The 57,151-nt window shown below is 71.4% G+C and carries 44 protein-coding genes (1 of these 44 cut by a window edge); 23 read left to right on the top strand and 21 right to left on the bottom strand.

Translation table 11 applies throughout. The features are described 5' to 3' along the window. The 4 genes in view from EOINJALH_RS29900 to EOINJALH_RS29885 are tightly spaced (each overlapping or abutting the next) and all read left to right on the top strand, a layout consistent with a single transcriptional unit that may run on beyond the window. Window positions 1-411, top strand: partial view of an ABC transporter ATP-binding protein gene (locus EOINJALH_RS29900; RefSeq protein ID WP_088287169.1) — the final stretch only. The gene continues 1,443 nt to the left of window position 1, outside the view; the window shows 411 of its 1,854 coding nt (coding positions 1,444-1,854); its start codon lies off the left edge, out of view; it ends in the stop codon at window positions 409-411. Then, on the top strand, window positions 408-1,682 hold the full coding sequence (locus EOINJALH_RS29895; RefSeq protein ID WP_234414103.1) for an MFS transporter: 1,275 nt from the start codon (window positions 408-410) through the stop codon (window positions 1,680-1,682). The genes EOINJALH_RS29900 and EOINJALH_RS29895 overlap by 4 nt, the downstream gene beginning before the upstream one ends. Continuing rightward, window positions 1,679-2,782 carry a diguanylate cyclase gene (locus EOINJALH_RS29890; RefSeq protein WP_088287167.1) on the top strand — a complete coding sequence of 368 codons (1,104 nt, stop codon included), beginning with the start codon at window positions 1,679-1,681 and terminating at the stop codon, window positions 2,780-2,782. Before EOINJALH_RS29895 ends, EOINJALH_RS29890 begins: the two co-directional genes overlap by 4 nt. Further along, entirely contained in the window at window positions 2,779-3,579 is an 801-nt protein-coding gene (locus tag EOINJALH_RS29885; RefSeq protein WP_088287165.1) for an enoyl-CoA hydratase, read from the top strand. The genes EOINJALH_RS29890 and EOINJALH_RS29885 overlap by 4 nt, the downstream gene beginning before the upstream one ends. A gap of 34 nt (window positions 3,580-3,613) precedes the next feature. Here the strand turns inward: EOINJALH_RS29885 and EOINJALH_RS29880 are convergent, their stop codons facing one another. The 6 genes from EOINJALH_RS29880 to EOINJALH_RS29855 all read right to left on the bottom strand — a co-directional run bounded on the left by EOINJALH_RS29880 (window position 3,614) and on the right by EOINJALH_RS29855 (window position 9,010). Further along, window positions 3,614-3,772, bottom strand: coding sequence for a DUF3149 domain-containing protein (locus EOINJALH_RS29880; RefSeq protein WP_088287210.1), 159 nt, complete (start codon window positions 3,770-3,772; stop codon window positions 3,614-3,616). A gap of 283 nt (window positions 3,773-4,055) precedes the next feature. Continuing rightward, complete coding sequence (locus tag EOINJALH_RS29875) at window positions 4,056-5,144, bottom strand: 6-phosphofructokinase (RefSeq protein WP_088287163.1); 1,089 nt, start codon at window positions 5,142-5,144, stop codon at window positions 4,056-4,058. Window positions 5,145-5,155: 11 nt separating this feature from the next. Next, complete coding sequence (locus tag EOINJALH_RS29870; RefSeq protein ID WP_088287161.1) at window positions 5,156-6,679, bottom strand: S10 family peptidase; 1,524 nt, start codon at window positions 6,677-6,679, stop codon at window positions 5,156-5,158. Window positions 6,680-6,751: 72 nt separating this feature from the next. Further along, window positions 6,752-7,732: a threo-3-hydroxy-L-aspartate ammonia-lyase gene (locus EOINJALH_RS29865; protein ID WP_088287208.1), complete on the bottom strand. Its 981-nt coding sequence runs from the start codon at window positions 7,730-7,732 to the stop codon at window positions 6,752-6,754. A 61-nt stretch (window positions 7,733-7,793) separates the two neighbouring features. Beyond that, window positions 7,794-8,153: a YXWGXW repeat-containing protein gene (locus tag EOINJALH_RS29860; RefSeq protein WP_088287159.1), complete on the bottom strand. Its 360-nt coding sequence runs from the start codon at window positions 8,151-8,153 to the stop codon at window positions 7,794-7,796. An 89-nt stretch (window positions 8,154-8,242) separates the two neighbouring features. Beyond that, window positions 8,243-9,010 (bottom strand): 2OG-Fe dioxygenase family protein, encoded by a 768-nt coding sequence (locus EOINJALH_RS29855; protein ID WP_088287157.1) that lies wholly within the window; start codon window positions 9,008-9,010, stop codon window positions 8,243-8,245. A gap of 105 nt (window positions 9,011-9,115) precedes the next feature. Between EOINJALH_RS29855 and EOINJALH_RS29850 the strand changes: the two genes are divergently transcribed. Continuing rightward, window positions 9,116-9,334 carry a hypothetical protein gene (locus tag EOINJALH_RS29850; RefSeq protein ID WP_088287155.1) on the top strand — a complete coding sequence of 73 codons (219 nt, stop codon included), beginning with the start codon at window positions 9,116-9,118 and terminating at the stop codon, window positions 9,332-9,334. 87 nt (window positions 9,335-9,421) lie between these two features. Here the strand turns inward: EOINJALH_RS29850 and EOINJALH_RS29845 are convergent, their stop codons facing one another. Continuing rightward, on the bottom strand, window positions 9,422-11,101 hold the full coding sequence (locus tag EOINJALH_RS29845; protein ID WP_088287153.1) for a phosphoethanolamine transferase: 1,680 nt from the start codon (window positions 11,099-11,101) through the stop codon (window positions 9,422-9,424). A gap of 120 nt (window positions 11,102-11,221) precedes the next feature. On the opposite strand from EOINJALH_RS29845, the gene EOINJALH_RS29840 reads away from it, so the two are divergent. From EOINJALH_RS29840 to EOINJALH_RS29830, 3 genes are all read left to right on the top strand, one after another. Further along, window positions 11,222-13,957, top strand: coding sequence for a hybrid sensor histidine kinase/response regulator (locus EOINJALH_RS29840; RefSeq protein ID WP_088287151.1), 2,736 nt, complete (start codon window positions 11,222-11,224; stop codon window positions 13,955-13,957). Between the two features lie 69 nt (window positions 13,958-14,026). Further along, window positions 14,027-15,607 carry an MFS transporter gene (locus EOINJALH_RS29835; RefSeq protein ID WP_088287149.1) on the top strand — a complete coding sequence of 527 codons (1,581 nt, stop codon included), beginning with the start codon at window positions 14,027-14,029 and terminating at the stop codon, window positions 15,605-15,607. 364 nt (window positions 15,608-15,971) lie between these two features. Further along, window positions 15,972-17,174, top strand: coding sequence for an ammonium transporter (locus EOINJALH_RS29830; RefSeq protein ID WP_088287147.1), 1,203 nt, complete (start codon window positions 15,972-15,974; stop codon window positions 17,172-17,174). 14 nt (window positions 17,175-17,188) lie between these two features. On the opposite strand, the gene EOINJALH_RS29825 is transcribed toward EOINJALH_RS29830, so the two are convergent. Together EOINJALH_RS29825 and EOINJALH_RS29820 are read right to left on the bottom strand one after the other, a co-directional pair. Next, complete coding sequence (locus EOINJALH_RS29825; RefSeq protein WP_088287145.1) at window positions 17,189-19,384, bottom strand: CHASE domain-containing protein; 2,196 nt, start codon at window positions 19,382-19,384, stop codon at window positions 17,189-17,191. A gap of 13 nt (window positions 19,385-19,397) precedes the next feature. Continuing rightward, window positions 19,398-19,760 carry a response regulator transcription factor gene (locus EOINJALH_RS29820; protein WP_088287143.1) on the bottom strand — a complete coding sequence of 121 codons (363 nt, stop codon included), beginning with the start codon at window positions 19,758-19,760 and terminating at the stop codon, window positions 19,398-19,400. Between the two features lie 226 nt (window positions 19,761-19,986). On the opposite strand from EOINJALH_RS29820, the gene EOINJALH_RS29815 reads away from it, so the two are divergent. The 6 genes from EOINJALH_RS29815 (at window position 19,987) to EOINJALH_RS29790 (ending at window position 27,561) form a co-directional block, all read left to right on the top strand. Continuing rightward, entirely contained in the window at window positions 19,987-21,528 is a 1,542-nt protein-coding gene (locus EOINJALH_RS29815) for a methyl-accepting chemotaxis protein (RefSeq protein WP_144290225.1), read from the top strand. A gap of 71 nt (window positions 21,529-21,599) precedes the next feature. Next, a complete protein-coding gene (locus tag EOINJALH_RS29810; RefSeq protein ID WP_088287139.1) occupies window positions 21,600-22,112 on the top strand; it encodes an ECF-type sigma factor in 513 nt (170 codons plus the stop codon). Window positions 22,113-22,115: 3 nt separating this feature from the next. Beyond that, complete coding sequence (locus tag EOINJALH_RS29805) at window positions 22,116-24,821, top strand: serine/threonine-protein kinase (RefSeq protein ID WP_088287137.1); 2,706 nt, start codon at window positions 22,116-22,118, stop codon at window positions 24,819-24,821. A 122-nt stretch (window positions 24,822-24,943) separates the two neighbouring features. Next, the gene (locus EOINJALH_RS29800; protein WP_088287135.1) at window positions 24,944-26,443 is read left to right on the top strand and encodes a PHB depolymerase family esterase; all 1,500 of its coding nucleotides are present in this window, start codon (window positions 24,944-24,946) and stop codon (window positions 26,441-26,443) included. Window positions 26,444-26,504: 61 nt separating this feature from the next. After that, the gene (locus EOINJALH_RS29795; RefSeq protein WP_088287133.1) at window positions 26,505-27,173 is read left to right on the top strand and encodes a flavin reductase family protein; all 669 of its coding nucleotides are present in this window, start codon (window positions 26,505-26,507) and stop codon (window positions 27,171-27,173) included. Window positions 27,174-27,207: 34 nt separating this feature from the next. Next, window positions 27,208-27,561 carry a heavy metal-binding domain-containing protein gene (locus tag EOINJALH_RS29790; RefSeq protein ID WP_088287131.1) on the top strand — a complete coding sequence of 118 codons (354 nt, stop codon included), beginning with the start codon at window positions 27,208-27,210 and terminating at the stop codon, window positions 27,559-27,561. A 45-nt stretch (window positions 27,562-27,606) separates the two neighbouring features. On the opposite strand, the gene EOINJALH_RS29785 is transcribed toward EOINJALH_RS29790, so the two are convergent. Then, window positions 27,607-28,959 carry an NAD(P)H-dependent oxidoreductase gene (locus EOINJALH_RS29785; RefSeq protein ID WP_088287129.1) on the bottom strand — a complete coding sequence of 451 codons (1,353 nt, stop codon included), beginning with the start codon at window positions 28,957-28,959 and terminating at the stop codon, window positions 27,607-27,609. 39 nt (window positions 28,960-28,998) lie between these two features. Further along, complete coding sequence (locus EOINJALH_RS29780; protein ID WP_088287127.1) at window positions 28,999-29,901, bottom strand: phytanoyl-CoA dioxygenase family protein; 903 nt, start codon at window positions 29,899-29,901, stop codon at window positions 28,999-29,001. A gap of 270 nt (window positions 29,902-30,171) precedes the next feature. Here EOINJALH_RS29780 and EOINJALH_RS29775 point away from each other — a divergent pair, with 270 nt between their 5' ends. Then, window positions 30,172-31,866 (top strand): hypothetical protein, encoded by a 1,695-nt coding sequence (locus EOINJALH_RS29775; protein WP_144290224.1) that lies wholly within the window; start codon window positions 30,172-30,174, stop codon window positions 31,864-31,866. Window positions 31,867-31,921: 55 nt separating this feature from the next. Here EOINJALH_RS29775 and EOINJALH_RS29770 read toward each other — a convergent pair whose 3' ends face one another. After that, on the bottom strand, window positions 31,922-33,193 hold the full coding sequence (locus tag EOINJALH_RS29770) for a cytochrome P450 (protein WP_088287123.1): 1,272 nt from the start codon (window positions 33,191-33,193) through the stop codon (window positions 31,922-31,924). 7 nt (window positions 33,194-33,200) lie between these two features. Next, window positions 33,201-34,013, bottom strand: coding sequence for a crotonase/enoyl-CoA hydratase family protein (locus EOINJALH_RS29765; protein WP_088287122.1), 813 nt, complete (start codon window positions 34,011-34,013; stop codon window positions 33,201-33,203). 107 nt (window positions 34,014-34,120) lie between these two features. Between EOINJALH_RS29765 and EOINJALH_RS29760 the strand changes: the two genes are divergently transcribed. Beyond that, entirely contained in the window at window positions 34,121-34,828 is a 708-nt protein-coding gene (locus tag EOINJALH_RS29760) for a riboflavin synthase subunit alpha (protein ID WP_088287120.1), read from the top strand. A gap of 407 nt (window positions 34,829-35,235) precedes the next feature. Here the strand turns inward: EOINJALH_RS29760 and EOINJALH_RS29755 are convergent, their stop codons facing one another. From EOINJALH_RS29755 to EOINJALH_RS29735, 5 genes are all read right to left on the bottom strand, one after another. Then, window positions 35,236-36,408 (bottom strand): FAD-binding oxidoreductase, encoded by a 1,173-nt coding sequence (locus EOINJALH_RS29755; protein ID WP_088287118.1) that lies wholly within the window; start codon window positions 36,406-36,408, stop codon window positions 35,236-35,238. Between the two features lie 94 nt (window positions 36,409-36,502). Then, window positions 36,503-37,684 carry a phosphoglycerate dehydrogenase gene (locus EOINJALH_RS29750; protein WP_088287116.1) on the bottom strand — a complete coding sequence of 394 codons (1,182 nt, stop codon included), beginning with the start codon at window positions 37,682-37,684 and terminating at the stop codon, window positions 36,503-36,505. Then, entirely contained in the window at window positions 37,677-38,759 is a 1,083-nt protein-coding gene (serC, locus tag EOINJALH_RS29745) for a 3-phosphoserine/phosphohydroxythreonine transaminase (protein WP_088287114.1), read from the bottom strand. The genes EOINJALH_RS29750 and serC overlap by 8 nt, the downstream gene beginning before the upstream one ends. A 134-nt stretch (window positions 38,760-38,893) precedes the next feature. After that, window positions 38,894-40,126, bottom strand: coding sequence for a bacteriohemerythrin (locus EOINJALH_RS29740; protein WP_158219951.1), 1,233 nt, complete (start codon window positions 40,124-40,126; stop codon window positions 38,894-38,896). A 220-nt stretch (window positions 40,127-40,346) separates the two neighbouring features. Beyond that, window positions 40,347-40,874 (bottom strand): SRPBCC family protein, encoded by a 528-nt coding sequence (locus EOINJALH_RS29735; protein ID WP_088287110.1) that lies wholly within the window; start codon window positions 40,872-40,874, stop codon window positions 40,347-40,349. A gap of 174 nt (window positions 40,875-41,048) precedes the next feature. Here EOINJALH_RS29735 and cysQ point away from each other — a divergent pair, with 174 nt between their 5' ends. From cysQ to EOINJALH_RS29715, 4 genes are all read left to right on the top strand, one after another. Further along, window positions 41,049-41,792 (top strand): 3'(2'),5'-bisphosphate nucleotidase CysQ, encoded by a 744-nt coding sequence (gene cysQ / locus EOINJALH_RS29730; protein ID WP_199873515.1) that lies wholly within the window; start codon window positions 41,049-41,051, stop codon window positions 41,790-41,792. 209 nt (window positions 41,793-42,001) lie between these two features. Then, window positions 42,002-43,483: a metallophosphoesterase gene (locus EOINJALH_RS29725; RefSeq protein WP_088287106.1), complete on the top strand. Its 1,482-nt coding sequence runs from the start codon at window positions 42,002-42,004 to the stop codon at window positions 43,481-43,483. After that, entirely contained in the window at window positions 43,480-47,349 is a 3,870-nt protein-coding gene (locus EOINJALH_RS29720) for an alpha/beta fold hydrolase (protein WP_088287103.1), read from the top strand. The genes EOINJALH_RS29725 and EOINJALH_RS29720 overlap by 4 nt, the downstream gene beginning before the upstream one ends. 42 nt (window positions 47,350-47,391) lie before the next feature. Continuing rightward, window positions 47,392-49,203 carry an adenylate/guanylate cyclase domain-containing protein gene (locus EOINJALH_RS29715; protein WP_088287101.1) on the top strand — a complete coding sequence of 604 codons (1,812 nt, stop codon included), beginning with the start codon at window positions 47,392-47,394 and terminating at the stop codon, window positions 49,201-49,203. Here EOINJALH_RS29715 and EOINJALH_RS29710 read toward each other — a convergent pair. From EOINJALH_RS29710 to EOINJALH_RS29700, 3 genes are all read right to left on the bottom strand, one after another. Then, complete coding sequence (locus tag EOINJALH_RS29710) at window positions 49,182-49,835, bottom strand: Crp/Fnr family transcriptional regulator (protein ID WP_158219950.1); 654 nt, start codon at window positions 49,833-49,835, stop codon at window positions 49,182-49,184. The genes EOINJALH_RS29715 and EOINJALH_RS29710 overlap by 22 nt on opposite strands. A gap of 362 nt (window positions 49,836-50,197) precedes the next feature. Next, entirely contained in the window at window positions 50,198-50,878 is a 681-nt protein-coding gene (locus EOINJALH_RS29705; RefSeq protein WP_088287098.1) for a hypothetical protein, read from the bottom strand. Window positions 50,879-51,043: 165 nt separating this feature from the next. Then, window positions 51,044-52,330, bottom strand: coding sequence for an MFS transporter (locus EOINJALH_RS29700; protein WP_088287097.1), 1,287 nt, complete (start codon window positions 52,328-52,330; stop codon window positions 51,044-51,046). A 294-nt stretch (window positions 52,331-52,624) separates the two neighbouring features. On the opposite strand from EOINJALH_RS29700, the gene EOINJALH_RS29695 reads away from it, so the two are divergent. From EOINJALH_RS29695 to EOINJALH_RS29685, 3 genes are read left to right on the top strand one after another with little or no spacing between them, the layout of a single operon-like run. Next, window positions 52,625-55,372, top strand: coding sequence for a TonB-dependent receptor (locus tag EOINJALH_RS29695; RefSeq protein ID WP_088287095.1), 2,748 nt, complete (start codon window positions 52,625-52,627; stop codon window positions 55,370-55,372). A 14-nt stretch (window positions 55,373-55,386) separates the two neighbouring features. After that, a complete protein-coding gene (locus EOINJALH_RS29690) occupies window positions 55,387-56,013 on the top strand; it encodes a M15 family metallopeptidase (RefSeq protein WP_088287094.1) in 627 nt (208 codons plus the stop codon). Between the two features lie 10 nt (window positions 56,014-56,023). Then, window positions 56,024-57,067, top strand: coding sequence for an LD-carboxypeptidase (locus EOINJALH_RS29685; protein WP_088287092.1), 1,044 nt, complete (start codon window positions 56,024-56,026; stop codon window positions 57,065-57,067). Window positions 57,068-57,151 lie beyond the last annotated feature (84 nt).

Raw genomic sequence — 57,151 nt, 5'->3', positions numbered from 1 at the left:
GCGGCGCGCGCCGCCGGCGTGCACGGGGTGATCGAGCGGCTGGAACACGGCTACGACACGCCGCTGGGCGAAGGCGGCGCACGGCTGTCGGTGGGTGAGAAGCAACTCGTCGCGCTGGCCCGCGCGCTGGCCGGCCAGCCGCGCCTGCTGCTGCTCGACGAGGCCACCTCGCACATCGACAGCGGCACCGAGGCGGTGGTGCAGCGCGCACTGTCGGCGCTGCGCGGGCAGGTCACCGTGCTGGCGGTGGCGCACCGGCTGTCGACCATCCGCGACGCCGACGAGATCGTCGTGCTGCACCACGGCCGCATCGTCGAGCGCGGCACGCATGCCCAGCTGATGGCGCTGGACGGCGGCCGCTACCAGCGCCTGGTGACGCTGCAGCAGCTCGAAGCCGGGACCGCCGAGTGAGCGGCGGCGTCGACCCCGCCGCCGAACCCGACCGCGGCCCCCCGCTGCTGCGCGACCGCGGCTTCCGCCGCTTCTGGCTGTCACGGTGGGCGTCCACCACCGCTGGCCAGATGATGATGGTGGCCCTGGGCTGGCAGATGTACGACCTGACCGGCAGCGCCTGGGACCTGGGCCTGGTGGGCCTGGCGCAGTTCGTGCCGGCGCTGCTGCTGGCGCTGCCGGCCGGCCATCTGGTGGACCGCCACGACCGCCGCCGCGTGCTGCTGCTGGCGCTGGCCATGCAGTGCGCGGTGGCACTGGTGCTGGCCTGGGCCTCGCACCGGCAGGTGCTGGGCCGCGAGGGCGTGCTCGCGCTGTCGATGGTGCTGGGCGCGGTGCGCGCCTTCCAGATGCCGGCCTCGCAGGCTCTGCTGCCGCAATTGGTGCCGATGGCGGCGCTGCCGCGTGCGCTGGCGCTGTCGTCCGGCGCCATCCAGGGCTCCATCATCACCGGGCCGGCGATCGGCGGGCTGGTCTATGCCGCCGGGCCCCAGGCGGTGCATGCGCTGTCGGCCGCGGGTTTCGTCGCGGCACTGGCCTGGACGGCCGGGCTGCGGCCCCGGGAGGTGGTGGCTTCGCGCGAGCCGGCGTCGATGCGCACGCTGCTGGCCGGGCTGGCCTTCATCCGCCAGCGGCCGGTGGTGCTGGGGGCGATCTCGCTCGACCTGTTCGCGGTGCTGCTGGGTGGGGCCACCGCGCTGCTGCCGATCTTCGCGCGCGACATCCTTCATGCCGGGCCGGCCGCGCTGGGGCTGCTGCGCTCGTCGCCGGCGGTGGGCGCGCTGGCCATGTCGGTGGTGCTGGCGCGCTGGCCGGTGCAGCGGCGCTCGGGCCGCTGGCTGCTGGGCTCGGTGGCGGCCTTCGGCGTGGCCACCATTGTCTTCGGCCTGTCGCGCGAGCTGTGGCTGTCGATGCTGGCGCTGTCGCTGTCGGGGGCAGCCGACATGGTCAGCGTCGTGATCCGCCAGACCCTGGTGCAGCTGGAAACGCCCGATGCCATGCGCGGCCGCGTGAGCGCGGTCAATTCGATCTTCATCGGGGCCAGCAATCAGCTCGGCGAGTTCGAGTCCGGCGCGATGGCGGCGTGGCTGGGGGCGGTAGGATCGGTGGTCTCGGGGGGGATCGGTACCTTGGTCGTCGTGGGGGTGTGGACTCGGCTGTTTCCAGCGCTGGCTGCGCGCGACCGGCTCGTGGCCGAGAGCGTCGCCACGCCGCCAGGGGCATCGCGATGACCGACGACGACGCCCGGGCGCTGTCGCAACTGCTCGAGAGCCTGGGCCAGGGCTTCGCCCTCAGCGACCCGCAGGGCCAGCTGCAACTGGCCAACCGGCACCACCGGTCGGACGACCGCGGCCTGTCGACCACGCTGGTGGACGGCAGCGTGCTCACCATCGGGGCGCCGGTCGACCCCGGTCGTCGTGGCCCCGGCGATGCCGACACGCGCTTCCGGCTGCTGGCCGAGCACTCGATCGACCTGCTGATCGCGGCCGACCTCGACCTGAACATCCAGTACGCCTCGCCGGCCGCGATCACGATGCTGGGCTGGGAGCCGGGCGACCTGCTCGGCCTGACCGTGGCCGACCTGCTGGTCACCGACGAGCGTGCCGCGTTCATCGCCCGCCACTTCACCCGCGCCGCCCGCCAGGGCCGCGGCCCCGACCTGTTCCGCGCGCAGCGGCGCGACGGCAGCACGCTGTGGGTGGAGGCCCGGGTGGCCTCGCTGCCACCGGGCAACGGGCTGGGCGACTACCTGGTCACGCTGCGCGACGCCGAACAGCGGCGCCGCGCCGAAGACGCGCTGGGCCAGGTCAACGCCGAACTGTCGGCGCTGGCCGCCACCGACGCACTCACCGGCCTGCCCAACCGCCGCCAGTTCGACACCACGCTGCAGAAGGAGTGGTACCGCGCCCTGCGCGACGGCGCCCCGCTGGGGCTGCTGATGGTCGACGTGGACCACTTCAAGTCGCTGAACGACCTGTTCGGCCACCAGGTGGGCGATCTGTTCCTGGCCCGCGTCGGCGCGGTGATCCGCGACAACGTGCGGCGGGCCGGCGACATGGCCGCGCGCTTTGGCGGGGAGGAGTTCGCCATCGTGCTGCCCGGCACGGCCGTCGCCGGCGCGATGGAGATCGCCGAGCACATCCGGCAGGCCGTGGCCAGCGCAGACTTCAGCAGCATCGTGGTCGGCGGCTACAGCGTCAGCGTCAGCATCGGCGTGGCCGCCAGCGTGCCGATGGCCGGCGCCGGCGTGTCGTCGCTGGTGCACAGCGCCGACGCGGCGCTCTACCAGGCCAAGCGCAACGGCCGCAACCGCGTGGAGATCCTGCAATGACCACCGATTCACCCGCCGAGGCCGGGGTGCCTGCGGTGCTGACCACCCGCATCGACCCCGCCGGCTTCGCCGTGCTCACGTTGAATCGTCCGCAGGCGATGAACGCCCTGTCGGTGGCGCTGATGACGGCGCTGGCCGATGCCGTCGACGCGGCGGTGGCCGACCCGGCGGTGCGGGTGCTGATCCTCACCGGCGCAGGCCGCGCCTTCTGCGCCGGCCTCGACCTGAAGGAGATCGGCGCCGGCCAGGGCAGCCTGGGCGGCCGCGCTGCGGCACGCGATCCGGTGCAGGCCCTGGGCCGCTTCGGCGGGCCGGTGATCGCCGCCGTCAACGGCGTGGCGGTGACGGGCGGCTTCGAACTGGCGCTGGCCTGCGACGTGCTGCTGGCCAGCCCGCAGGCGCGCTTTGCCGACACGCATGCGCGCATCGGCGTGGCGCCGGGCTGGGGCCTGTCGCAGCGCCTGTCGCGCGCCATCGGGGTGTACCGGGCGCGCGAGGTGTCGCTCACCGGGCGCTGGGTCTCGGCGGACGAGGCCGCGGCCTGGGGCTTCGTCAACCGCGTGGTGCCGGCCGAGGCGCTGCTGGCCGAGGCTGAGGCGATGGCCCGCGAGATGCTGGCCTGCCTGCCCGAGATGCTGGTGCGCTACAAGGCCGTCATCAACGACGGCCATGCCCTGGCGCTGGGCGCCGGCCTGGCGCTGGAGCGCGAGCGCGCCACCGCCTTCAACGGGGCCGTGTCGGCCGACGCGGTGGAACAGCGCCGCGCCGGGGTGCTGGCGCGCAACCGCGCCAGCTGAACCTGCCGCCGGGCCTTCCGGCCCGCAGCGGCCTTCAGCGGCCCTTCTGGGCCCGCATCGCGGCTTCGGTGTCTTCGCGGATATGCCGCGAGATGTAGCGGCTGAAGAACACCCCCATGCCGAGCGTGAAGGCGATGACCGCAGCGCTCATCAGGCCGTAGTCGGTGGTGAAGAAGTCGCGCAGTGCGTGCATCTGGTACTCCAGGGGGTTGTCGACACCCGCCATCAGACGCCAATTGGGCAGAGGCTTCCTTGCGATGCCTCAATCCATAAAAAAAGAGCCCCCCGTGCCACCAGGGCGCGGGGGGCAATGCTCCTCATCGCTGGCGCCGCTGCCTGGATCTCGCGTGAGCGTCATCCAACGCAACGACGACTTGACCTTACGCCAACGCTGCGGCCCTGGCATCGGTAGAAATGCAGGGGAACTTTCAGGGGCGTGAACAATCCTCGGCCAAGCGCTCGGCGTGGACAGGGTCTCACAACGCCGCGGCGGTGCCGGGCGACGACACGCCGAGCGACACGCCCAGCCCGGTGGCGGCCGCCAGCAGCGGGTGGTCGACCGGCACCGAACGGGTGCGCCCGGCCACGTCCACCAGCGGCACGCTGGCAATGTCGCTGCCCGTCAGGGTGACCATGCGGCCGTACTCGCCGCGCCGCACCAGCTGGGCGGCGTGGTAGCCGAACCGGGTGGCCAGCACGCGGTCGAAGGGGGTGGGCGATCCCCCGCGCTGCACGTGGCCGAGCAGGGTGGCACGCACCTCGCTGCGGATCAAGGGCTGCAACTGGTGCTGCAGCAGGGCACCGACGCCGCCCAGGCGCACCGGATCGGGGCTGTCGGCCAGCGTGGCGGCCACCGTCATGCCCTGGCCTTCGGCGCGGGCGCCCTCGGCGATGCAGATGAGCGTGTAGCCCTCGCGGTTCTCGCGCGCCCGGCAGCGCTCGGCCACCACCTCGAGCTGGAAGGGCTGCTCTGGCAACAGGATCACGTCGGCCGCACCGGCCATGCCGCCCTCGAGCGCGATCCAGCCGGCGTAGCGGCCCATGGTCTCGGCGATCATCACGCGGCCATGGCTGCGGGCGGTGGTCTCGAGCCGGTCCAGCGCCTCGGCCACCACGGCCACGGCGCTGTCGAAGCCGAAACTGCGGTCGGTGTGGCACAGGTCGTTGTCGATGGTCTTGGGCACGCCCACCACCGGCAGCCCCAGCGCCTCGAAGCGGTGCGCGATGGCCATGGTGCCGTCGCCGCCGATGGCCACCAGCGCATCGAGCCCCAGCTCGCGCACGCAGTCCATCGCGTCGCCCGATTTGTCGGCGCCGCCGGCGCCGAAATAGTGGAACGGATCGCACTTGTTGTGCGTGCCCAGGATGGTGCCGCCCTGGGCCAGGATGCCGGCCACCGCGTCGACGTCGAGCGGGCGCACCTGCCGCGTCATCAGGCCGAGGAAGCCGCGTTCGATGCCGGTGACGCGGGCGCCGCATTCGTTGATCAGCGCCAGCGTCACGGCCCGGATGACCGCGTTCAGGCCGGGGCAGTCGCCGCCGCCGGTGAGGATGCCGATGTGCATGGGAGGTGGTCTCAATCGATGAGGGTGAGCCAGGACGACAGGTCGTCGGAGAATTGTCGCAAGTCCTGGGCCCGGGTGTAGAACATGTGCCCGGCATCGTAGTAGCGGTGCGTGACGCGCGACAGCACGTCGGCCGGTGCATCGAGCTGAGCCAGCGACCAGTCGCTGGCGGAGTAGGGCGTGCCCAGGTCGTAGCGCCCGCTGGCCGCGAACACGCGCAGGTGCGGGTGGCGCCGCAGCGCGCGCGACAGGTCGGTGCTGGTGCAGGTGAAGCCGTTGGCCTCGCCCATGCCCTTGCCTTCGCCACGCAGCCACGTCCAGGCCTTGTTGACGTCCATGTTCATCACCTCGTAGCGCGCATCGGCGGGGATGCCCAGCGAGGCGTAGTAGGCCAGCGCCGACGCGGTGTAGGGCGCATTCAGCGCGTCGATGCCGGGGTCGAACTCCCATTGCCCGCTGCGGCTGGCAGCGGCCGGCCCGGTGCAGCGCGACTCGAGCCGCCCGACGAGGCGCCCGCGCGAGCGCAGTGCCTCGGTGAAGAAGCACTGGTCGCTGATGCGCAGGTTCTGCTCCTCGATCAGTTGCAGCGGCAGCCCGGTGAGCTCGGCCATGCGCCGGGCGACGCGCTGGCGCCGCGCGCCGTCGAGTCGGGCGCCCAGGTGCAGCGCCGCCAGGTACTCCTCGGCCACGAAGGCCTCGGCCGCCTCACGCGCGGCCTGCGACGAGGTGCCCAGCGGCCCGCTGAGCAGGCCGTGGTACTGCGCCGTGTTGGCGTAGCCGGGCAGGAACAGCGCAAAGGGCAGGTCGTTGCGGGGCGCGAAGACGAGCGACTGCAGGTCCATCGCGCACGACACGAGGATGAGCCCATCCAGCGCCATGCCCATGTCGAGCAGCTTGTCGGCCAGCGCCGCGCCGCGGGTGGTGCCGTAGCTTTCGCCGGCCAGGTACAGCGGCGCGCCGAAGCGGCCGTTGGCGGCCAGCCAGGCGCGCATCACCTCGGCCAGCGCGTCGACGTCGCCGTCCACCGACAGCATGCTCTTGCGTGCCTCGTCGCTGGCGGTGATCGAATAGCCGGTGTGCGGCGGGTCGACGAAGACCAGGTCGAAGTGCACCAGCCAGGTGAGCGGGTTGTCGACCAGCTGGTAGGGCGAGCGCGGCATCGAGCCGTCGTCGAGGATGGGCACGCGCTTCGGCCCCAGGGCGCCCAGGTGCAGCCACACCGACGACGAGCCGGGCCCGCCGTTGAAGGCGAAGCACACCGGCCGCGGTGCCGGCCCGGTGGGTGCCACGGTGTAGGCGATGGTGAACACGGCGGCCTGGGGCTCGCCGCGGTCGGCGCCGAAGCCGGCCTTGGCCACCGGCACGAACGCGGCTCGCACCGCGTAGTCGAGTGACTGGCCACCGTCGAGACGGACCGAGCCGGTGCTGTGCACCGGAGCGCGAGTGAGCAATTCCTCGACCTTCTCGCGCTGTCGCCGTGCAGCGTCGTCGGGTTTGGTCGCGGGTGCGGAGGCAGGTCGAACGGTGTCGGTCATCGGGTGGGCGGTCCGGGTGGGCAGTGAAGGGCGAGTTCGACAGAGCAGGCTGCGTGGCCGACGATACAAACGTCAATCGGCGAAGAACTGCGCCAGGCGCGCCAGGTCGACATTGCCGCCCGAGAGCACGACGCCGACACGGGCACCGCGCAGGTCGAGCACGCCCTCGAGCAGCGCGGCAGCGGCCAGGCACCCCGTGGGCTCGACCACCTGCTTCATCCGTCCGGCCAGGGTGCGCATCGTGGCCACGAGCTGCGCGTCGGTGACGGTGACGATGCTGCGCACCAGGCGCTGGATGACAGGGAAAGTGAGCGCACCGCTGGAGGTGGTCTGCGCACCGTCGGCGATGGTCTGCGGCACCGCGATCGACACCAGGCGGCCAGCGGCCAGGCTCTGCTGGGTGTCGTTGCCGGCTTCGGGTTCGACGCCGTGCACGGCGATGCCGGGCAGCAGGTGCGTGGCCGCGACGGCGCAGCCCGAGATCAGGCCGCCGCCGCCCACGCACACCAGCAGCGCGTCCAGCGGGCCGGCCTGCTCGATGAGTTCGAGCGCGGCGGTGCCCTGGCCGGCCATCACGTCCGGGTGGTCGTAGGGCGGCACGACGGTGGCGCCGCGTTCGGCGGCGATGCGGGCGCACAGCGCGGCGCGGTCTTCGGTGAGGCGGTCGTAGAGCACCACCTCGCTGCCGGGGCGCCGGCCCTGGTAGCCGCGGGTGGCGGCCAGCTTGGCCGCCGGCGCGTCGCGCGGCATCACCAGCACCGAGGGCATGTCCAGCAGTTGCGCGGCCAATGCCACCGCCTGCGCGTGGTTGCCCGAGCTGAAGCCGACGACGCCGCGCTGGCGCTGCTCGGGTGTCAGGCGCGACAGCGTGCTGTACGCGCCACGGAACTTGAAGGCGCCGCTGCGCTGCAGGTGTTCGGCCTTGAAGAAGACCCGAGCGCCGGTGCGCTCGTCGAGGTGGCGCGAGGTGAGCACCGGCGTGCGGTGGGCCACGCCCTTCAGGCGTTCTGCCGCCGACAGCACGTCGTCGAAAGTGATCGCGAGTTCGGTCATGCCGAGAGCATACCGGCTCGAGGGCATGGCCATCGGGACAGGCCCGCGCAGCGGGCCGGGGTCAGTGCCGCCGCCAGTACCCCGGGTTGAATCGCCAGCCCCTGCCGACCCGGCCCCAGCCGTGCGGCACCCAGGCGTGGCCGTGCCGCGGCGCGGCCCATTGACCTGGCACCCAGTGATAGCGGCCGCCGCGCCAGCCCCAGTAGCCGCCCAGCCACAGGTGGCCGGCCACCGGGGCGACACCGACAAGCTCGTACTGCGGCGCGGGCGGCGGCGTGTCGACCACTTCGCCGGCGGCCGGGTAGCCGCCGCCGTACGGGGTGCCGCCGACCGGTGCGACGACGCAGCCGGCCAGGGCCAGCGCGAGGCCCCCGGCCAGCACCAGGGTGGCGCGGCGACGGTGCAGGGTGGGTGAGGGCATGCGGACCTCCGTCGTGGACGTGGCGATGCCGACTCAACGCCCCGGTGCGCCCGCCCGGCCGACCGCGGCGGACCGGTTTTACAGGGGCTTTACATGCCGGCCGCCGGGCCCTGGAAGCCGTGGCGGCGGAAGGTCAGCACCAGGGTGTCTCGGTGGCCCCCGGTGGCGTCGAGCGGCTGGATCGGCGTGGTCTCGTGGATCACCCGCTCGTCGTCGAGCAACAGGGCACTCCAGGGTTCGCCCAGGGTGAAGCGCATGCCTTGCGGCCCCAGGGCATCGAAGACACGGGTCTCGCCGCCCTTGATACCCACTCGCGAGACCAGGATCACCACCACCAGGTCGACCCCGTCGCGGTGGGCGCCTTCGGGTGTGGGGCGGCCGATGCCGTCGGTGGTGTCGATGCGGAAGGGATGCGCCTCGACGGCCCAGCGCGCCTGCGGATCGTGGCGCAGGCGCGCCGCGCGGTCGGCCAGCGCGACCAGCAGTCGGGCCCAGTCCGGGTCTTGCGCCAGGGCCTGGGGTAGGGGCTCGAACCAACGTTCGATGCCACCGTGCAATGCGTTGTATTCAACCGGCTGCCAGTGTGCCCTGTGGGGGACGGCGGCCAGGCGGCTGGTGGCCGGCCCGGCCCCGGGCGAGACGACGAAGCAGCCATGGCGGCGGCGCCGATAACGACCGCCGTCGCGCAGGCAGGTGTCGGGCGGCAGGTCATCCCACATCGGCAGCCAGCGGGCCCAGGTGGTGGGGGGCACGTCGGCCAGCCGGGACAAGGCGTCGGCCTCGAGCACGGCGCTGCCGGTCGCCTCCAGGCGGTCATCGAGCACGGCCAGGGCCGTCAGGGGGGGAGTCAGGGTCATGGACAGGTCAAGTTGGTCGAAATTCGGTCGATTCCCGTGGAAAGTATTTTCTGTCAGCGGTGTCAGCCTCGCGAAGTCCTGGCTCGTTAAGGTCTGGTCAGCGATATGAACACGATTGCATTTCACCCCGAGATTCAGGTGCCGCAGCTGGTCGATTTCGTCGACTTCAAGTGGCTGATGGCCAGCGAAGGCCACCGCATCGACGTCGCCCGCCTGCAACGAGACGCCGACTACGGTCGGCAATGCCTCGTGCTGGCGCTGGCCACCCGGTCGACGGTCTTGCACCGGCTGGCGCAGCGCCTGCTGGGCAGCGCCGCAGCCTGAGCCCGCGCCGCCCTGCGGCATCGCGGCCCCGGGCCGCGGGGAATCCGTTTTGGCGGCGGCGTGGTGGCTGTGCCGAGGCGCCCCCCCTCACCGCCGGCAAGCGCCGAAGAGGTCCATCGCCGGGTCGTGCAGGCGCGTGCTCACGTCGAGCAGGCCCAGCACGCTGTGGAACAGGTGGTCGTGCGACGCCGGCTTCGCCGCGCGCTGGCGCACGCAGGCCAGGTCCAGGTGCTGGCCCGTGGCGAACGCGTCCGAGAACCACACCAGCATCGGCACCCGCGTCTGCTCGTCGGGCGCCAGCGCATACGGCAGTCCGTGCAGGTAAAGGCCGTTCTCGCCGAGCGATTCACCGTGGTCGGACACGTACAGCAGCACGGTGTCGTGGCTGGCGCTGGCCCGGCGCAGCCACTCGATCGCCTGCGCCAGCACGTGGTCGGTGTAGAGCAGCGCGTTGTCGTAGGCGTTGACGATCTGCTCGCGGCTGCAGCGCCGCAGGTCGGCGGTGTCGCACACCGGCACGAAGCGTCGGAAGGCGTCGGGGTAGCGGCGGTCATAGGCCGGGCCATGGTTGCCGAGCTGGTGCAGCACCACGAACTGGTCGCCGGCGGGCAGGCTCGACAGCCGCGCGTCCAGCCCCTGCAGCAGCCCTTCGTCGAAGCAGCGTTCGCCGTCGCAGAAGCCGGGCGCGGTGGCCGCGCTCACCGTCTCGTTGGGCAGGCCGTCGCACACCCCCTTGCAGCCGCTCTGGTTGTCGCGCCAGAACACCTGCACGCCGGCCCGGTGCAGCACATGCAGCAGCGTCTGGCTGCCACGGATGCGCGCCTCGTCGTACTGGCGCCGGCCCCAGGGTGAGAAGAGGCAGGGCACCGACACCTCGGTGTTGGTGCCGCAGCTGGTGACCTGTGCGAACGGGATCACGTCGGGCAGCGCCGCCAGCCGGGGCGTGGTCTGGCGCGCGTAGCCGTTGAGTCCCCAGTTGGCGGCGCGCGCCGTCTCGCCGAGCACCAGCACCACGCGCATCGGCCGGCGGCCCGGGGCCGAGGCGCGCGGGCCACGGCTGGCATCCAGTCCGATGGCCTCGCGCGGGCGGGTGGCCGTGCGCGTGTCCTGGCCCAGCACCACGGCCAGCGACCAGGCCACGTTGGCCGGCGTGACCAGGAAGCGCAGCGCCTTCTGGTTGCGCATGGTGGCCGCGGCATCCTGGAACACGCTGAGCAGCGCGGCGGTGCCGATGGCCGCCACGGCCAGCCAGGCCAGCACGCGGCGCCACCACGAGGCCGCCAGCGGCCGCCGCCTCGGCTGCACCCGCCACAGCAGCCACAACGGCGGCACGGCATGCAGCAGCAGGTGCGGCAACAGGGCCCAGGCGAACAGCTCGCGGGCCTCCTTCACGTCGGTGCGCAGCACGTTGCGCAGCATGCTGGTGTCGATGACGATGCCGAAGCGGTCGATGTAATAGCCAGCAAATGCAGCGACCAGAACCAGCAGCGCCAGCAATGGCCGCACCGTCCAGCGGTTGGCGAACGGCGCGATCAGCATGAACTGCAGGGCCACCAGCACCAGGCCCACGGCAGCCACCGTCCCCCAGGTGCCGGGCTCGGCCAGGGCGCGGCCGTCGAGCCAGCCGCGCCAGAAGGCGCCGTTGCCGGTGGCCGCGAACCAGACGCAGACCAGCAGCACCAGCGCATCGGTGGGCAGCGACGGACCGGCAGCCGAGGCGCCGGCGGACAGTCCAGGTCGTGACAAGGTGCGGAACAATCGGCTCATGACAGGGCGGCGCAGTCTAGCCCGTCCGCGTGAACCGCTAGACTGCCGGCGCGGCCGTTGCGGTCGAGTCCCCGCCGCGGGCGGGCCATCCTGCCCGGTGCGGCCCTGACGAGCGATGCGATGCCTCCTGCGCCCTTGCCCAAGGCAGCACCTGCACCCGACGCCTCCGCCTACGAGTGGCTGGACGTCGCCGTGGCCGTGACCGATGCGCAGGGCCGGTTGCTGGTGGCCAACCAGGCCTTCCTGCAGTGCACGGGTTGGTCGGCCGATGGCGCGGTCGGCCTGCCGCTCACCGAGGTGCTGGGCCTTCGCGACCCCATGGCCCAGGCCTGGGTGCAACTGGCCCGCCGGGCCGAGCCGTTCTCGGGCATGGCCCTGGAAGGCCTCACGCGCGGGGGCCGGCCGCTGTGCGGGGCGATCGGCATGCGCTGCCACGATGGCCATGCGCGGGTCTTCACGCTGCAGCCCAGCGCCCCGACCGTCGTCTGGCCCCCCGCCCCGCACCCGGTGGAGCGTCCCGACGGGGCCCTGCCGCGGTCGGTGCAGGTCGAGGACGTGCAGGCGCAGCTGCGCCTGGCGGTCGACCTGGCGGGCATCACGGTGTGGCGTCACGACCTGGCCACGCACTGGGTCGAGGTCAATGCCCAGGGCTGGGCGGTGCTGGGGCTCGATGCACGGCCCGAAGGCCTGACGTCACAGGCGGTGCGAGAGCGCATCCACCCCGACGACCTGGGCGAGGTGCTGCGCTTGTCGCGCCAGGCCTCGGTGCAGCGCGGGCCGGTGGACATCGGCGCCCGCTACCTTCGCAGCGACGGCCGCTGGCGCTACGTGCTGACGCGCACCGTGGCCCAGCGCGGACCGGACGGCAAGACCGCGGCCCTGCTGGGCGTGTCGCTCGACCTGTCCGAGCGTTTCGAGCAGACGCAGCGCACGTCCGAACTGGCGCGCCGCCTCGAGATGGCCACGTCTGCCGCCGGCGTGGCCATCTGGAGCCACCAGACCACCGGCACCGAAGTGCACTGGGACGCCCAGATGCGCCGCCTGCATGGCGCCATCGCCGGCCAGCCGGTGCCCGATCTGGCCACCTACCTGGCACAGCACGTCCATCCCGAGGACCGCTCGGCCGTCGCCGACGGCATGAACATGCTGATCCGGCGGCGCAGCGGCCTGCTCGACCTCGATTTCCGCATCCGCCGCACCGACGGCACCGAGCGGCGCGTGGCCTCGCGCACCTCGGTCGAAACCACCGATGGTCGGCAGATGCTGCACGGCGTGATGCTCGATGTCACCGAGCGCCATGCCGCCGAGGCACGGCTGCGCGAGGCCGACGAACGCATCGCCCTGGCCACCCGGGGCGCCGGCATCGGCACCTGGGAGCTGTCGCTCGAGCACGACTTCGTCTGGTGGGACGAACAGATGTTCCGACTGCGCGGGCTCGAGCCCGCACCGGTGCCGATCCGCCGCGAAGACTCGTTGCGGCACCTGCACCCCGACGACCGCGACCCCATCGACCGCACCATTGCCCTGCCGCTGGCCGAGGGCGAGACGGCGAACTACGAGTTCCGCGTCGTCTGGCCCGACGGCCGGGTGCGCTGGCTGGCGTCGCGCTCCACCGCGATGCGCGACGAGCCCGGTGGCCCGCTGCGCCGCATCGGCATCAATTGGGACGTGACCGATGTGCGCGCCGCCGCCGCCGAGCGCCAGGAGAAGCTGCTGGCCCGGCGCGAAAGCCAGGCCAAGTCGCAGTTCCTGGCGCGCATGAGCCATGAGCTGCGCACGCCGCTGAACGCCGTGCTCGGCTTTGCACAGTTGCTGATGGTCGATGGCGAGCGCATCGACGCCGACACCGCGCGGCAGCGTGTGCGCCACATCCAGTCGGCCGGCGAGCACCTGCTGGAGCTGATCAACGAGGTGCTCGACCTGTCCAGCCTCGAATCCGGCGAGCTGCCGCTGCAGCTCAGTGCACTGCCACTGGACGCGGTCGTGGCCGAGGTGCTGCCGCTGGTGGAGAACCTGGCCGTGCGGCATGGCGTCACGCTGTGCACCGACGCGCTGGCCCACACCGTGCACGCCGATCCCACGCGCCTTCGCCAGGTGCTGATCAACCTGCTGAGCAATGCCGTCAAATACAACCGCCGCGGTGGCCGCGTCAGCGTCGAATCCGGAGCCGAAGGGCCGCAGGTGGTGCTGCGCGTGCGCGACACCGGCCGTGGCATGACGGAGGAACAATTGCGCCACTTGTTTGAGCCTTTCAACCGCCTGGGCGTGGCCGGCGAAGGCATCGAGGGCACCGGCATCGGGCTGGCCATCATGCGCGCCGCGGTGCTGCACATGGGCGGCACGGTGCAGGTGTCCAGCCAGCCCGGCGTGGGGTCGTGCTTCGAGGTGCGGCTGGCCGCGGCCGATGCACCGCTGCCGGGCAGCGGTGCCGCGGCGCTGCCGCCGGCCGCGCCGGCGCAGCCGCCGTCGCCGCGCGCGCGAGGCGTGCTGTACATCGAGGACAACGCGGTCAACATGCTGATCGTCGGCGAACTGATCGGCCGCCGTGCCGACCTGGCCTTCCATGGGGCCACCGACGGCCACAGCGGCGTGGCCCTGGCGCTGCAGACCCGCCCCGACCTGGTGCTGGTGGACATGCAACTGCCCGACATCGACGGCATCGAGGTGCTGCGCCGCCTGCGCGCCGAGCGGGTGATGGACGGCATCCGCTGCGTGGCGCTGTCGGCCAACGCCATGCCGGCCGACATCCAGCGCGCACTCGAGGCCGGCTTCGACGCCTACTGGACCAAGCCGCTCGACTTCGCCGCGTTCATGGCCGAGCTGGACGCGCAGTTCGGCCCGGCACCGGCGCCATGACGCGGGCTTGTCGGCGGTCCAGAACCCGATGACCATCGCCCGACTGCATCGCCCGACCGCGCCCTCTCGATGAGCGCCTCGCCCTCGATCTGGAAGGCGCTGCGCCACGACACCTTCCGCGGGTTCTGGGGCGCCAGCGGCATCTACTTCATCGGCAACGCCATGCAGACCATGGCGGCGGCGTGGCTGATGGTGGAGCGCACCGGGTCCACCTTCCTGGCGGCGCTGGTGCAGACGGCGGTGTTCCTGCCGATGTTCCTGCTGTCGCTGCCGGCCGGCGTGCTGGCCGACACCACCGACCGGCGCCACCTGCTGCTGGCCTCGCTGGCCACGCAGGCCGTGGCGGTGACGCTGCTGGCCGTGCTGCTGCTGACCGGCGTGGCCGGCGGCGGCACGATCCTGTTCCTGACCTTCGTCGCCGGCTGCTGCACGGCGATGCTGTCGCCGGCCTGGAACTCCACCGTCGGCGAGATCCTGCCGCGTGAGGAGCTGCCGCAGGCCATCGTGGCCATGAGCATCGCCTACAACGCCGCCCGGGCGCTGGGCCCGGCGCTGGCCGGCTTCATCTACGCCTGGGTCGGCGGCGGCTGGGTCTTCGCGCTGGCGGTGGCCGGCACCGGCGTGATGATGGCCGCGGTGCACCGCTGGCCGCCCAGGCCGCACCCGCCCAGCCGCCTGCCCGCCGAACGGCTGTGGGGCGGCACCCTGGCCGGCCTGCGCTACGCCTGGCACTCCGAGACCATCCTGGCGCAACTGGTGCGCACGGCGGCCTACAGCGGCGCCGGCTCGGCCCTGTGGGCGCTGCTGCCCGCCATTGGCCAGCAGCGCCTCGGCCTGGGCGCTGAAGGCTTCGGCCTGCTGATGGGCTGCCTGGGCACCGGGGCGGTGGCCGTCGGCCTGGTGATCGGGCCGCTGCGCCACCGTGTCGGGCTCGAGCCGCTGGTGGCCGGCAGCTGCGTGGTCTTCGCGGTGGTGATGCTGGTGGCCGCGCTGTCGCGCTGGGCGCTGCCGGTGTACCTGGCGCTGACCGCCGGCGGCGCGGCCTGGATGGCGGTGATGTCCACCTTCAACACCGCCACCCAGACCAGCGCGCCGCCCTGGGTGCGCTCGCGCGCCACGGCGCTGCACGTGCTCAGCGCGCTGGGCTCGTTCGCCATCGGCTCGGCCTTCTGGGGCGCAGTGGCCGGCGTGGCCGGGCTGCCGATGGCACTGTGCCTGGCCGCGGCGCTGATGCTGGCCGGCATGCTGCTGGCCCGGCGCTTTCCGTTGCGCATGGGCGGCGCGCCCGAGGTGACGCAGGCGGTGCCGTTCGAGGACCTGCTGATCGCCCACGTGCCCGCGCACGAGGACGGCCCGGTGGCGGTGGAACTGCACTACCGCATCGCCGCCGAGGACGCGCCGGCCTTCCTGTCGGCGATCGAGCAGCTGCGCGCGCCGCGGCGCCGCGACGGGGCCACCTTCTGGCGCGTCTACCGCGACCTGGGCGATCCCACGCGCTTCGTCGAACGCTTCATCGTCACCAGCTGGGCCGACTACCTGCACCAGCGCGCCCGCGCCACGCTGGCCGACCAGGAGCTCGAGGCCGAGGTGCGCCGCCACGTCGTCGAGGGCGTGCCAGTGACCATGCAGCACTACATCGCCGAGCGCTGAGCCCGGACACGAGACAGCACCTGCGTGCTGGCTCGTGCCTGGCGAAGGCTCTCGGCGCCTGCAAGCGCCGAAGCTCGGGCCCGGACACGAGACAGCACCTGCGTGCTGGCTCGTGCCTGGCGAAGGCTCTCGGCGCCTGCAGGCGCCGAAGCTCCGAGATATCCGCGCGGCTCCCGGACGGCGCCGCCACTCGAATCAGTGCATCGCGCACCATAGTGATGCGACCCGGCGACATCTTTGATCTGTCATGGTGCAAAACCACTGCACCAACAAAGGCACACAACTTGCTGCCAGTGGTGCGTTTCTGGCCTGCTCTGGTGCGTTCATGCCCCGATGCGGCGCGAACAACCCGTTGGAGACTCCCATGGATCAGGTCAAGCAGGGCACCGACGCCCTGTTCATCTTGCTCGGCGCCATCATGGTGCTGGCGATGCACTCGGGCTTTGCCTTCCTCGAACTGGGCACGGTGCGCAAGAAGAACCAGGTCAATGCGCTGGTCAAGATCCTGGTCGATTTCGCGGTGTCGACCATTGCCTACTTCTTCGTCGGCTACAGCGTGGCCTATGGCGTGAGCTTCTTCACCGGCGCCGAAGCCCTGGCCGCCAAGAACGGCTACGAGCTGGTCAAGTTCTTCTTCCTGCTCACCTTCGCGGCGGCCATCCCGGCCATCGTCTCGGGCGGCATCGCCGAGCGGGCGCGCTTCGGGCCGCAGCTCATCGCCACGGCGGTGCTGGTGGGCCTGATCTACCCGGTGTTCGAGGGCATCGTGTGGAACCAGAAGTTCGGCATCCAGGCCTGGATCAAGGCCACCACCGGCGCCGAGTTCCACGATTTCGCCGGCAGCGTGGTCGTGCACGCCGTGGGCGGCTGGATCGGGTTGACCGCCGTGCTGCTGCTCGGCGCCCGCGCCAACCGCTACCGCAAGGACGGCGGCATCAGCGCGCACCCGCCGTCGTCGATCCCGTTCCTGGCGCTGGGCGCCTGGGTGCTGGCGGTGGGCTGGTTCGGCTTCAACGTGATGAGCGCGCAGACCATCGACAAGATCTCGGGCCTGGTGGCGGTGAACTCGCTGATGGCGATGGTGGGCGGCACGCTGGTGGCCGTGCTGATGGGCAAGAACGACCCCGGCTTTGCCTACAACGGCCCGCTGGCCGGGCTGGTGGCGGTGTGCGCGGGCTCGGACGTGATGCACCCGGCCGGCGCCCTGGTGGTGGGCGGCGTGGCCGGTGCCATCTTCGTCGCGATGTTCACGCTGACGCAGAACAAGTGGAAGGTCGACGACGTGCTCGGCGTGTGGCCCTTGCACGGCCTGTGCGGCGCCTGGGGTGGACTGGCCTGCGGCATCTTCGGCAGCCAGGCGCTGGGCGGCCTGGGCGGTGTCACCTTCGGGGCACAGTTCATCGGCACGCTGCTCGGCGTGGCCTGGGCGCTGGCCGGTGGCTTCGCGGTCTACGGCGTGCTCAAGGCCACGATGGGTCTGCGGCTGTCGGCGGAAGAAGAGTTCGAGGGTGCCGACCTGTCGATCCACAAGATCGGCGCCACGCCCGACCGCGAGGTCAGCTGGTAGGCCCCGGCCGGCCGTCACAGCACGGCAAGGTCCGCCGACTCTGCCGCCACCACCGCGGCCGTCGTTGGCGCCGGCGCCAGCGGCACGCTCAGCGTCACCGTCGTGCCCACGCCGGGCTGGCTGCGCAGGTCGATGCAGCCGCCGTGCAGTTCGACGATCTCCTTGGCGATGGCCAGCCCGAGCCCGGCGCCCAGCACGTGGCCCGAGGGGTCGGCGCGGTAGAAGCGCTCGAAGGCGTGAGCGCACTGGTCGGGCGTCATGCCCATGCCCTGGTCGGCCACCTCGACCTCGGCCATCGACCGCTCGGTGGACGCCGCGCGGCGCAGCGTCACGGTCACCGGGGTGCCGGCCGCCGAGTACTTGAACGCGTTGGACAGCAGGTTCACCACCACCTGGTGGACCTTGGGCGCGTCGATGTCGGCCCACAGGTCCTCGGCCGGGGCCACCAGCGTGATGCGCGGCGGCCCCAGCGGGTCGGCCAGCGACTCGATCGCCGATTCCAGCACCTCGCCGAGGCGGTGCGGCGCACGGTCGAAATCGTTGCCGCCGCGGGCATCCAGCCGGGCCAGGTCCATCAGCTCGGTCACCAGGTGCTTCAGCACACCGGCCTGGCGGTACACCACCTCGGCGGCCTTGTCGCGCCGCGCCGGGGGCAGGGCGCCGGTGGCCAGCAGTTCGGCATAGCCGTAGACGCTGGCCAGCGGCGTTCGCAGCTCGTGAGCGGCGGTGGTGATGAACTCGCTCTTCAGGCGGTCGACCTCTGATTCGCGCGTCATGTCGCGAAAGTAGTACACCCGCTGCACGCCGTCCTCGCGGCAGGTGCGCTGCAGTTCGCGCAGCGGCGGGCCGACCAGCCTCAGCTGGGCGGCATGGCCGTCCAGCGTGGGCATCGCGCCGCCCTCGGCGGCCAGGCCCTGCAGCCATTCGTCGACGGCCGGCTCACTCAGGCCCAGCAGGTCGTCGGGCCGCAGCCCGAACAGCAGGCTGAATGCCGGGTTGGTGAAGACCAGGCGGAAGTCGCCCGCGCGGTCGCGTTCGAACACCAGCGCGCCGTCGGGCGACAGCCCGCTCAGGGCGTCCAGCCAGCGGTGACGCGCGCGCAACTGTTCCTTGCCGTCGGCGACGGCGTCCTCGGCGTCCTGGCGGCGTCGCGACAGCCATTGGATCGTTCGGTACAGCGCCAGGTTGATGACCAGGCCCAGCGCCGCCGCCGCCGCCGACACCATGTCGGCGGAGAACAGCCCGTTGTGCGCGCCCTGGTACGTGACCCGCCACTCGCGGCCGGCAAACTGCAGCTCGCGGGCTCGCGTGCGCTGGGCACCGCGGCCGGGATTTCCCGGCAGGGGGCGGTGGAACAGCACGGTCGCCGTGCCGGGGCCACGGCCCATGTCTTCGATGGTGAGGCCCAGGCCGGGGTCGCTCTTGCCGAGGATGCCTTCCATCAGGTCCCCGGCGCGGAACGGGGCATAGACCCAGCCCCACAGCGAATCGGCCGTGCCGCTGTCCTGGTAGTGGCCGCCGATGTCGCGGTACAGCGGCAGGTACAGCAGGAAGCCGACCTGAGGCACGCTGCCTACCTCCTGCACCAGCCGCACGGGGCCCGACAGCGCAGCGCGGCTGGTGTCGCGCGCCCGTTCCATCGCCTCGCGCCGGTTGGATTCGGTGGTCATGTCGAAGCCCAGGGCCCGCTGGTTGAGGGCGTCCTGGGGTTCCAGGTAGATGATCGGCCCGTAGACGGCCCGAGGGCCTGGGGGGCGCACCGTGTAGTCGTGCAGGCCCTGCTCGCGCAGGCGCTGCACCTGGGCGGGAAGGATGGCATCGTCCATGCGCCGGGCCACGCCCATGCCCTGGATGCCGGGGTAGTGCTGCCGCGGTCCCAGCGATTGGACGAAGCTGCGCCAGTCGTCGCGCGTGACGTCGCCCGACCCGGCGAACAGCGCCACGCCGCCGCGCAGCAGCGTCTCGTAGGTGTCCATGCGGTCGGCGATGCGCTCGTGCAGTTCGTCGGCCTGGTGCTCGAAGTGGCGGCGCTCCTCGCGGCGCGCATAGTCCTGCGCCACCCACCAGGTGGCCAGGCTCAGCAACATCGCGCAGGCCAGGATCGCGCCGGCCGCGGACGGGCGCTGCAGCAGTCGGCTCAGGCCGCTCTGGGGCTCGGCCGGCGGCTCGGCGTTTGCCTTGCCGGCGGCGTGGTGCTCGATGACTTCCACGGCCAGGCCGTGCTCAGATGGCGCGCTCCACCACCTGCAGCAGCTGGCGCGGGCTGAAGGGCTTGGTCAGGTACTCGTCGGCGCCGGCCTGGCGCCCGGCCTGGCGATCGCCGGGCTGGTCGCGCGCCGACAGCATCACCACCTTCGTGCGCCGGTGGCGGGCGCTGGCCTTGACGCGGCGGCACACCCCCAGGCCGTCGATCGTGCCGGGCATCATCACGTCCAGCAGCATCAGGTCGGGCGTCATGCGGTCGATCATCAGCAGCGCGGCGTCGCCGTCCGCCGCCTCGTGCACTTCGAATCCGCCCATCTCGAGCGTCATGCGGATGAGCTCGCGGATGTCGGCCTGGTCTTCGACGATGAGGATCTGCTTCATGGTGGCGTTGGGACAGAGGTTGCGAGCCGCCCGCGGTCTGTCGCCTGGTGGCGGCCGGTCACGGTCGGGGATCGGCGGACGCCCGGCCGGTGTGGGGCCTGGCGTCGGGACCGACGAACGAGGGTCACTCTAGGCCGGACCCCGGGCCGTGTCGGGCCGAACACCGGGGCCAATGCGCCGCTTCTCTCGGCTTTCGCGGTCGGCGCCGCGGATAGATTCCTTTCCCATGGCTCACTCCCCCGATCCCTCTCCCGCTGCCGGTGCGCCCGGCCTGCGCCTGCCGCTGCTGCCCGTGGCGCTGGTGATGCAGGCCGCGATCGCCCTGGCGCTGTGCTGGTCCTCACCGCACTTCACGGTCGCTGCGGCGACGCTGGTGGTGGCGGCGCTGTTCGGCCTGTACTGCCAGCACAGCCGCCGCGCCGGCGGCCTGGCCGTGCCCGGCACGGCGGCCGCACTGGTGCTGATGGCCGCCGTGCCGATGCAACTGAACCCGGTGCGCGGCCTGGGCGTCATCGACGCCATGCTGGCCATGAGCGTGATGCCGCAACTGCACAGCCCGTTGGCGGTGCTGGCCGGTGGCGCCGCGCTGCTGGTGCAGCCCTTCCTCTCGCAACTGCTGGGCTGGCCGCCGACCGCCGCGCCGCTGGCCGCGGTGGATTACGGCATGCTGGGCTTGCTGTGCGTGCAGATCGTCGTGCTCGCGCAGACCGCCGCGGCGGCCAAGCAGGGCATGCGCGAGCGCTTCGACATCGAGTTCCTGGTGCGCGCGATGGGCGCACAGGGGGCCATCCGTTTGAATTTCGACGTGGTGCGCGCCGAGTCGGCGATGGGCCAGCGGCTCAAGCAGGTGCAGGAGCGCATGGCCGGCGTGCTGCGCCAGGTGCGCACGGCGGCCTCGGGCGTGCAGTCCGATTCGCGGGTGCTGCAGTCCGGCAGCGAGCAGCTCAAGGAGCGCACCGAGCGCAGCGCCACCGGCCTGCGCGACGCCGCGATGACGCTGGAGCAGATCACCACCATCGTGCAGGCCAGCGCGCACGCGGCGATGGAGGCGCGGGTGATGGCCGAGAGTGCCTCCAGCCAGGCGCAGGCCGGTGCCGAATCGTTCGCGCAGGTGTCGCAGCGCATGCACGACATCGACGCCTCCTCGCGCAAGATCACCGACATCGTCGGGGTCATCGACGGCATCGCCTTCCAGACCAACATCCTCGCGCTCAACGCGGCGGTGGAGGCGGCGCGGGCCGGCGAACAGGGCCGCGGCTTTGCCGTGGTGGCGGCCGAAGTGCGCAATCTGGCCCTTCGGGCCTCGCAGGCGGCCGGCGAGGTGAAGACGCTGATCAACGCCTCCATGGCCACCGTGCGCGACGGCACCGAGCTGGTCCGCGTTGCCGACGCGCGCATCAAGGAACTGGTCGACTCGGTGTCGAAGGTGGGCGAGGTCTTCGCCAGCCTGTCGGCCGACACCAGCGAGCATGCCGGCAGCATCGACGCCGTCACGCGGTCGGTGATGGAACTCGACGAGCTGACCCGCCAGAACGTGACGATGGCCGAGACCACGCAAAGCATTGCCGAACACCTCCTCGACCAGGGTTCACAGCTCGAGCAGGTGCTCGGCGCCTTCAGGCTGGGCGACGGCGATGCCCTCGTGCCGCCGCCGGCCGTGCCCGCCCCCGCCCCGGTGCCTGTGGCGGCCCGCGCGCCGGCACGGGTGGCCCCCAGTGCCCCCGCGGCGGCATCGCCCGCGTCGTCCGAGACGGTCACCTTCTTCTGACACAGGCAGGGGTCGGCCTCGGGCCAGTCCCGAGCCGACGCGGGCGACCCATGCGCTAATCTCCAGGCGCCATGGATGACGCCGATGCCGCCGACCTGTCCGACACGGCCTACCAGCGTCTGCGGGTGCTGGCCCGCAGCCGGCTGCGCGACGGCGGCCGTAACACGCTGCTCGACACCACCGTGCTGGTCCACGAGGCCTACCTGCGCATGGGCGGCGTGCAGGCCACGGTGGACGAGCAGCGGCGCTTCCTGGCCTATGCCAGCAAGACCATGCGCTCGGTCATCGTCGACACCGCTCGCCGCCGCCAGGCCGAGCGCCGCGGCGGCGATGCCTGCGTCGTCACGCTGACCGACGGCCTCGACCAGCGCGCACCGGCCGGCGCCGACCAGATCGTGCGCGTGCACGACGCGCTGCTCGAGCTCGAGTCCATCGACCCGCGCCTGGCGCAGGTGGTGGAGATGCGCTTCTTCGCGGGCCTGGGCGACGCCGAGATCGGCTGCGCGCTGGCGGTGTCCGAACGCACCGTGCGCCGCGACTGGGAGAAGGCGCGCCACGTGCTCGCGCTGGCGTTGCGGGGCTGAGCCATGGGTGTGCTCGGCTTCGATGCGGCGCAGTGGCCCCGGCTGAGCGCGCTGCTCGACCAGGCGCTGGCCTTGCCCGAGGCCGAGCGCAGCGCCTGGCTGGCGGCCCTGCCGGCCGAACACGCCGACCTGCGCGGCGTGCTGCAGGACATGCTGCACCCGGTGTCGCGCGCCGGGTTGACGCTGCCCGGACTCGGTGACGGGGACGAGGACGCCTGGCACACCGGCGACACCGTCGGACCGTACCGCCTGGACAGCCTGCTCGGGCAGGGCGGCATGGGCAGCGTGTGGCTGGCGCAGCGGGCCGACGGCGTGCTGCAGCGTCCGGTGGCGCTCAAGCTGCCGCGGGCCGCGGCCATGCGGCCCGGCCTGGCCGAGCGCATGGCGCGCGAGCGCGACCTGCTGGCCTCGTTGACCCACCCCAACATCGCGCGCCTGCACGATGCCGGCCTGGCGGCCGACGGCCAGCCCTGGCTGGCCCTCGAACTGGTGGCCGGCGAGCGCATCGACACGCACTGTGCCTCGCGCGGGCTGGATGTGTCGGCGCGCCTGCGCCTGTTCCTGCAGGCCGCACGAGCGGTGGCGCATGCCCATGCGCGGCTGATCGTGCACCGCGACCTGAAGCCGTCGAACCTGCTGGTCGATGGCGAAGGCCAGGTCAAGCTGCTCGATTTCGGCATCGCCAAGTTGCTGGACTCCGGCGCGGCGACCGACTCCACCCTCACCCGCGACCATGCGCGCCCGATGACGCCCGACTACGCCGCACCCGAGCAGGTGGCGGGCCAGGAGGTGGACACCCGGGCCGACGTCTATTCGCTCGGCGTGCTGCTGTACGAACTGCTCAGCGACACCCGGCTGTACCGCGGGGTGCGACCGTCGGCGGCGGCGATGGAAGAGGCCATCCTGCACACCGAGCCCGTGCGGCCCAGCGAGGCGGCGGCCGATCGCACGGTGGGCCGGGCGCTGCGCGGCGACCTCGACACCATCGTGCTGAAGGCGCTGAAGAAGTCGCCCGCCGAGCGCTACCCCACGGTCGAGGCCCTGGCCGAGGACATCGAGCGCCACCTCGACGGCCGCCCGGTGCTGGCACGGCCCGACAGCGTGGGCTACGTGCTGCGCAAGTTGCTGGCGCGGCACCGGCTGGGGTTCGGGGCCGCCGGCGCCGCGCTGGTGGCGGTGCTGGCCGGCGCGGGCCTGGCGCTGTGGCAGGCCCACGTGGCCGGGCTGGAGCGCGAGCGCGCCGACCAGGTCAAGGGCTTCATCGTCCGCCTGCTGCATGATGCCAACCCCTACCACGGCGGCGACCTGTCCAAGGTCAGCGCGGTCGACCTGCTGCACCAGGCCAGCCAGCGGCTGGCCGATTCAAAGGCCATGCAGCCCGCCGTGGCCGCCGAACTGCACAGCGTCGTCGGCGAGGCCCTGATGATCTTCGGTGACATCGCCGGCGCCGACACGCTGGTCGACAAGGCCGTGGCCTACAGCCGCAGCAGCCTCGGTGACGACCACCGCGACACCTTGCAGGCGCGCCTGGTGCAGTTGCAGATGCACCGCAACAAGGGACGGCATGACGCGCTGGCGCGCGACCTCGACGACCTGCTGCCGCGCCTGCGGCGGCGTGCGGCCGACGATCCCGAGCCTTTGGTGCTGGGCCTGGGCAACCTGGCCCTGCACGCCAACGACCGCGGCGAGTTCGAGCGCGCCCTGGCCGCGGTGACCGAGGCCAAGGGCATCGCGATGACCAGGCTGCCCGAGACCCACCCCGAGCGCATCGGCGTGCACACGCTCGAGGCCCTGGTGCTGCGCGTGCTGGGCCGGCATGCGCAGGCGCGCGATGCCGCCGAGCAGGCGCTGCGCCAGGTGCGGCTGACCTACGGCGACCAGCCGCATCCGCGCCGCATGGAGGCGCTGGCCATGCACGGGCGGGCGCTGGCCGACCTGGGCGACGTGGCCGGCGGCGTGGCCGAGATCGAGGCCGCCGCGGCCGACGGCCGCCGCATGATGGGCGCCGACCACGTGGCGGTGGGCATGTTCCTGCAGAACATGGTGGGCTACTACATCGACCTGGGGCGGCTCGACACCGCCGAAGCCCGCTCGGCCGAAGCGCTGCAGGTGCTGGGCCGCCACCTCCCGCCCGAGGCGTTCAGCCACGCCTTCACCGTGGCGACGCGGGGCGCGGCGCTGCTGGCGCGCCAACAGGCCGCCGAGGCCCTGGCCATGTTGGAGCCCGCCATCGGGCACCTGAAGGCAGCGATCGGGCCGGCGCACGAGTTCACCGTCTATGCCGATGCCCTGCGCGTGCAGGCGCTGGTGTTGCTGGGGCGGCTGGACCCGGCCCGCGCCGCGTTGCCCGGCCTGGCCGCAGGGGCCGCCGGGCCCAGGATGGCGCCGCACATCCGTGCCAAGGCCGTGGTGGCGCAGGCCATGGTGCTGCGGCGCTCGGGCGACGCGGCCGGCGCGGTGGCCCTGCTGCAGCCGCTGGTCGATGCCCCGCCGGGTTCGCCCCGCGCGCGCTGCGAGCGCATGCGCGGGCTGGCCGAACTGGGCCATGCCCGGCTGGCCCTGGGCCAGACCGAGGCGGCCGCCCAGGCGTGGTCGGATGCGCTGGCCGAGGCCGGCCGGCTCGAGGTGGAACCCACGCCGATGCAGGCCGAGGTGCGCACGGCCCTGGCCCAGCTGGCACCGCAGCCCACGGCGCCGTCGAAGCCCTGACCCCCCGATCCGCGGGGGGGTCAACGCGGGCATGGCCGGATCGCGGGGATCACCGCGTCCAGACGAGCACAGGGTCGAACGCCGACCCCGATGCCGAAGCCAGCCCCCGAAAGGACACCCCAATGATCCCGATGCCCAACTCTGTTGCTGCACGCCTGCCCGGTTGGGCGTCGCTGCCCCTGGTGCTTGCGCTGGCCGCCTGCGGCGGCGGTGACGAACCCCCGACGGCCCGCGCCGCTGCGGGCGCCACCACGGCCTCCGTCACCACGGCCACCGCCACCACGGCGCCGGTCCCCGACCTGCGCCGGCGCGCCACCGCGATGCTGCAGTTCCAGATCCAGGACCCGACCTTCTTCGACGAGGCGGCGGCGGCCTACCCGCAGTTCTTCGGCCACCTGGGGCCGACGCAGACCGCTGGCCGCTACACCTACCGCCACGACGCCACCACGGGCAACTACCTGGCGCTCACCGACACCGAGATCGTGCTGATGGGCCCGGTGGTGGACAGCCTCACCAACCCCGTCACCTATGCCAGGCTGGACGAGTTCTGCGCCAGGCCGGCCACCGCGCACTTCTGCGGCACCAAGCAGGTGAAGACGATCAACGTGAGTGGACAGGATCGGCAGTTCATCGTCTACGTGCCCTGGAAGGCCTACAAGGCAGAAGGCACGGTGCCGGTGGTGTTCATGCTGCATGGCACGGGCCAGAACGCTGAGACCTTCTACGGCGGCAGCCCCGACGACATGCCGGGCGGATCGGGTTGGCGCGAACTGGCCGACCGCGACGGCTTCGTCGCCGTCTTCCCGCAGGCCCTGGTGCATTGCTTCTGGGAGGACGCCGATGGCCGGGATGGTGTCTGGACAGGCGCCAACACCACGAAGCCGCACACCACCACCAAATGGGCGGGGGGTGCGCTGGGCGACCCCACGCAGCGGCCGCTGTGCACGCCGGCCGAGGTGGCGGCGCTGCAGGACCCGGCGCTGGCCGCTCAGCTCCTGCGTCAGCCTCAGCTGGCTGACGACCTGGCCTTCTTCGACCGCATGGTGGCGTTGCTGATCCAGGACTACGGCGCCGATCGGCGGCGCGTGTATGCCTCCGGCTTCTCGAACGGCGGCGAGTTCACTGGCCGGCTGGCCGTGGAGCGCTCCACCACCTACGCTGCGCTGGCGGCCTCGGCCGGCCGCACCGAGGACATCGGCCAGCCGCTGCCGCCGCGATCGGTGCCGTTCGTTTTCTCGGTCGGCGAGCGCGACGACCGCGCCACCACGCTCCTGCCCGCGGTGACGCCGCCGCAGGTGCCTCGGCTGCCGCTCACCGATTCCGGCGCGGACCCGACCTTCCAGGCGGTCTTCGTCAAACCCTTCTCGGACCCCAAGAAACTGAACGAATCGGTCTACACCTTCACACCGTACACCTACGAGAACCCCGACGACCAGCGCACCAGCACACTGGGCATCCACACCTACTCCACCACCGACGCAGGCCTGCGCACCACCGACGTGCTGCACGTAGCGGTCGTCGGCGAACTGTTCCACAGCTACCCCACGGGCCGGACCGGCAGCCACCCATTCAAGATGGCCGAGGTGCTGTGGGGCTTCTTCCAGAAGTACACGCTGCCATGACGCGTCGTGCCGCCGGGGCCCGCCGAACCCGGCGGTGGCGCCCGGCGGCATACTCGGGCGCATGCACTACGACCCCCGCCATCGCCCGCCCGAACTGCGCCACGACCCCTTCAAGGCCCTGGTGGTGCCCCGCCCGGTGGGCTGGGTGGCCACGCTCGACCGCGAGGGGCGCGCCAACCTGGCGCCCTACAGCTTCTTCAACGCGGTGAACGAGCGCCCGCCAATGGTGATGTTCTCGTCCGGCGGCGGCAAGGATTCGCTGCGCAACATCGAGGCCACCGGCGAGTTCACCTGCTCGATGGCCTGCTTCGACCAGCGCGAGGCGATGAACATGAGTTCCGCCTCGGTGGCCCCGGGCGTCGACGAGTTCGTGCTGGCGGGGCTGGTGCCTGCGCCGTCGCGCTTCGTAGCGCCGCCGCGGGTGGCCGGCGCGCCGGCGGCCTTCGAGTGCCGGCTCTGGCAGACGCTGCAGATGCCCGCGCCCGAGGGCCGCGCCGAGACAGGCAACACGGTGATCTTCGGCTTGGTGGTGGGCGTGTACATCGACGATGCCTTCATCCGCGACGGCCTGGTGGACACCGGCGCGATGCGGCCGCTGGCGCGCCTGGGCTACATGGACTACTCGGCGGTGTCGCCCGAGAGCGTGTTCACGATGAACCGCCCGGTGGCCAGCGACGACCGCCAGTCGGCCACGCTGCAGCCGGGGCCTTGGGACGGCGTGTACCGTTGAGGTCGTCGCTCACATTCACTGCAAGGAGATTGGCATGGGCTGGTTCTCGAAGAAGGACGAAGGCTTCTTTCTCGCCACGGTGGTGCCCAACGGCGAGGGCGCCCGCGTGGCGCAGTACCTGGGCGTGGTCAACGGCGAGGCCATCATCGGCGCCAACATCTTCCGCGACCTGTTCTCGTCGGTGCGCGACGTGGTCGGCGGCCGCGCCGGCGGCTACGAGCGCGCCTTGAGCGGCGCCCGCGAGGCGGCACTTGAAGGCCTCGTCGAGGCGGCCAAGGAACTGGGCGCCGACGGCGTGGTCGGCATCGACTTCGACTATGAGGTGCTCGGCGAGACCAACGGCATGATGATGGTCGCCGTCAGCGGCACGGCGGTGAAGATGGCCTGAGCGGCCGCGGCCGGTCGCGCGGAGGCACGCACGCGTCTCGCGCCCTCAGCCGCGCTGCGGCACGAAGCTCGTTTCCATCTCCTTGCGCAGCTGGTAGGCGCGGGTGCCGGTGTCGATGGCCACGTCGGCCCAGCACAGGCTCTGGCCCTGGCGCACCGGGCGCACCACCGCCACGTCGTGGGCCAGGCCCAGCGGCAGGCCGCCCATGGCCAATGACGTGCCCGCCGGCAGCAGCTTGCCCCACACGGTGTAGCCGCCTTCGCCGTCGAGTCGCTCGCCCGGCGCCAGGTCGCGCTTGGCGGTGGCCACCACGTCGGCGCGCCAGCCCTCGGCCACGCCGGTGGGCTCGCCGCGCAGCGCCACGCTGGCCACCGAGAAGCCCACCTCCAGGCCGATCAGGTGCCAGCGCTTGTACAGCGTGAAGTAGCGGCCGCTCGGGTCGGTGTGGGCGTTGTACTCCTCGAAGCAGTGCTTGATGTAGTTGGTCTCGGCCTCCACCGTCACCCACACGCCCATTCGGATGTCGTAGGGGATCTTGCGGCCATCGGGCTCGAGCGAGGAGATCACCTCGACCATGCCCTTCTTCTCGAGCACGCCGCCTTCGCTGCGTGGACGCGTCACGTACGGGATATCTTCGACGCTGGCCGGCGGGTAGAGCAGTCCGTCGCTGGGCACGTCCAGGCCGGTGGCGTTGGCCACTGCGGTGCTCTCGATCGAGGGCTTGCTGCCGTCCAGGAAGCTGTTGAACATCTTCGGGTTCAGGCCGCCGCGCACCGCCTGCTCGGGCGTCAGGCCGTAGTGGCCCCACACCGTCTCGGGCGTGCTCTGGCTGAAGTGCGGCAGCCACTTGTGGCCGCGGCCGGCGGCCACCACCGGGAAGCCGCAGGTGCGGGCCCAGTCGACCAGGTCGCAGATCAGCGCCGGCTGGTCGCCGAAGGCCAGCGAGTACACCACGCCGGCCTCGGCCGCGCGGCGCGCCAGCAGCGGGCCGCAGAAGGCGTCGGCCTCGACGGTGACGTTGACCACGTGCTTGCGCTGCGCAAAGGCGGCCAGGCAGTGGTCGACCGCGGCGATGGGTGCGCCGGTGCACTCGACGATGATGTCGATGGCCGGGTGCCGCACCAGCGCCTCCCAGTCGTCGCCGACGTGGGTGGTGCCGTCGCGGAGCGCGGCGTCCAGGCTGGCGGCCTGCACGCGCTGCGGGTCCCAGCCGACGCGGGCCAGGTTGCGGCAGGCGGCCTCGGGCGACAGGTCGGCGATGCCCACCAGGTGCACGCCCGGCGTGCGCGGCACCTGGGCCAGGTACATCGAGCCGAACTTGCCGGCGCCGATCAGGCCGATGCGGATGGGACGGCCGTCGGCGGCGCGCTGCTGCAGTTTGCGGTGGAGGTTGTGCATGGCAGGTGTCGTCGGTGGTGTCGTCCGTGGTGGGGGCGCTCAGGCGGCTTGCGGCAGTTCGTCGAGCGAGGTGACCAGTGCGCTGGCCGGCAGCCCGTCCTTCCAGGGCAGGTCGACCGGGTAGGGGGTGCGCAGGCAGTCGTCGGGCAGGCACTCGATCGGCGTGAAGTCGCGGTGGGCGATGTACTCGGGCCGCTTGTGGCGGCGGATGTGGTTGCTGACCGCGCACAAGCTCAGGTACACGCTGACGCGGTTCCAAGGCGAGAGGTTGCTGGTGGACGCGTGCACCAGGCACGAGTGGAACAGGATCATCGAGCCCGCCGGGCCCTTGGGCGAGACGATGCCGCCCGGGACGTACCGACCGGCGTCGTCGAAGCCGCCGGGGCCCCCGGCGCGCTGCACCAGCTGGCGGATCAGGTCGTTGTCCACCGTCCACAGCGGGTAGCTGGTGGTGGTGAGGTCGTGCTTCGCGTCGACCACGCCCTTGCGGTGGCTGCCGGGGATGAACATCAGCGGGCCGTTGAACTCGTTCACGTCGTCCAGGAAGATGGCCACGTTCATGGCCCGCTCGGTGGGCATCAGGTCGTCGTTCTTCCAGGTGCCGTAGTCCTGGTGCCACTGCCAGACATCGCCCTCGAAGGCCATCTTGCCGTTGATCTTGAACTGGTGCATGTAGAGCTTCTCGCCCAACAGGTCTTCCACCGGCTCGACCATGCGCGGGTGACGCGCCAGCCGGGCGAAGGGCTCGCTGTACAGGTGGGCCGCAAAGTTGGTGCGCACCGCGTCGGAGCCTCTCTCGCGCACGTTCCAGGCCTCTCGGCGGGCATACAGCGCCGGCACGGCGTCGGTGAGCGTGGCCACCTCCTCAGGGCTGAAAAGGCCGGGGAAGAACAGGTAGCCGTCGGTGTGGAAGGCGTCGATCTGTGCGGGCGTGAGTTTCATTGGGCGAATCCTTTCCACGCGGGCAGGCATGGCTGTGGTCCGGGTGCAGCGTAGCGCAGGAAGGGTGGCGCCCGGTGCTGGGGCAGACCCGCGTCAGGCGCGGCTGCCATGCCAGGTCGGAATGCCTGACCGCGCCATCCGCACATCTGTGGACCGCCGGAGCGATCCCAATGAGTGTGGTCATTGTTGTCGACAGCCCCGGGCGCTATCGTGGATCAGCGGTCAGTCGATTCGATCGCAAGGGGATGTGTGATGTACCAGATGGCATTCATGGCTGCGCTCCTGGTCGGGGCAACGGCTCAGGCTCAGGTGACCACCTACGACGCCGATACCAACGTGGTGACGATTCCGTCGGTGAGCGTGGGCACTGCCTCGTACACCAATGTCACCCTGCGCAACCGCGGTGAGTTCGTATTCGAGTTGCTGGGTGCGACCGAGCAGAAGCCGGCAGCGCCAGGCATGGCCCGCTACGACGTGGGCACGCGCGTGCTGACGCTGCCGGCAGTGAAGGTCGGCGCCGCCACCTTTCTCGACGTCACGCTGAAGGATGTCGGCAACTATGTCTTCACGCTGCAGACGGCGACCGAACTGTCCGCGAGCGTCACCGCCGAATTGGAGGCGTTCGCGCGCGAACTCGAGAGGCAGTTCGCCGCGGGGGTACCGCCGACCGGTGTCGCCCGCATGGCGCTCACCGACAACTGCTGGCGCAACAATGGCCGTACGCGCGGCAACTTCATCGCCGACTACGACATCAACATCGCTGCTTATGCGCAGCGCGATGCCTTCGCCATCGGCCGCACCGTGCGCAACCTGCAGGTGCTGGCGCTGCGCAATGGCGTCAACCCCGACGGCAGTACGCGTCGCGAGATCGAGCTTCAGTACGACCTGTTCTACCGCGACGGCACGGTGCAGCGCGACACGCAGACTCTGATCAGCGGCAGTTCGTTCGGGACGCCTGGCTGCGGCGTGGCGCAGAACAGCCCTGCGTTGCGGGCGCTGGGCAACCAGCAGCTGGTGCAGACGGCGGTGCGTGCCAACAACCTGCGCGACGAGCGCTACAGCCTGGCCAGCGGCAACGCGTTGTCGCCCGCGGTGCAGTACCGACGCGAGGTGCAATTCCAGATCGTCGACCCGATGGGCAACGCGAACTACGTGATCGTCACCGGACCAGGGCCAACGACGACGATCGACGGCACGGTGCACCCGTTCTCGTTGAAGTTCCTGTCGCCGCGGTTGCTCATGTCGGCGCCGGAGCTGCAGGGCAAGCCCGGCAACTTCGTCAACTGGCTCGACACCGACGGATTCCGCAATTGCCGGTTGGCGAGCGGCGCCCTGCCGGTGGTGGCCGTGGTCGACTGCGTGGCGCAGGGGGCCACGAACAGCTCCTGGGGCTTCGGCTTCACCGCCAATGCCAATGCGGCGTCCGACCAGTCCTTCGCGGCCCAGGGCTGGGTGGCCGGCGGCGTCTATCGCTTCGACGTCTATGCCGACGACGGCTGGAAGACGGTGAACGGGCATGTCGGCAAGACGCCGATCGGCACCTACCACGCCACGCTCGACCGGCTGCCTTACACCTTTGTCGAGATGGCCGACAAGTACCCGCGCATCGACCTCGGCGGCATGAGCACCGCGCAACTGGCGGCAAATGCCACCAGCGCTTCACCGACGCCGCTGTCGATCGCCTGGACGCGGCCGGGCCTGCTGCCGTCCGGACGCTCGATGCACCTCTTCCAGGGTTGGGAGTTCCACCAAGGGGCCCAGGTCGGCAATGCGGGCGGGGCCTTCAACCCGGCCTTCCGCACGATCAACTTCACCTATCCGGGCACGACCGCGACATCGACCTCTGGTTTTCCGGTGACGGCGGCGCGGCCCGGCCAGAACGGCAAGAGCTACACCGAATACAACCTGTACTACGCCGAGCCGGGCACCTTCAACTCGATCCAGTCGCGGATCTCGCTGCAGTGAGCGTGATGCGAGCGCGGCCCGGATGGCGGCGCGCGTTCCGTCGGTCCTGCCTCCTTCAGCCGAGCGCCAGCGGCGCGGCGCGGAAGCCCCGGAAGCGCATGCGCCGGTCGCGCGTGGCCGGCGCGGCGAGATCCAGCTTCGGGTAGCGCCGCGCCATCGCGCCGATGGCGATGCGGCCCTCGAGCCGCGCCACGTTCATGCCCGAGCAGGCGTGCGCGCCCTGGCCGAACGCCAGGTGCGGGTTGGGCTTGCGCGCGATGTCGAGCCGGTCGGGGTCGGCGAACACCGCGGGGTCGCGGTTGGCCGCGCCGACGGCCAGCGTGAGGTAGTGGCCCGCCGGCAGGCGGCGGCCGCCCACGTCGCTGTCGACGGTGAGCTGCCGGTTGTTCAGCTGGATCGGGCTTTCGAAGCGCAGCAGTTCTTCCACCGCCGGATTGATCAGCGCGGGCTCGGCCCGCAGGCGGTCCCACTGGTCGCGGTGGGTCAGCAGCGCGTGCACGCCGTTGCCGATCAGGTTGGTGGTGGTCTCGTGGCCGGCATTGAGCAGGAAGATGCAGTTCTGCATCAGCTCGGTCTGCCCCAGCTTTTCGCCGGCAACCTCGCCCTGGATCAGCCGGGTCAGCACGTCGGCCTCGGGGTCGCCGGGGTGGGCGCGGCGCCGTGCGATGAGGTCGGTCATGTACAGCGAGAACTCGCTCACCGCGGCGTTGCCGCGCGCCAGCAGCTCGGCCGACGGCGCCGGCTCGAGGGCCGACAGGATGGCCAGCGACCACGCCCGCAGCGGGCCGCGTTCGTCGTGCGGCACGTCGAGCAGGTTGCCGATCACCTCCACCGGGATCTGCGCCGCAAAATGCTCGATCAGGCAGGGGGCGGGTTCGTCGGCCAGGCGGTCGAGCAGGCCGTCGACCAGGGCCACCAGGCCCGGCTCCATGCGCGTGATGGCGCGCTGGTTGAGCGCACCCATCAGCAGGCGCCGCACGCGCGTGTGCAGCGGCGGATCGCTGAACACGATGCTGGTGGTGTGGTGCTCGTACAGCGGCGTGCCGAGGCCGAACTTGGGTGCGAACTCGCGGTGCTTGTCGGAGCTGGCGGTGGCCAGCCGGTACATCGCCTCGATGTCGGCGTGCCGCGTCAGCAGCCACTGGTCGGCCGCGATCGCGTGCACCGGGTCGCGCTCGCGCAGCACCGCGAAGGTGGGGTAGGGGTCGTCGATGAAGCCGGGCGGCGCGTTGGCCAGCGTGAAGCCGCGGGCGATGGCCTCGGCCTCCTCCGCAGTGAACGGGGCGGCAGGCGGCGCGGCGCTGGGTGACGGGGCGGACGGGGTCATGCGCCGATCATGCCGCGCCGTCGGCCTCGCCGCCCTCGCGGAAAGCCCCATGCCGACCGGCGCCGCCGGCAAAGCGCGCGGCGCCCGACAGGCCTTCGGCCGCCACCACGGCAACGCCGCCGGCGCCCTCGCGCTGCAGCGCCTCGGCCAGTGGCAGGTCCCACTGCGCGAAGGCCGATGCGCGGTCGGCGCGCAGGCACCCCTGCGGAAAGGCGGCGATCTGCCGCGCCAGCGCCTGCGCCGCGGCCAGCGCCTGGCCATCGTCGACGACGCGGTTGGCCAGGCCCATGGCCAGCGCCTCGTCGGCGCCGACCGGACGGCCGGTGAGGATCAGGTCGAGCGCGCGGCCCATGCCCACCAGGCGCGGCAGGCGGATGGTGCCGCCATCGATCAGCGGCACGCCCCAGCGCCGGCAGAACACGCCGAAGGTGGCGCTGCGGCCGGCCACGCGCAGGTCGCACATCAGCGCCAGTTCCAGCCCGCCGGCCACCGCGTAGCCTTCGATCGCCGCGATCACCGGCTTGGCAAAGTGCATGCGGGTGGGGCCCATCGGGCCGGGTCCGCTGCCATCGGGGGCCACCACGTTGCGCCGCCCGGGGTCGCCCAGCGCGGCCAGGTCGGCGCCGGCGCAGAAGTGCCCGCCGCCGCCGGTGAACACCGCGACGAGCAGGTCGTCGTCGGCCTCGAAGCGCTGGAAGGCCTCGCGCAGCGCGGCCGCGGTGGGGCCGTCGACCGCGTTGCGGCACTGCGGGCGGTGCAGCGTGAGGGTGGCGATCGGGCCATCGGCCTCGAAGCGAACGGCGTCTTGTCCGTGCGACATGGTCGTCTCCTGGTGACGGGCCAGTGTGCGCGCGGTGGGCGCTGATAAGCTGCCGCCCAGGCGACGTCGACGGCTGCGCCCAGACCTTTCACACCAGGATCCCGCCCATGTTCACCGGCATCGTTCAAGGCATGGCCCGCGTGGCCGCGATCGTCGACCGGCCCGGCCTGCGCAGCTTCGAGCTGGCCTTTCCCGAGGGCTTCGACAGCGGTCTCGAGATCGGCGCCAGCGTCGCCTGCGACGGCGTGTGCCTCACCGTCACCGCGCGCCCGTCGCCGGGCATCGCCTGCTTCGACGTGATGCAGCAGAGCCTGGCGCTGACCACGCTGGGCACGCTGGCCGTCGGCAGCCGCCTCAACGTCGAACGCGCCGCGCGCGACGGCGCCGAGATCGGCGGCCACCCGCTGTCGGGCCACATCGACTGCCTGGCCCGCGTCATCGACATCCGCCGGCCCGAGAACAACCAGGTGCTGCGCATCGAGGTGCCGCCGTCGCACCGCCGCTACGTGTTCGCCAAGGGCTACATCGCCGTCAACGGCGCCAGCCTCACCGTGGCCGAAGCCGACCGCCGCGCCGGCTGGTTCGAGGTGTGGCTGATCCCCGAGACGCTGCGCATGACCACCTTCGGCGACAAGGCCGTCGGCGACGCGTTGAACCTCGAGATCGAGCGCGGCACCCAGGTGGTGGTCGACACCGTGCGCGACGCGCTGGACGAGCGCCTGGGCCCGCTGCTGCCGGCGCTGGAGAAGCTGCTGGCGGCGCAGGGCAGCTCGGTCGATGAGCTTGGGGCCGCGCTGAGGCTCCCGTCGGCCTGAGGCTGGCGTTCGGGTAAGGGCTCGTTGCGGCCGTTGCTGCACTGCTGAACAGCCGTCGTTCGATGAGTGGCGCGGGAGCGCGNCTCCTCCTTTACCTGCGCAGAACAGGGCAACCCGTCACGGCGCTCCATCACCACCAAGGTGCCGACGCGAACGATGGCGCGTCGATGTGCGCCGCTGCATCCGAGCCGAGGGCGCCGGGTGGCCGGATGACGCAGGTAAAGGAGGAGCCCGCGGACGCGTTCGTCCGCGGGCGGGGGACACGGAGTCAGCCGGCCACCCGGTGGCCTCGGCTTCGCGCCGGCACCGAAGGGGTTTGAGCAGAAGCGACGAGAGCAGCCGGTGACAACGACCGCAACGAGCCCGTGGCCGCCCGCCGATCCGTACCGCCTGGGGGCGGACTGGCGTCAGATGATCGCCCGCTCCTCGAGCGCATGGCCGGTGCGCAGGCGTTCGCACCCCAGTGGTGACAGGTCCAGGCTGCGGTAAGCACCGTGCAACAGCCACTCGGCCACGCCGCGGCCGGTGGCCGGCGCGTGCTGCAGGCCGTGGCCCGAGAAACCGCAGGCCAGGACCAGGTTGGGCAACGCCGGGTGCGGTCCGACCAGCGCGTTGTGGTCCAGCGGGTGCACCTCGTAGTACCCGGCCCAGGCGCTGCGGCGGCGCAGGGCCTCGAAGGCCGGCACGCGGTGCGCCAGCGCGGGCCACAGCCGGTCCTCGAACTGCGCCAGGTCGGGATCGTCGATCGGCAGGTCGTCGGGGTCGTCGTCGCCCGGGCCGGGCGACCAGCCGCCGATGAAGCCGCGGCCCTCGCTGCGAAACCACACGCCGGCCGGGTCGACCACCAGCGGGGTGGGGGGCAGCGCGGTGGGGCAGTCGAACACGAACACCGTGCGGCGACGCGCGTGCACCGGCACCTCAACGCCGGCCAGGCGGCCCACCGCCCCCGACCAGGGCCCGGCGGCGCAGACGAAGGCGTCGGCTTCGAGCCGCGCCCCATCGTCGGTGAGCGCGGCGACGAGGCGGTCGCCGCGGCGGTCGAAGCCCGTCACGCGGCCGCGGTGCCAGCAGGCGCCGAGGGCGCGTGCCTTGCGCGCCAGCGCGCGGGCCAGCGCGGGGCCGTCGAACCAGCCCTCGCCCGATTCGCCCAGCGTGGCCAGCGCCAGGTCGTCGGTGCGCAGCCAGGGGCAGCGCTGCGCCAGCGCGTCGGGCGACAGCAGGCTCACGTCGGCGCCCGCGCCGGTGGCGGCGGTGTGCTGGGTGCGCAGTGCCGGCGCGCCGGCCTCGGTGGCCACGAACAGGTAGCCTGCGTCCACCAGGCCCAGGTCGACGGCCTCGCCGTCCACGCCCAGCCACTCGGTGGCATGCGACACCACATCCAGGCCGAACTGCGACAGGCGCACGTTCAGCGGCTGCGAGAATTGTTGACGGATCGAACTGGCCGAGCGGCCCGACGAGGCCTGGGTGAGCCCCGGGTCGGGCTCGACCACCACCACCTCGACCGCGGTGCCCGCCTCGCGCCGCAGGAACAGCGCCACCGCGGCACCGATGGCGCCGCCGCCGATGACGACGACGCGCATCGCCGTTTGCCTCAGGCCGGCGCCGGGCCGCCCCAAGCCGGACTGCGCCCCCTTGGGGGGCAGCGCCGGCGCGAAGAGACAAGCGTGGGGGCGGTCATTTCAAAGGCAGGTAGCGCACGCTCAGCACGCCGCCGATCGCCGCCAGGTCGGCCAGTGCCGATTCGCTGGCCGGGCTGTCGATGTCGACCAGCGTGTAGGCCATCTCGCCGCGCGACTTGTTGACCATGTTGTGGATGTTCAGGCCGGCCTTGGCCATCGCGGTGGAGATCTGGCCCAGCATGTTGGGCACGTTGGCGTTGGCGATGGCCACGCGGTAGTTCGACTCGCGCGACATCGACACCGACGGGAAGTTCACCGCATTGGTCACGTTGCCGTGTTCGAGGTAGTCGCGCAGCTGGTCGACGACCATGATGGCGCAGTTTTCCTCGGCCTCGCGGGTGCTGGCGCCCAGGTGCGGCAATGCGATGACACCGGGGTTGCCGTGGATGGCGGCGGACGGGAAGTCGCACACATAACGCCCCAGGCGACGCGCCTCCAGCGCGTCGATCACGGCCGAGTCGGCGACGATGCCCTCGCGCGAGAAGTTCATCAGCACCGCGCCGTCGCGCATCAGGCCGATGTTGGCGTCGTTGACCAGGTGGCGAGTGGCCTCGAGCAGCGGCACGTGCAGGGTGACGAACTGCGAACCCTTGAGCACCTCGTTGACGCTGCCGGCGCGCTTGACCTGCGAGGGCAGGCTCCAGGCCGCGTCCACCGTGATCTCGGGGTCGAAGCCCAGCACGTCCATGCCCAGCTTGATGGCTGCGTCGGCCACCAGGCAGCCGATCTTGCCCAGGCCGATGATGCCCAGCGTCTGGCCGGCGATCTCGAAGCCGGCGAAGGCCTTCTTGCCGTCTTCGACCCGCTTGTCGAGCTCGGCGTCGGCCGGATCGAGCTTGGCGACGAAGCTCAGCGCCGGCGCCAGGTTGCGCGCGGCCATCAGCATGCCGGCCAGCACCAGTTCCTTCACCGCGTTGGCGTTGGCGCCGGGCGCGTTGAACACCGGCACGCCGCGGGCGCTCATGGCCTTGACGGGGATGTTGTTGGTGCCTGCGCCGGCGCGGCCGATGGCGCGCACGCTGGCCGGGATGGCCATGGCGTGCATGTCGGCCGAGCGCACCAGCACGGCGGCCGGCGTGGCCAGGTCCTTGCCGACCTGGTAGCGCTCGGCCGGCAGGCGCGACAGGCCGTCGGCCGAGATCTGGTTGAGCACCAGGATGCCGAGCCGATCACCCATGTTGTGCCTCGAATTCCTTCATGTAGGCCACCAGCGCCTGCACGCCTTCGATCGGCATCGCGTTGTAGATCGAAGCGCGCATGCCGCCCACCGAGCGGTGGCCCTTGAGCTGCACCATCTTGCGCGCCTGCGCACCCTTCAGGAAGGCCTCGTCCAGCGCCTCGTCCTTCAGGCGGAACGGCACGTTCATCAGGCTGCGGCAGTCGCGCGCCACCGGGCAGCTGTAGAACGAGGTGGTGTCGAGGAAGTCGTACAGCACCGCGGCCTTGGCCTTGTTGTGCGCTTCCATCGCGGCCAGGCCGCCCTGGTCCTTGATCCAGTGGAACACGAGCCCGGCGATGTAGATCGCGTAGGTGGGCGGCGTGTTGTACATGCTCTCGTTGTCGGCCACGGTCTTGTAGTCGAAGGCGCTGGGCGTGGCCGGGATGGCCTGGCCGATCAGGTCGTCGCGCACGATCACCAGCGTCAGGCCCGACGGGCCGATGTTCTTCTGTGCGCCGGCGTAGATGAGGCCGTACTTCGACACGTCGACCGGGCGCGAGAGGATGTCGCTGGACATGTCGGCCACCAGCGGCACGCTGCCGGTGTCGGGCGTGAAGTGGTATTCCACCCCGCCGATGGTCTCGTTGGAGCAGATGTGCACGTAGGCCGCGTCGGGGTTGAGCTTCCAGTCGGCGCGCGCCGGGATGGTGGTGTAGTTGCTGGCCTTGGCACTGGCGGCCACGTTCACGGTGGCGTACTTCTGCGCTTCCTTGATCGACTTCTTCGACCACTCGCCGGTGTCGATGTAATCGGCACTCGCCTTGCCGCGCAGCATGTTCATCGGCACGATGGCGTTCTCGGCGATGGCGCCGCCCTGCATGAACAGCACCTTGTAGTTGGCCGGCACGGCCAGCAGCTCGCGCAGCAGCGCCTCGGCCTCGTTGGCGATCGAGATGAACTCCTTGCCGCGGTGGCTCATCTCCATCACCGACATGCCCGAGCCGTGCCAGTCGAGCATCTCGTCGGCGGCCTTGCGCAGGACGCTTTCGGGTAGGGCGGCGGGGCCGGCGCTGAAGTTGAAGACGCGGGTCATGGTCGGGGCACTCCGAGGGCGAGGGTGAGGGAAAAGGACGCGGGGGCGGGGTCGGCGTTTCGGCCGGGGCCTGGAGACCCCAAAGCCCTCTAGCATAACCAATGCACCTGTCGAGCCGACGCGTGCGGCAGCGCTCAGCCCGGGTCCGCTGGCCGCAGGAAGGCGCCCATGGCCTGGTCCTCGCCGACGATGTGGTCCATCAGCCAATCCTTGATCGTCTGCAGGGCCACCAGTTCGCCACCCTGGTTCAGGCGCTGTCGGTGGCGGACCACGTCGGCCAGCAGCTGGGCGTGGGCCTGCGTGTGCCGTGCCAGCGCCGGGTAGTGCGCCGCGCCCATCAACCGCTCTTCGGTGGCGAAGTGGAAGCGGGTGTACAGCACCAGCTCGTCGAAGCGGGTGCGGATGGCCTCGGCGCCGTCACCGTCCTTGACGGCCCGGTTCAGGCCTTCGACCAGCAGCACCAGCTGGCGGTGCTGCTGGTCGACCTCGGGCACCCCCACCTCGTGCGACGGCTCGAACGCAAACCACGGCAACTCGGCCGCTGCCGCAGCGTCGTCCTCGAAGAAGGTGGCAGTGTGCTTGCCGCGCAGCTTGCTCCGGTACATGGCGGTGTCCGCATGGGCCAGCAGACGGTCGATCTCGGCGCCGTGCTCGGGGAAGGCACTGATGCCGATGCTGGCGCCGACCCGGTACTCCCGGCATGCCGCGCCCGGGATCGGGGCGGCGACGGCCTGCAGCACCTTGTCGGCCACCAGCGCCATGTGCTGCAGCCGGTCCACCTGCGCCAGCACGATGGCGAACTCGTCGCCGCCGAGCCGGGCCACCGTGTCGCCGGCCCGCACGCAACCCACCAGCCGGCCGGCGACCGCCCGCAGCACCTCGTCGCCGCTGGCGTGGCCGAACTGGTCGTTGATCGCCTTGAAGCCGTCCAGGTCGATGAACAGCACGCCCACCCGGTGGCCGTGGCGCCGGGCCTGGGCGATGGCCATGGCCAGGTGGTCGAGCAGCAGCACGCGATTGGGCAGGCCGGTCAGGCGGTCGTGGAAGGCCTGCCGCCGCAGTGCCGGGACCTCGTGCCGCAGCTGCTCGCGCATCGATCGGTCGCGCGTGGCGACCAGCACCGTGCCGACAAACAGCGCCGTGGCGGCGATGCCCCGGTCCACCCATGGGCAGGCAGGGTCCTGTGCGGCCGCGAGGCAGGCCTGCACCAGGGCCACCAGCGCGACCGCCGAACCCACCCCCGCGGCGGTGAGCAGCCGGTGCCAGGCCAGCAGCGCGATGGGCGTGCAGCACATCAGAAGCGTCAGGTGCCTCGCCGACCACTGCCGGTCGGTCCACAGCATCAGGAGCAGGGTGCCGAAGGCCACGGGCAGCACCCAGGCAGGCGCCACAGCGCCATCGGGCTGCGCCTGCGTCGCCGGAACAGGGCCTGGCGGACCATCGTGGGGATCGGGGGTGGATCGTGGGCGGAACGAAAGGCGGCGCATGTCGACCGGCCAGGGCAGGCGCCCGGCGCATGGTCCGATTCCAGGGCATCCGCCCGGGCAGCCGATTGAGTGAGGTCAATCGGGTGGCCGGCCCACCGGCCTACTTCTCGGCCAGCGCCTTCAGGTTGGCCAGGCCCGCCTCGAAATCCTTGCCGATCATCGCGTCCATGCTGACGAACACGCTCATCAGCTTGGAGACGAAGGGCATCGGGCCGGACATCGACCAGGTCACCTCGGTGCCGCCGCCCTTGGGCCGCAGCGTGTAGACGGTAGTGTTCCGGCTCTCGAAGGGCCGCAGGAAGTCGAGCTTGACGGTCACCTGGGCCGGCGCCTGCACCCCGGTGATCTCCATCCGGCCCGCGCCAACCTGATCGTTGCCGCTCCACTCGTAGGTGGCCCCCACGCCGCGTGGGCTGCCGCCATGGGTGCGGGTCATGCCCGGGTCGAGTTTTTCCCAGGGAGACCATTCGGGGAAGCGGTGGAAGTCGTCGAGCAGCGCGAACACCTTGTCGGGCGGGGCCTGGATGCTGGTGCGGCGCTGAACCTCGAAGCTGTCGGGCCGCGTGGCGGCAAAACCGAGCAGGGCGGCGACCGCCGCGGCGATGACGAGGCCAATGGTCTTCAACATGGAACCTCCGGGAGTGACCCGCTGACTGCGATGGCAGTATGGCGCGGCGCGGCGGCCTTGGCCATCGCCGGTCTGCCTCCCCTTGGCAGTGCGCCGCCGGGGCTGGGTCAGAATTGCCGCATGCCCCATCCCCACGCGTCGCCCTGGCAGGGCCTGCCGCCCGCCGCCGAACTGATGGACGGGCTGGAGGCGCTGGCCCGCGACGCCGGCCGCGAGGTGATGGCCGTTTACGCCAGCGACTTCGCGGTGCGTGGCAAGGCCGACGCGTCGCCGGTGACGGCCGCCGACGAGCGCGCCGAGCGGGTCATCCTGGCCGGCCTGGCGCGGTTGGCGCCCGGCGTGCCGGTGGTGGCCGAAGAGGCCGCGGCCGCAGGCAGGGTGCCTGCCATCGGCGAGCGCTTCTGGCTCGTCGACCCGCTCGACGGCACGCGCGAATTCGTCGACCGCAACGGCGAGTTCACCGTCAACATCGCCCTCGTCGTGCGCGGTGCGCCCTTGCTGGGCGTGGTGCTGGCGCCGGTGCCCGACCGGCTGTTCGCCGGCATCGTGGGCGAGGGCGCCTGGGAGGTGGCCGGCGACCGCCGCCGCGCCATCGGCGCGCGCCCCGTGCCGCCCGAGGGGCTGACCGTGCTGGCCAGCCGCTCGCATGGCGACGGGCCGGCGCTCGAGGCCTGGCTGGCCGGACGGCGCGTGGCGGCGGTGGCCACGGCGGGGTCCTCGCTCAAGCTGTGCCTGCTGGCGGCTGGCGAGGCCGATGCCTACCCGCGCTTCGGCCGCACGATGGAATGGGACATCGCCGCCGGCCATGCGGTGCTCGCCGCGGCGGGCGGCAGCGTGTGCACGCTCGACGGCCACGCCCTGCGTTACGGCAAGCCGGGCTTCGAGAACCCGCACTTCGTCGCGCGCGGCTGCACCTGAGCAGTGCGAGGTGGCGCCGGTGCCGCCTACCGGGCGTTGGCACGCCCCATGCTCGTTGCCCATCGGGTGTGAGCCCGGCTACTCAATGCCGGGCATCTCCGATATAAGCACGGCCAGGGACGGGTTGTATCGGATGGTGACCACAGAGTCGCCAACGTGAACGCGGCAAGCCCGGACGCGGCGACAGCCCGACGGGCAGGAGGGTGCGAATGACCGCCTTGAAGTACGTGTGCCTGTCCGACCTGCACCTGGGGGCCGACTACAGCCTGTTCACCCGCATGGACGAGGACGGCCACACCAGCCTGCGGCTGCCGAGCCGGTCGCTCGAGGCGCTGGGGGCGGCGCTGCGGCCCTACGTGGCCTCGCTCAGCGGTGCAGAACCGCCCACGCTGATCCTGCTGGGCGACATGCTCGACATGGGCCTGTCGCCGATGGGCGACGTGGCCCGCGCCTGGCAGCGCTTCGTCGAGGTGATGTTCCCGGCCGACCAGCCGCCGGTGTTCTCGCCGCAGGTCATCTGCGTGCCGGGCAACCACGACCACCACCTGTGGCGCTCGGCGCAGGACCAGGAGTTCCTCGAGCGAGTGCTCAAGGCCGACGAGTCGCCCAAGCCGCTGGACCTGATCCACACCACCAAGTTGTTCGCGCCGCTCGAGATCGAGTGCGACCTGATGACCAAGGTGATGCGCAGCCAGCCCGGCTTGGCGGAGGCGACGGTGCGGGTGGCCTATCCGAACCTCGGCCTGCGCGTCCCGGGCGAAGGCGGCCGCGAGCGCTGCGTGGTGCTGCACCACGGCCACTATGTCGACGGCACCTACCGGGTGATGTCCACGCTCGACGCGGCGATGGAAGGCCTGGATGCGCCGCCGGCGTCGATGGGCAAGCTCGAGGCGCAGAACGGCGCCTGGGTCGACTTCCTCTGGTCCGACCTCGGCAGCAGCGGCGCCGTCGGCAAGGACGCGACCACGCTGTACGAGACCATGCGCGATGCTGGCGCGTCGCACCAGTTCGCCCAGGGCCTGAGCGAGCGGGTGCTGGCGCTGCTGGCCAGCAAGCTCGGCGTCGGCGCCGACACCGAGGTGGTGATGGGCCTGAAGGTGAGCAACCTCGTCAAGGCGCTGATCGACCTGACGCTGGTGCGCACCGCCGAGACCGAGCGCGACAGCTACTTCACCGTGATGTCCGATGCCGGCGTGGCCGACCTGCGCTGGTTCGTCGGTGGCCCGGTGCGCCGGCAGCTCGAGAAGGCGGGCCTGCCCGCGTCGGACACCGACCTGAGCTTCGTCTTCGGCCACACCCACAAGCCCTTCCAGGACCAGTTCAAGGTGCCCGGCTTCATCCGCCCGGTGGCGGTCTACAACACCGGCGGCTGGGTGATGGACCAGCCGACGATGGCGCCCACCCAGGGCGCGGCGGCAGTGTTCATCGACGACGCGCTCAACCTGGCCTCGCTGCGGCTCTTCAACGACCCGCTCAACGGCGAGGCACCGGCGGTTCACGTGGCCGGCGTTGGTGGCTTCCTGGACGAGGCCAACCCGCTCCTGAAACGCATGACCGACGCGCTGGGCCCGACGGCCGAGGCCTGGGCCACCTTCTCCCAGCAGGTGAGATGGGCCAGCGAGCGGCACGCCGAGTGCCTGCTCGACCGCTTTTTCGATCCCCAGGGTGCTTCGGAAGCGACGCCATCATGATCAAACCCCTTTCCCGGCCGCTGTCGCAGCTCAAGCCGGTGTACGACGTGGTGGTGGTGGGCTCCGGCTACGGCGCCGGCGTGGCCGCATCGCGGCTCTCGCGGGCCGGCCAGTCGGTGTGCGTGCTCGAGCGCGGCCGCGAGATCCTGCCGGGCCAGTACCCCAACAGCCTGGCCACCGCGCAGCAGGACATGCAGGCCGACACCTCGCGCGGCAAGCTCGGCAGCCCTTACGGCCTGTACAACGTGCACGTCAACGACGACATGTATGCGTTGGTCGGCTGCGGGCTCGGCGGCACCTCGCTGATCAACGCCAACGTGGCGCTCGAGATCGACCCGCGGCTGTTCAACCTCGACGGGCTGCATTGGCCCGACGAGTTCCGCACCGACCCCGACGCCCTGGTGCCTTACGCGGCGCGGGCGCGGGCGATGCTGGATGCGCGGCCCTACCCCGACACCGTCGCGCCGTTGAACGAGCACTTCCCGCCGCTGAACAAGCTGCAGGCGCTCGAGAGCTCGGCCAAGGCGCTGAAGAAGCCGTTCTACCGCCCGCCGATCGCCGTCAACTACGAAGACCAGATCAACCCCTTTGGCGTGCCGCAGCCGCGCTGCACGCTGTGCGGCGACTGCACCAGCGGCTGCAACGATGGTGCCAAGAACACCACGTTGATGAACTACCTGCCCGACGCGCACAACCACGGGGCGGACATCTTCACCCGCGCGCGGGTGGGCCATGTGGCACGCGATGCCGCGGGCTGGCGTGTCGACTTCATGGGCCTGCCCACCGACGACCAGGGCCAGCCGCTGCCCGGCGCGGAAGAGCAGGCCATGAGCGTGCGTGCGCGCATCGTCGTGCTGGGCGCCGGCAGCCTGGGCTCCACCGAGATCCTGCTGCGCTCGAAGGAGCGAGGCCTGTCGCTGTCCAAGCGCCTGGGCCAGCGCTTCTCGGGCAACGGCGACGTGCTGGCCTTCGGCTACAACAACCTCTGGCAGGAGGAGCACCCGGCCACCGACGTCACTGCCGACACGCCGGTGGCCGATCCCACCTACAAAAGTCTGTACGGCATCGGCCGCGGCAGCAACACGATCACCGATGCGCAGCGCCCCGGGCCCTGCATCACCGGCATCATCGACCTGCGGCTGGCGCCCCGGGTGCAGGATGGGCTGGTCATCGAGGAAGGGGTGATCCCCGGTGCACTGGCCACGCTGATGACGCCGGCCGGCTTTTTCGCCGACGCGCTGCTGGGCAACTTCCTGCAGTACGGGCCGGCCCAGGCCGGCGTGCGGCTGAAGCAGGCCCAGGCCGAGGGCGATGCGGTGCAGAAGGACCCCGGCAGCCTGAGCACGTTGGCCTACACCGGCGCGGCGTCGCGCATGCAGACCTACCTGGTGATGAGCGTCGACGAGGCCGCCGGCCAGCTGGTGCTGAAAGACGACCGCCTGCGCATCGACTGGCCGGGCGCGGGCAAGTCGCCCGTGATCGCCCGCGACAACGACTGGCTGCGCCAGGCCAACGACGCCATCAAGGGCCACTTCATCCCCAACCCCATCTGGTGCGAACCGCAGGGCTGGAAGCTCGTCACCGTGCACCCCGTGGGTGGCTGCGGCATGGGCAACGATGCCGAGTCGGGCGTGGTCAACCACAAGTGCCAGGTGTTCGCATCCGACAAGGGCACCGACGTGCACCCGGGCCTGTACGTCTGCGACGGCGCGGTGCTGCCTGGCGCGGTGGGCGTGAACCCGTTGCTGACCATCGCCGCGGTGGCCGAGCGGGCTTGCGCGCTGCTGGCCGCCGACCAGGGCTGGACGCTGGACGATCGTCTGCCCGAACGCCAGTTGCTCTCGGCGGCCGCCGTGCAGAAGGCCTTTGCCGCCCCCCCGCCGGCGCCGGTGCCCGAGCCCGCGGTGCCGAAGGACGATTCGGTGATGCACCGGCTGGGCGCCTGGCTGCACAAGGCCGAGCACGCGGTGCTGCAGGAGATCCACGGCGAGTTTGCCAAGGTCGTGCAGGCGCTGGAGGACGGCGCCATCGAAGTCGCCAAGAAACTGCTGCACGAGGTGATCGACAAGTTCCCGCACCTGCTCAGCCCGGCCTTCGAATTCCACGAGACCATGCACGGCTTCGTCAGCCTGCAGGCCGTCGGGCCGGCCGGCAGCCGCAACGCGCGCATCAGCACCGACTACGAACTGGCCACCGCCTGGGGCGAGGCCTCGCAGCATGCGATGTCGTTCGCCCTGCGCGTGCGCACCGAAGACCTGCACCAGCTCACCACCGACCCCACCCACTCCGCGGTGCTCACCGGCACGGTCACCTGCCCGGCGCTGAGCGAGCAGCCGATGCCGGTGCGCCGCGGCGATTTCCACCTGCTGCCGGTGGATGCCGAGCATGTCGAGACCTGGCGCATGACCTACGACATGGTGCTCGAGCGCGGCGCCAGCCTGGTGCGCTTCCACGGCTTCAAGGTGCTGCACCAGTCCACCGGCTCCAGTTGGTGGAACGACGTGACCACGCTGTTCGTCACCGTGCGCGACGGCGAGGCCGGCGATGGCCCGCTGCTGGCCCAGGGCACGCTGCGGCTCAACCTGGAAGACTTCATGTGGCAGGGCTCGACGATCAAGGTCGACCCCTCGCACGGCATGATCGCCGACCTGGTGAACCACTTCCCGGCGGCGCGCGATGCGGTCGAGATGCTGTACATGGCCCGCTTTGCCGGGTTCTTCGGCGGCACGATGTTCCAGGCCTACGGCGGCCTGCTGTCGAACCTGAAGAACGTTCCGGCGACGCTGCCCTTGCCGGTGCTCGAGCCCCGCTGTGCCTTGCCCGACGGCCGCGTTCCCGAAACGCACGTGCTGCCCCTGCCGGGCGGCTTCCAGGCCCGGCTCACGCGGCTGCAGGGCGGCGACCTGGGCCCGGTGATCCTGGCGCCGGGCTTCACCGTGCGGGCCGTGTCCTTCGCGGTCGACACCGTCGAGCAGAACCTGGCCGAGCACCTCACCGCGGCGGGCTACGACGTGTGGCTGTTCGACTACCGCGCCAGCCCCGATTCGGGCAGCCCGATCGGGGCCCACTTCTCGGTCGACGACATCGCCCGCGAAGACTGGCCGGCGGCCGTGGCCAAGGTGAAGGCGGTGACCGGCGCGCCCGACGTGCAGGTGCTGGCCCATTGCGTCGGCTCCATGAGCCTGCTGATGGCGCTGCTCGAAGGCCTGGAAGGCGTTCGGTCGGTGATCGCCTCGGCGCTGACGCTGCACCCGGTGACCAACTGGCTCAGCTACCTGAAGGTCGACCTGGGGGCGGTGCAGCTGCTCGAAGGCCGCACCGAGTTCGCCCAGGGCTTCCACATCGTGCCGGACCAGGGCGACTTCGAGCGCGAGATCGACGTCATCGCCTGGAACGTGCCGGTGCCCGAGGGGCAGCAGTGCAAGAACCCGGTGTGCCACAGGGTGTTCTCGATCTTCGGCCCGTCGTACACCCATGCGCAGCTCAACGCGGCCACGCACGACGCGATGGGCCGGATGTTCGGCACCATCGCGTTGTCGCCCTTCGAGCAGCTGTCGCTGATCATGGCCCGAGAGCAGGTCGTCGATGCCTCGGGCGCCGACACCTACCTGACGGCCGAGAAGGCCCGGCGGCTGGCCCTGCCGATCAGCTTCGTCACCGGCGCGCGCAACCAGATCTTCGACCCGGAGACCATTTCGCGCACTTACCACTGGCTGGCGGCCCACAATGGCATCGGCCTGTACGACCGGTTCGTCTTCCCGGACTACGAGCACATGGACATGTTCATCGGCCGCGATGCACAGCGCGATGTTTACCCGCACCTGCTGGGCCGACTGAAGCTGCATCCGCGAAAAGCAGCACGGTGACGGCCGACACCGCTGCCCGCCTGCGGGCATCATTCACGAACGATGGACGCTGAGCTCAAACAACAACTGGCCGCCATCCTGGCGGCGGACGTCTCGGGATACTCGCGGCTCATGTCGGCGGACGCACAGGCCACGGTCGCCGCGCTCGACCGATCGCGCAGCGTGTTCCGCCGCCACATCGAAGCGCTGCGCGGCCGCGTCGTCGACATGGCCGGCGACGCCGTGCTGGCCACCTTCGACAGCGCCAGCGCCGCCGTGCGCGCGGCCATGGCGGTGCAGCAGGAACTGGCCGAGACCTTCCGCGACGTGCCCGAACCCAAGCGCATGCGCTTTCGCATCGGCCTGCACATGGGCGAGGTGCTGGGCAAGGACGACGGCACCGTGTATGGCGACGGCGTCAACATCGCCGCCCGGCTCGAGTCGCTGGCCGAGGTCGGCGGCATCACCGCGTCGGCCGCGGTGGCCGCGGCGGTGCGTGGCCACGTCGACATGCACTTCGTCGACCAGGGCGAGCAGGTGGTGAAGAACATCCCCTACCCAGTGCACGCCTTCCGCTGGGTGACGGCCGAGCACGCCACGCCCTTCGGCGCGGTGCCCAACTCGGCCAAGCCCACGCGCCACCCGTCCTTGGCGGTGATGCCCTTCGCCAACCTCAGCAACGACCCCGAGCAGGAGTACTTCGCCGACGGCATCGCCGAAGACCTGATCACCGTGCTGTCGCGGCTGCGCTGGCTGAGCGTGATCGCCCGCAACTCCACCTTCCAGTACAAGGGCAAGTCCACCGACGTGCGCGAGCTGGGCAAGGCGCTGGGCGCGCGCTACATGCTCGAGGGCAGCGTGCGCAAGAGCGGCGAGCGGGTGCGCATTTCCTGCCACCTGGTCGACGCCAGCGACGGCAACCAGGTGTGGGCCGAGCGTTACGACCGCGCGCTGTCGCAGACCTTCGACCTGCAGGATGAGATCAGCGTCACCATTGCCGGCACGCTGGAGCCCGAGCTGAGCAAGGCCGAACAGGAGCGCGTGCGCCGCAAGCCGGTGGACAGCCTGGACGTGTGGGAGCTGTTCCAGCGCGGGCTGTGGCACTTCTGGCGCTACAACAAGGAGGCCCACGCCGAGGCGCGGCGCCTGTTCAAGGCCGCGGCCGACCGCGACCCGCAGTTCGCGCCCGCGACCGCCTACCTGGCGCTGAGCCACTACTCCAGCTTCGTCAACCGGCTCGACGAGACCGAGACCTCGTTCGACACCGCGCGCGACCTGGCCATGCGCGCGCTGGCCGTCGATGGCAAGGAGCCGCTCGCCCGCTTCGTGCTGGGCCGCGTGTACACGATGACCGGGCAGGTGGACGCCGGCGTGGCCGAGTTGCAGGAGGCCGTGCGGCTGAGCCCGAGCTTTGCCCTGGCGCACTATGGCCTGGGCGCCGCGCTGCTGAGGCTGGACCGCTGGGAAGAAGCCTGCGACTGCTGTGCCACGGCCGAGCGGCTGAGCCCGCACGACCCGTCGCTGTGGGCCTTCCAGAGCACGCGTGCGACGGCGCTGTCCTTCGGCGGCCAGCTCGAGCAGGCCGAAGGCGTGGCCAAGGCGGCGGTGCGCCATCCCGCCGCCACCTTCTGGGCCTGTTCGTCGCTGGTGTCGATCCTGGGCCACCTGGGCCGACCGGCCGAGGCGAAGGCCGCACTCGACCAGTTGCTGGCGCTGCGGCCCGATTTCTCGATGGGGCTGTTCCGCCGGGTCTACGGCCTGTCGTCACGGCCGTCGGACGAGGCGGCCAGCCGCGCCCGCTCGACGACGCATTTCTTCGAGGGCCTGTACAAGGCCGGCCTGCCGCGAACCGGTCAGGCCACCGCGCCGGACTGAGGCTCCGGCGGGGCCAGGGCCGCCGCCGCGGCCACGCGGGCCTGCTCGGCGTCGCGCATCAGCCGCTCCACCACCAGGCGCATCACGTGGTACCCGAGCTTCGGGTTCTGGTAGTACAGCGCCGCCATGCCCTCGGCCGACAGGCTGTACAGCGTGCAGTCGGTGTCGCACACGATGCTCATTGTGCGGCGGTTGTCGGGCGCGAACAGGCCGATCTCGCCGACCAGCGCACCGGCGCCGATGCGCTCGTCGCGCTCGACCAGGCGCAGCGTGCCCGCCTGCACGTAGATCATCTCGGTGGCCACGTCGCCCTTGTTCCACAGCGGCTGCCCGGCCTTGGCCTCGCGCCGGTGCATGTGCGGCAGCAGCCATTCGGCCACCGGTGTGTCGGCCTTGGCCGACTCGATGGCCTTGACCAGCTTGCGGATCTCCCTGACCTTCTTCACGTTGATCGGGATCATCACCGCATACAGCACCATCGTCGGCCAGGAGCCGCCCATCATGGCGTAGGCCACGAGGAAGACATTGGCCGCCAGCGCCACCACGCGCAGCGGCATCATGCTCTTCATCATGTAGCTGGCCACCATCAGTCCGGCCCCGATGAAACCGAAGGCATAGCCGATCGTCGTCACGCGCTGTTCTCCTGTTCGCGCCCCCGGCGCGTCCCACGGGTCCATGGCGGCCCCGACTTTTTTTGCTCGCACGGACTGTACCTGCTGCCGCCGAGGCAGGCGGCGCGGGGCGTGCACTCCAGGGGGGACGCGACGCCCGCGGGCGGCCGCCAGGACGGTGCCGGGCGGCGCCACGCTGGGGCACCCGGCCACGGGTGCCGACCGGGATGCACCAACGCCGTGCAGCCCCGCGGCGGCCCGCGTGGCGGGGCGCGAGGGCCTGGCCGGTGGCGCGACCGCCGCCCGGTCGGCGACGGTGTCACCCCGCAGCGTGGCGCCGTCGCCGACGCACCTGCGGGGGCCGCGATCGGGTCGTGGGCCGGTCAGCCGACGACGGCCGCGGAGGCGTCGAGGTAGTCGGCCACGCCAGACAGCTTCAGGTCACCGGTGGCGGCGTCCACGTAGGTGGCCGCCGCGGCGGCGTCGACCTGGCCGCAGGCCACCGTGGTCCACACGCCGTCGCCGTTGTCGTCGCGCGAGATGTCGAAGCGCACGTCGTCGTTGCCCAACTGCGCAGTCTTGACGACGTAGGTCTCGCCGTCGATCGTGATCGTCTGGTAGCTCACGCTGTCGTCGAGGGTCTCGCTGTGGGTGCGGCCGCCGCGGGTTTCGACGTCGGCGGTCACGCTGCCGTCGGCGGCGAAGGTGTAGACATGCGTCTGGACGCGATCGGTGACGGCGGTGAGCACGCCGATCGAGAAGGCCGCGGCGTACTCGCCGTCGCCATCGGCGTCGGTGAAGACCTGCGTGCGGGTGGCCGACGCCGCCGCCTGCGTGCGCTCCACGCTGACCACAGCCTGGACGCCCAGGGCATTGGTGCCGACGGTGGTTTCGAAGGTGTCGTCGCCAATGTCGACGTCGCGGGTGCGGGTGCCGCGGCTGACGGTCATCGTCTCGACCGTGGTGTTGTCGTCGCTGAAGGTGAATTCGACGGTGCCCTGGCTGCCGCCGAAGGGGCCGGGGCCTTTGCCGCCGCCGTGCTGTGGGCCGTGATGTCCGGACATGGGTGCTCCTGGTGCAAGGTGAGATGGGTGGGCCGGCACGCCTGCGTGGGCAGGGGCGGGCCGGCGTCGCTCGGCGGTGTCGGCCGTTGTGGGGTCGGCACCGCTGAACGAAGTCTACGATCAAATGTGCAAGTTGCACATTTGTGAAGACGACTTTACCTGTCTCTACCTTCGGCTCACATCGCCGTCGTCCTCGCGCCGCCCGAAGCCCGGGTCGATGCGCACCAGCGCCGCGGCCGCGAACGACGGCAGCGTGGCCACGCACACCCAGGTGAAGAAGCCCAGGTAGCCCAGCCGCGCCTGCAGCCAGCCGGCCACCATGCCCGGCAGCATCATCCCCAGCGCCATGAAGCCCGTGCACAGCGCGTAGTGGGCGGTCTTGTGCACGCCCTGGCCGGCCACCATCAGCATGAACACCATGTAGGCCGTGAAGCCGAAGCCGTAGCCGAACTGCTCCAGCGCCAGCGCCGCGCTCACCCAGGCCAGCGAGCCCGGCTGCATGGCCGCCAGCGCCACGAACACCAGGTTGGGCAGGTGCATGGCCACCATCAGCGGCCACAGCAGGCGCTTCAGGCCACCGATCGAGATGACCCAGCCGCCGAGCAGCCCGCCCAACGTCAGCGCGATGACGCCCACGGTGCCGTAGGCGATGCCCACGTCCTGCGTCTTCAGCCCCAGGCCGCCGGCGGCCGGGCTGTCCAGCAGGAAGGGCGTGACGAGCTTGAGCGCCTGCGCCTCGGCGAAGCGGTACAGCAGCAGGAAGGCCAGGATCCGGCCGATGCCGGGCTGTCGGAAGAAGGCCGCGAACACCTCGCCGGCGTCGCGCCAGAAGCTGCCGCCGCGCGGCACCGGCCGGTCGAGTGCCGGCCGCGGCAGTGCCCAGGCGTGCCAGGCCGCGGCCATGACGAAGGCCAGCGCCAGCCCGCCGAAGACGAAGGACCAGGCCAGCGCCGGCTGCCCGGTGCGGTCCTGCAGCCAGCCGGCCAGCACCACCAGGCCGCCCTGGCCGGCGATCATCGCCAGCCGGTAGAAGGTGCTGCGCACGCCGACGAAGGCCGCCTGGCGCCGCGGATCGAGCGCCAGCAGGTAGAAGCCGTCGGCCGCGATGTCGTGCGTGGCCGAGGCAAAGGCCATCAGCCAGAACACCGCCAGCGACAGCCGCACCGCCTGCGAGCCGGGCAGCGTGAGCGCCACGCCGGCGAGCGAGGCGCCGATGACGAACTGCATCACCACGATCCAGCGCCGCTTGGTGCCCAGCAGGTCGACCAGCGGACTCCACAGCGGCTTGATCACCCAGGGCAGGTAGAGCCAGCTGGTGTACAGCGCGATCTCGGTGTTGGACAGCCCGAGGTTCTTGTACATCACCACCGACAGTGTCATGACGACCACGTAGGGCAGGCCCTGGCCGACGTACAGCGTGGGGATCCAGCGCCAGGGGGTGGATGAGGTCACGGGGTGAGCGTCGGGCGAACGACGGGCGTGGCGGTGGTGGGTGGCCGGGCGGTCCGACAGCGGGCCAACAGCGTGCGACGCAACCGGCCCCGGTGCCCGTGCACTGTAGCGGCGGCGACTTCGACCCACGGCGTGCGCTGCGCGCAACGCCCGGGCAAAACCCGCTGGCCGAGATGTGTCGCTACGGTAAAGTGATTCGAGCCTGGTGAGGTTCCTCGGGTTCGTCGACCGAGCCGGGGCCCTCACCCCACCACCCCAAGAATCACAAGGCCGAACGGCCGGAGGAGTTTGTCCATGAAGTTGTCGACCCTCGCCAGCGCCGTGGCGCTGCTCGGTGCATCCACCGCGCTGCTGGCGCAATCGCCGCAGCGCGTCGAGATCACCGGTTCGAGCATCAAGCGCGTGCAGGCCGAGGGGGCCCTGCCGGTGCAGACCATCTCGCGCACCGAGATCGAACGCGCGGGCATCGTCAGTGCCGAACAGCTGGTGGCCCGCATCAGCGCCAACGGCACCGGCGCCGACAACCTGTCGTCCAACGTCGGCATTCAGCTCGGCACCACCGACCGCAACAACAACGGCAACTCCAGCGCCAACCTGCGCGGCCTGGGCTCGAGCAGCACGCTGGTGCTGCTCAATGGCCGCCGCGTGGTGGCCCACGGCGCCAAGGGCAACTCGGCCGACCTGAGCTTCATTCCGCTGGCCGCGGTCGAGCGCGTCGAGGTGCTGAAGGACGGCGCCTCGGCCATCTACGGCACCGACGCCATCGGCGGCGTCATCAACTTCATCCTGCGCCGCGATTTCACCGGCCTCGAGGCCACGGCCTTCGTCGACGCCACCGAGGCGGGCGGCGGCAACATCTACCGCGCGTCGGTGGTCGGTGGCCTGGGCAGCCTGGCCAGCGACCGCTACAACGTGATGGCCAGCCTGACGCACGACCAGCAAAAGATCCTCAATGGCGGCGACCGCGGTTTCTCCAACGGCTTCCAGCCCGAGCGGGGCCTGTCGCCCGACACCACCGGCACGCCGTTCGCCACGCAGACCGGCCTGGCCGGCACCGCGATGGGCGCCACCTTCACGCTGCCGGGCAGCACGCAAACCTACAACCGCGCCAACCTGCTCAGCTTTCAGGGCAACTGCGACAGCATCCCCGGCCAGTCGCAGTACCAGGCCGCGCTGTGGGGCAACCTGGGCTTCGGCAAGGGCTGCGCCTTCGACTATGGCGGCTCCGCGGTGCTGATCCAGCCGATCGAACGCACCAACCTCGTGGCCCGCGGCGCCTACCAGCTCAACAACGACCACCTCGTGTTTGCCGAGATCACCGCGTCGCGCTCGGTGGCCACCAAGCAGTTCGAGCCCTACCAGATCACCACCACCGGCGCCATCGCCGGCGCGCAGTACCCGGTGGGCGGCCCGTACTACCAGGACCTGTCGGCCTTCATCCCCACCTTCGACAAGACCAAGAAGATCGCCTACCGCTGGCGTTGCACCGTCTGCGGCGGTCGCACCATCGAGACCACCACCGACGCCTCGCGCGTGCTGCTGGGCGCCGAGGGCCTGGTGTTCGGCCAGTGGGACTACAAGCTCGGCATCTCCACGGCCGGCAGCCAGGCCGAGTCGATCCTGGGCGCGGGCTACCTGTTCCAGAACGCCATGGTGGCGGCGCTGGGCAGCGGCCTGGTCAACCCCTGGGTGCCGCCGGGGCAGAGCCAGACGCCGGCAGCCCTGGCACTGATCGAGGGCGCCAGCGCCAAGGGCACGCGGCTGTTCGACGGCAAGGCCAAGCTGCTGCAGGTCGACGGCACGATCTCGGGCGAGCTGATGAAGCTGCCCGCCGGCCCGCTGTCGGTGGCCGCCGGCTTCGACGTGCGCAAGGAGTCGTACCAGTTCGCCGATGGCTCGCGCAGCACGCAGGCCGTCTACCAGGCACCGTTCGACGCCGAGTTCCCGAAGGTCGAGCGCGACATCACCGCCGTGTTCGCCGAGGTGGCCGTGCCGGTGGTCAAGGGCCTGGAGGCCACGTTGGCGGTGCGCAACGACCACTACAGCGACTTCGGCGACACCACCAACCCGAAGGTCTCGCTGAAGTGGACGCCGGTCGACCGCGTGCTGGTGCGCGGCTCGTACAACACCGGCTTCCGTGCGCCGAGCTTCTTCCAGTTGTACGGCGCCACCGGCGAGTCGCCGGTGCCCGGCAACATCGCCGACCCGGTGCTGTGCCCCAACGGCAACGTGGCCGGCGCCGACCTGTCGGTGTGCGCCATCCGCCCGCTGTCGCGCCAGGGCGGCAACCCGGCGCTGCGGCCCGAGACCTCCAAGCAGTGGACCATCGGCTTCGTCGCCTCGCCGACCGACTGGTTCAGCCTCAGCGCCGACCTGTGGGAAATCCGCCGCAGCAACCTGATCTACGAACTGACGCCGCAGCAGGTGGTGGCCAACTACACCACCTTCCCGGAGAGCCTGGTGCGCGGCGCCGACGGCCGCCTCGACAGCACCGGCGGCTACATCCGTGCCGGCTTCGTCAATGCCGACGGCGACATCACCCGCGGCGTCGACCTGAACCTGCGCGCCAACGGCCGGCTGGCCGGCGCCACCTGGGTGGCCAACCTGGACGGCACCTACATCGACAGCCACCGCTCGCGCATCTTCGCCACGCAGAAGTACACCGAGGCGGTGGGCCAGTGGAGCTCGCGAGACCTCTTCGTGCGCTGGAAGCACCAGGCCTCGTTCACCTACACGCGGGGCGACTGGAGCGGCACCGTGGGCCAGAGCTACACCGCCGGCTACAAGGACGAAGTGCCCAGCGGCGTGGTGCCGGCCGGCTTCGACCCGAAGGTGGGCAGCTACGTCACCTACGACCTGTCGGCCACCTACACCGGCATCAAGAACCTCACGCTCACCGGCGGCATCAAGAACCTGCTCGACACCGACCCGCCCTTCACCGCCCACAACCTCGACTTCGCCGCCGGTGCCGGTTGGGACCCGCGGGTGGCCGACCCGCGCGGCCGCGCGTTCACGCTGCGCGCGAGCTACCGGTTCTTCTGACCGGCGCACCCGCCATGGCCCCGGAGCGGCCGCTTGCCACGGTGCGCTGCGAGGACATCGCCGTGCACCCCGACTTCACGCCGCTGCGCAGCGTGCGCGGCGTGCAGGTCGACCTGCGCTACGCCGGCACCGACAACTTCGCCGGCCGGGTGCTCTACCGCGGGCTCGATTGCGCCTGGCTGCGCCGCGAGGCCGCCGAGGGCCTGGAAGCCTCGGCCGCCTGGCTGGCCAGCGTGCGGCCGGGCTGGACGATCCTGGTGCTCGATGCGCTGCGCCCGCAGCGCGTGCAGCAGGCCATCTGGGACGACATCGCCGGCACCCCGGCGCAAGACTACTTCGCCGACCCCGCGCGCGGCTCGATCCATTCCTTCGGCATGGCGGTCGACGTGACCCTGCTCAGTCCGCAGGGCCGCGAGTCCGACATGGGCTCGGGCTTCGACGAGATGAGCCTGCGCTCGCACCCGATGCTCGACGCCGAGCACCTGGCGCTGGGCGTGCTCACGGCCGCGCAGGTGGCCGAGCGCGGCTGGCTGCACGCCGCGATGGCGCGCGGCGGCTTCTTCGGCATCCCCACCGAGTGGTGGCACTTCGACCATGGCGACCGCGATGTCGTGCGGCGCACGCTGCCGCGGGTCGACTGAGCGCGCCGTCATGACACTGAATCGACGCGTCCTGCTGGCGGCCGGGGCCGCCGCGGCGGCGGCCCCGGCCGGGCCGGTGCTCGCGCAGGGGGCGGCGGCGCCGTGGCCGCTGCTGCGCCCGCCGCGCCTGAAGCCCGGCGACACCATCGGCCTGATCAACCCCTCGGGTGCCATCCACGAGCGCCAGCCCTACGAGGTGACCACCGAGACGCTGCAGGCGCTGGGCTTCAAGGTGCGCGAGGCGCCGAACCTGCGTGCCCGCTACGGCCACCAGGCCGGCACCGCCGAGCAGCGCGCCAGCGATGTCCATGCCATGTTCGCCGACCCCGGCGTGCACGGCCTCCTGGCCGTCACCGGTGGCTCGGGCGGCAACCGCGTCCTGCCGTTGCTGGACTACGCGGCCATCCGCCGCACGCCCAAGGTGCTGGCCGGCTTCAGCGACGTCACCGCGCTGATCAACGCCGTGCACGCGCGCACCGGCCTCGTCACCTTCCATGCGCCGGTGGGCGTGTCGGAGTGGAACGCCTTCAGCGTCGAGCACCTGCTCGGCGCGGTGGTCGAAGGCCGGGCGCTGACGCTGCGCAACCAGCCCGACAAGAGCGACGGCCTGGTGCCCAAGGAACACCGCATCACCACGCTGCGCGGCGGCACCGCGCGCGGGCCGCTGGTCGGCGGCAATCTGGCCGTGCTCACCTCGATGGCCGGCTCGCCCTACCTGCCGTCGTTCGATGGGGCGATCCTGTTCCTCGAAGAGATCAACGAGTACATCTACCGCGTCGACCGCATGCTCTCGACGCTGAAGCTGATGGGCGCGCTCGACCGCGTCGCCGGCGTCGTCATCGGGGCCTTCACCAACTGCAACCCCGGCGAGGGCTACGGCACGCTGACGCTCGACGAGGTCTTCGACGACTGGTTCAGGCCGCTGAAGGTGCCGGTGTACCGCGGCGCGATGATCGGCCACATCAAGCGCAAGTTCACCGTGCCGGTGGGGCTGCCGGCCGAGATCGACGCCGACGCCGGCACGATCCGCTTCCTGTCGCCCGCCGTCGCCTGACCCCCGGGCGGACCGCCGCCGCGGTATCCTGCTGCATTGCAGCAGCCTTGCGACCCCGCACGCGCTTCCCCACCCCCTCCAGAG

The sequence above is a fragment of the Ideonella sp. A 288 genome (genome assembly GCF_002198735.1).
Lineage (GTDB): Bacteria > Pseudomonadota > Gammaproteobacteria > Burkholderiales > Burkholderiaceae_C > Pseudaquabacterium.
This window is presented reverse-complemented; position numbering and strand designations above follow the sequence as displayed.

What these genes read in the sequence shown, in the direction of transcription:
- EOINJALH_RS29820 (WP_088287143.1), bottom strand. Translation starts at nt 19,760, where the DNA reads ATGAAGCAGATCCTCATCGTCGAAGACCAGGCCGACATCCGCGAGCTC.
- serC (WP_088287114.1), bottom strand. Translation starts at nt 38,759, where the DNA reads ATGACCCGCGTCTTCAACTTCAGCGCCGGCCCCGCCGCCCTACCCGAA.
- EOINJALH_RS29845 (WP_088287153.1), bottom strand. Translation starts at nt 11,101, where the DNA reads ATGAGCCGATTGTTCCGCACCTTGTCACGACCTGGACTGTCCGCCGGC.
- EOINJALH_RS29830 (WP_088287147.1), top strand. Translation starts at nt 15,972, where the DNA reads ATGGATCAGGTCAAGCAGGGCACCGACGCCCTGTTCATCTTGCTCGGC.
- EOINJALH_RS29885 (WP_088287165.1), top strand. Translation starts at nt 2,779, where the DNA reads ATGACCACCGATTCACCCGCCGAGGCCGGGGTGCCTGCGGTGCTGACC.
- EOINJALH_RS29835 (WP_088287149.1), top strand. Translation starts at nt 14,027, where the DNA reads ATGAGCGCCTCGCCCTCGATCTGGAAGGCGCTGCGCCACGACACCTTC.
- EOINJALH_RS29770 (WP_088287123.1), bottom strand. Translation starts at nt 33,193, where the DNA reads ATGACCCCGTCCGCCCCGTCACCCAGCGCCGCGCCGCCTGCCGCCCCG.
- EOINJALH_RS29685 (WP_088287092.1), top strand. Translation starts at nt 56,024, where the DNA reads ATGACACTGAATCGACGCGTCCTGCTGGCGGCCGGGGCCGCCGCGGCG.
- EOINJALH_RS29705 (WP_088287098.1), bottom strand. Translation starts at nt 50,878, where the DNA reads ATGTCCGGACATCACGGCCCACAGCACGGCGGCGGCAAAGGCCCCGGC.
- cysQ (WP_199873515.1), top strand. Translation starts at nt 41,049, where the DNA reads ATGGACGGGCTGGAGGCGCTGGCCCGCGACGCCGGCCGCGAGGTGATG.
- EOINJALH_RS29765 (WP_088287122.1), bottom strand. Translation starts at nt 34,013, where the DNA reads ATGTCGCACGGACAAGACGCCGTTCGCTTCGAGGCCGATGGCCCGATC.
- EOINJALH_RS29750 (WP_088287116.1), bottom strand. Translation starts at nt 37,684, where the DNA reads ATGGGTGATCGGCTCGGCATCCTGGTGCTCAACCAGATCTCGGCCGAC.
- EOINJALH_RS29775 (WP_144290224.1), top strand. Translation starts at nt 30,172, where the DNA reads ATGGCTGCGCTCCTGGTCGGGGCAACGGCTCAGGCTCAGGTGACCACC.
- EOINJALH_RS29690 (WP_088287094.1), top strand. Translation starts at nt 55,387, where the DNA reads ATGGCCCCGGAGCGGCCGCTTGCCACGGTGCGCTGCGAGGACATCGCC.
- EOINJALH_RS29850 (WP_088287155.1), top strand. Translation starts at nt 9,116, where the DNA reads ATGAACACGATTGCATTTCACCCCGAGATTCAGGTGCCGCAGCTGGTC.
- EOINJALH_RS29755 (WP_088287118.1), bottom strand. Translation starts at nt 36,408, where the DNA reads ATGCGCGTCGTCGTCATCGGCGGCGGCGCCATCGGTGCCGCGGTGGCG.
- EOINJALH_RS29785 (WP_088287129.1), bottom strand. Translation starts at nt 28,959, where the DNA reads ATGCACAACCTCCACCGCAAACTGCAGCAGCGCGCCGCCGACGGCCGT.
- EOINJALH_RS29860 (WP_088287159.1), bottom strand. Translation starts at nt 8,153, where the DNA reads ATGCCCTCACCCACCCTGCACCGTCGCCGCGCCACCCTGGTGCTGGCC.
- EOINJALH_RS29855 (WP_088287157.1), bottom strand. Translation starts at nt 9,010, where the DNA reads ATGACCCTGACTCCCCCCCTGACGGCCCTGGCCGTGCTCGATGACCGC.
- EOINJALH_RS29810 (WP_088287139.1), top strand. Translation starts at nt 21,600, where the DNA reads ATGGATGACGCCGATGCCGCCGACCTGTCCGACACGGCCTACCAGCGT.
- EOINJALH_RS29735 (WP_088287110.1), bottom strand. Translation starts at nt 40,874, where the DNA reads ATGTTGAAGACCATTGGCCTCGTCATCGCCGCGGCGGTCGCCGCCCTG.
- EOINJALH_RS29695 (WP_088287095.1), top strand. Translation starts at nt 52,625, where the DNA reads ATGAAGTTGTCGACCCTCGCCAGCGCCGTGGCGCTGCTCGGTGCATCC.
- EOINJALH_RS29795 (WP_088287133.1), top strand. Translation starts at nt 26,505, where the DNA reads ATGCACTACGACCCCCGCCATCGCCCGCCCGAACTGCGCCACGACCCC.
- EOINJALH_RS29720 (WP_088287103.1), top strand. Translation starts at nt 43,480, where the DNA reads ATGATCAAACCCCTTTCCCGGCCGCTGTCGCAGCTCAAGCCGGTGTAC.
- EOINJALH_RS29790 (WP_088287131.1), top strand. Translation starts at nt 27,208, where the DNA reads ATGGGCTGGTTCTCGAAGAAGGACGAAGGCTTCTTTCTCGCCACGGTG.
- EOINJALH_RS29800 (WP_088287135.1), top strand. Translation starts at nt 24,944, where the DNA reads ATGATCCCGATGCCCAACTCTGTTGCTGCACGCCTGCCCGGTTGGGCG.
- EOINJALH_RS29725 (WP_088287106.1), top strand. Translation starts at nt 42,002, where the DNA reads ATGACCGCCTTGAAGTACGTGTGCCTGTCCGACCTGCACCTGGGGGCC.
- EOINJALH_RS29870 (WP_088287161.1), bottom strand. Translation starts at nt 6,679, where the DNA reads ATGACCGACACCGTTCGACCTGCCTCCGCACCCGCGACCAAACCCGAC.
- EOINJALH_RS29880 (WP_088287210.1), bottom strand. Translation starts at nt 3,772, where the DNA reads ATGCACGCACTGCGCGACTTCTTCACCACCGACTACGGCCTGATGAGC.
- EOINJALH_RS29815 (WP_144290225.1), top strand. Translation starts at nt 19,987, where the DNA reads ATGGCTCACTCCCCCGATCCCTCTCCCGCTGCCGGTGCGCCCGGCCTG.
- EOINJALH_RS29865 (WP_088287208.1), bottom strand. Translation starts at nt 7,732, where the DNA reads ATGACCGAACTCGCGATCACTTTCGACGACGTGCTGTCGGCGGCAGAA.
- EOINJALH_RS29780 (WP_088287127.1), bottom strand. Translation starts at nt 29,901, where the DNA reads ATGAAACTCACGCCCGCACAGATCGACGCCTTCCACACCGACGGCTAC.
- EOINJALH_RS29890 (WP_088287167.1), top strand. Translation starts at nt 1,679, where the DNA reads ATGACCGACGACGACGCCCGGGCGCTGTCGCAACTGCTCGAGAGCCTG.
- EOINJALH_RS29805 (WP_088287137.1), top strand. Translation starts at nt 22,116, where the DNA reads ATGGGTGTGCTCGGCTTCGATGCGGCGCAGTGGCCCCGGCTGAGCGCG.
- EOINJALH_RS29715 (WP_088287101.1), top strand. Translation starts at nt 47,392, where the DNA reads ATGGACGCTGAGCTCAAACAACAACTGGCCGCCATCCTGGCGGCGGAC.
- EOINJALH_RS29760 (WP_088287120.1), top strand. Translation starts at nt 34,121, where the DNA reads ATGTTCACCGGCATCGTTCAAGGCATGGCCCGCGTGGCCGCGATCGTC.
- EOINJALH_RS29840 (WP_088287151.1), top strand. Translation starts at nt 11,222, where the DNA reads ATGCCTCCTGCGCCCTTGCCCAAGGCAGCACCTGCACCCGACGCCTCC.
- EOINJALH_RS29875 (WP_088287163.1), bottom strand. Translation starts at nt 5,144, where the DNA reads ATGCACATCGGCATCCTCACCGGCGGCGGCGACTGCCCCGGCCTGAAC.